43 protein-coding genes, 1 other RNA gene and 9 pseudogenes are annotated in these 56965 nt (G+C 67.8%); 20 read left to right on the top strand and 33 right to left on the bottom strand.

What is annotated here, in order from left to right:
* Window positions 1-75: 75 nt before the first annotated feature.
* A pseudogene (locus BMG07_RS07140) lies at window positions 76-903 on the top strand (metal-dependent hydrolase); the annotation flags it as partial.
* Between the two features lie 844 nt (window positions 904-1747).
* Here BMG07_RS07140 and BMG07_RS07135 read toward each other — a convergent pair.
* From BMG07_RS07135 to BMG07_RS07105, 7 genes are read right to left on the bottom strand one after another with little or no spacing between them, the layout of a single operon-like run.
* On the bottom strand, window positions 1748-1978 hold the full coding sequence (locus BMG07_RS07135; RefSeq protein WP_081266289.1) for a hypothetical protein: 231 nt from the start codon (window positions 1976-1978) through the stop codon (window positions 1748-1750).
* Window positions 1965-2336 (bottom strand): hypothetical protein, encoded by a 372-nt coding sequence (locus BMG07_RS07130; RefSeq protein WP_198083968.1) that lies wholly within the window; start codon window positions 2334-2336, stop codon window positions 1965-1967. Before BMG07_RS07130 ends, BMG07_RS07135 begins: the two co-directional genes overlap by 14 nt.
* Window positions 2337-2353: 17 nt before the next feature.
* Entirely contained in the window at window positions 2354-3283 is a 930-nt protein-coding gene (locus tag BMG07_RS07125) for a hypothetical protein (protein ID WP_198083967.1), read from the bottom strand.
* Entirely contained in the window at window positions 3267-5183 is a 1917-nt protein-coding gene (locus BMG07_RS07120; RefSeq protein ID WP_198083966.1) for an iron-containing redox enzyme family protein, read from the bottom strand. The genes BMG07_RS07125 and BMG07_RS07120 overlap by 17 nt, the downstream gene beginning before the upstream one ends.
* A 4-nt stretch (window positions 5184-5187) precedes the next feature.
* Entirely contained in the window at window positions 5188-6135 is a 948-nt protein-coding gene (locus tag BMG07_RS07115; protein WP_198083965.1) for a fatty acid desaturase, read from the bottom strand.
* Window positions 6116-6889 carry a sterol desaturase family protein gene (locus BMG07_RS07110; RefSeq protein WP_198083964.1) on the bottom strand — a complete coding sequence of 258 codons (774 nt, stop codon included), beginning with the start codon at window positions 6887-6889 and terminating at the stop codon, window positions 6116-6118. The genes BMG07_RS07115 and BMG07_RS07110 overlap by 20 nt, the downstream gene beginning before the upstream one ends.
* A gap of 10 nt (window positions 6890-6899) precedes the next feature.
* Window positions 6900-8474 (bottom strand): phospholipase D family protein, encoded by a 1575-nt coding sequence (locus BMG07_RS07105; RefSeq protein ID WP_198083963.1) that lies wholly within the window; start codon window positions 8472-8474, stop codon window positions 6900-6902.
* Between the two features lie 144 nt (window positions 8475-8618).
* On the opposite strand from BMG07_RS07105, the gene BMG07_RS07100 reads away from it, so the two are divergent.
* Both BMG07_RS07100 and BMG07_RS07095 read left to right on the top strand, forming a co-directional pair.
* Window positions 8619-9173 (top strand): peroxiredoxin, encoded by a 555-nt coding sequence (locus tag BMG07_RS07100; RefSeq protein WP_198083962.1) that lies wholly within the window; start codon window positions 8619-8621, stop codon window positions 9171-9173.
* A gap of 76 nt (window positions 9174-9249) precedes the next feature.
* A pseudogene (locus tag BMG07_RS07095) lies at window positions 9250-10682 on the top strand (aldehyde dehydrogenase family protein).
* A gap of 33 nt (window positions 10683-10715) precedes the next feature.
* On the opposite strand, the gene BMG07_RS07090 reads toward BMG07_RS07095, so the two are convergent.
* Window positions 10716-11579, bottom strand: coding sequence for a ZIP family metal transporter (locus tag BMG07_RS07090; protein ID WP_374221247.1), 864 nt, complete (start codon window positions 11577-11579; stop codon window positions 10716-10718).
* Between the two features lie 68 nt (window positions 11580-11647).
* On the bottom strand, window positions 11648-12283 hold the full coding sequence (locus BMG07_RS07085) for a superoxide dismutase (RefSeq protein ID WP_198083960.1): 636 nt from the start codon (window positions 12281-12283) through the stop codon (window positions 11648-11650).
* A 196-nt stretch (window positions 12284-12479) separates the two neighbouring features.
* Between BMG07_RS07085 and BMG07_RS07080 the strand changes: the two genes are divergently transcribed.
* The 4 genes from BMG07_RS07080 (at window position 12480) to glp (ending at window position 16415) form a co-directional block, all read left to right on the top strand.
* Complete coding sequence (locus BMG07_RS07080; protein ID WP_198083959.1) at window positions 12480-13190, top strand: hypothetical protein; 711 nt, start codon at window positions 12480-12482, stop codon at window positions 13188-13190.
* An 81-nt stretch (window positions 13191-13271) separates the two neighbouring features.
* Window positions 13272-14435 (top strand): GTP 3',8-cyclase MoaA, encoded by a 1164-nt coding sequence (gene moaA / locus BMG07_RS07075; RefSeq protein ID WP_198083958.1) that lies wholly within the window; start codon window positions 13272-13274, stop codon window positions 14433-14435.
* On the top strand, window positions 14432-15091 hold the full coding sequence (gene mobA / locus BMG07_RS07070; protein ID WP_269758738.1) for a molybdenum cofactor guanylyltransferase MobA: 660 nt from the start codon (window positions 14432-14434) through the stop codon (window positions 15089-15091). The genes moaA and mobA overlap by 4 nt, the downstream gene beginning before the upstream one ends.
* A 7-nt stretch (window positions 15092-15098) precedes the next feature.
* Window positions 15099-16415, top strand: a complete 1317-nt coding sequence (glp, locus tag BMG07_RS07065; protein ID WP_198083957.1) for a gephyrin-like molybdotransferase Glp — start codon at window positions 15099-15101, stop codon at window positions 16413-16415.
* Between the two features lie 7 nt (window positions 16416-16422).
* Here the strand turns inward: glp and rnhA are convergent, their stop codons facing one another.
* The gene (gene rnhA / locus BMG07_RS07060) at window positions 16423-16872 is read right to left on the bottom strand and encodes a ribonuclease HI (protein ID WP_198083956.1); all 450 of its coding nucleotides are present in this window, start codon (window positions 16870-16872) and stop codon (window positions 16423-16425) included.
* Between the two features lie 39 nt (window positions 16873-16911).
* Window positions 16912-17661 carry a class I SAM-dependent methyltransferase gene (locus BMG07_RS07055; RefSeq protein ID WP_198084000.1) on the bottom strand — a complete coding sequence of 250 codons (750 nt, stop codon included), beginning with the start codon at window positions 17659-17661 and terminating at the stop codon, window positions 16912-16914.
* Between the two features lie 19 nt (window positions 17662-17680).
* Here BMG07_RS07055 and gloB point away from each other — a divergent pair, with 19 nt between their 5' ends.
* Together gloB and BMG07_RS07045 are read left to right on the top strand one after the other, a co-directional pair.
* Window positions 17681-18460 carry a hydroxyacylglutathione hydrolase gene (gene gloB / locus BMG07_RS07050; protein WP_198083955.1) on the top strand — a complete coding sequence of 260 codons (780 nt, stop codon included), beginning with the start codon at window positions 17681-17683 and terminating at the stop codon, window positions 18458-18460.
* Window positions 18457-20054 (top strand): annotated as a pseudogene (locus BMG07_RS07045) (transglycosylase SLT domain-containing protein). The gene gloB and the pseudogene BMG07_RS07045 overlap by 4 nt, the downstream one beginning before the upstream one ends.
* Before the next feature lie 33 nt (window positions 20055-20087).
* On the opposite strand, the gene BMG07_RS07040 reads toward BMG07_RS07045, so the two are convergent.
* The 8 genes from BMG07_RS07040 to dnaX all read right to left on the bottom strand — a co-directional run bounded on the left by BMG07_RS07040 (window position 20088) and on the right by dnaX (window position 27547).
* Window positions 20088-21272 carry a low temperature requirement protein A gene (locus BMG07_RS07040; RefSeq protein ID WP_198083954.1) on the bottom strand — a complete coding sequence of 395 codons (1185 nt, stop codon included), beginning with the start codon at window positions 21270-21272 and terminating at the stop codon, window positions 20088-20090.
* A 74-nt stretch (window positions 21273-21346) separates the two neighbouring features.
* The gene (locus tag BMG07_RS07035) at window positions 21347-22201 is read right to left on the bottom strand and encodes an ABC transporter permease (protein ID WP_198083953.1); all 855 of its coding nucleotides are present in this window, start codon (window positions 22199-22201) and stop codon (window positions 21347-21349) included.
* Window positions 22201-23016, bottom strand: coding sequence for an ABC transporter ATP-binding protein (locus BMG07_RS07030; protein ID WP_198083952.1), 816 nt, complete (start codon window positions 23014-23016; stop codon window positions 22201-22203). Before BMG07_RS07030 ends, BMG07_RS07035 begins: the two co-directional genes overlap by 1 nt.
* 55 nt (window positions 23017-23071) lie before the next feature.
* Window positions 23072-24109 carry an ABC transporter substrate-binding protein gene (locus BMG07_RS07025; protein WP_198083951.1) on the bottom strand — a complete coding sequence of 346 codons (1038 nt, stop codon included), beginning with the start codon at window positions 24107-24109 and terminating at the stop codon, window positions 23072-23074.
* A 148-nt stretch (window positions 24110-24257) separates the two neighbouring features.
* The gene (locus BMG07_RS07020) at window positions 24258-24650 is read right to left on the bottom strand and encodes an MAPEG family protein (RefSeq protein WP_198083950.1); all 393 of its coding nucleotides are present in this window, start codon (window positions 24648-24650) and stop codon (window positions 24258-24260) included.
* 39 nt (window positions 24651-24689) lie between these two features.
* Window positions 24690-25280: a recombination mediator RecR gene (recR, locus tag BMG07_RS07015; protein WP_198083949.1), complete on the bottom strand. Its 591-nt coding sequence runs from the start codon at window positions 25278-25280 to the stop codon at window positions 24690-24692.
* A 7-nt stretch (window positions 25281-25287) separates the two neighbouring features.
* Window positions 25288-25620, bottom strand: a complete 333-nt coding sequence (locus BMG07_RS07010) for a YbaB/EbfC family nucleoid-associated protein (protein ID WP_007836669.1) — start codon at window positions 25618-25620, stop codon at window positions 25288-25290.
* A gap of 55 nt (window positions 25621-25675) precedes the next feature.
* On the bottom strand, window positions 25676-27547 hold the full coding sequence (gene dnaX / locus BMG07_RS07005) for a DNA polymerase III subunit gamma/tau (RefSeq protein WP_198083948.1): 1872 nt from the start codon (window positions 27545-27547) through the stop codon (window positions 25676-25678).
* Between the two features lie 179 nt (window positions 27548-27726).
* Here dnaX and ffs point away from each other — a divergent pair.
* Window positions 27727-27823: signal recognition particle sRNA small type (ffs, locus tag BMG07_RS07000), an RNA gene on the top strand.
* A gap of 97 nt (window positions 27824-27920) precedes the next feature.
* On the top strand, window positions 27921-28391 hold the full coding sequence (locus tag BMG07_RS06995) for a GNAT family N-acetyltransferase (RefSeq protein ID WP_198083947.1): 471 nt from the start codon (window positions 27921-27923) through the stop codon (window positions 28389-28391).
* On the opposite strand, the pseudogene BMG07_RS06990 reads toward BMG07_RS06995, so the two are convergent.
* From BMG07_RS06990 to BMG07_RS06980, 3 genes and pseudogenes are all read right to left on the bottom strand, one after another.
* Window positions 28369-29605, bottom strand: a pseudogene (locus tag BMG07_RS06990) (TIGR03862 family flavoprotein). The gene BMG07_RS06995 and the pseudogene BMG07_RS06990 sit on opposite strands and share 23 nt — an antisense overlap.
* Complete coding sequence (locus tag BMG07_RS06985; protein ID WP_307866889.1) at window positions 29602-32880, bottom strand: UvrD-helicase domain-containing protein; 3279 nt, start codon at window positions 32878-32880, stop codon at window positions 29602-29604. Before BMG07_RS06985 ends, BMG07_RS06990 begins: the two are co-directional and overlap by 4 nt.
* On the bottom strand, window positions 32867-35512 hold the full coding sequence (locus BMG07_RS06980; RefSeq protein ID WP_198083946.1) for a PD-(D/E)XK nuclease family protein: 2646 nt from the start codon (window positions 35510-35512) through the stop codon (window positions 32867-32869). Before BMG07_RS06980 ends, BMG07_RS06985 begins: the two co-directional genes overlap by 14 nt.
* 157 nt (window positions 35513-35669) lie before the next feature.
* Between BMG07_RS06980 and trxA the strand changes: the two genes are divergently transcribed.
* The gene (gene trxA / locus BMG07_RS06975; RefSeq protein ID WP_093195545.1) at window positions 35670-36002 is read left to right on the top strand and encodes a thioredoxin TrxA; all 333 of its coding nucleotides are present in this window, start codon (window positions 35670-35672) and stop codon (window positions 36000-36002) included.
* A gap of 179 nt (window positions 36003-36181) precedes the next feature.
* The gene (gene rho / locus BMG07_RS06970; RefSeq protein ID WP_081266259.1) at window positions 36182-37447 is read left to right on the top strand and encodes a transcription termination factor Rho; all 1266 of its coding nucleotides are present in this window, start codon (window positions 36182-36184) and stop codon (window positions 37445-37447) included.
* A gap of 62 nt (window positions 37448-37509) precedes the next feature.
* On the opposite strand, the gene BMG07_RS06965 is transcribed toward rho, so the two are convergent.
* Window positions 37510-38568, bottom strand: a complete 1059-nt coding sequence (locus BMG07_RS06965; RefSeq protein WP_198083945.1) for an oxidoreductase — start codon at window positions 38566-38568, stop codon at window positions 37510-37512.
* A gap of 192 nt (window positions 38569-38760) precedes the next feature.
* Between BMG07_RS06965 and BMG07_RS06960 the strand changes: the two genes are divergently transcribed.
* The 3 genes and pseudogenes from BMG07_RS06960 to BMG07_RS06950 all read left to right on the top strand — a co-directional run bounded on the left by BMG07_RS06960 (window position 38761) and on the right by BMG07_RS06950 (window position 42182).
* Window positions 38761-39030 carry a type B 50S ribosomal protein L31 gene (locus BMG07_RS06960; protein WP_007836661.1) on the top strand — a complete coding sequence of 90 codons (270 nt, stop codon included), beginning with the start codon at window positions 38761-38763 and terminating at the stop codon, window positions 39028-39030.
* A gap of 76 nt (window positions 39031-39106) precedes the next feature.
* A complete protein-coding gene (locus BMG07_RS06955; RefSeq protein WP_198083944.1) occupies window positions 39107-40834 on the top strand; it encodes a hypothetical protein in 1728 nt (575 codons plus the stop codon).
* Window positions 40835-40839: 5 nt separating this feature from the next.
* Window positions 40840-42182 (top strand): annotated as a pseudogene (locus BMG07_RS06950) (MATE family efflux transporter).
* Window positions 42183-42198: 16 nt separating this feature from the next.
* Here the strand turns inward: BMG07_RS06950 and phoR are convergent.
* The 7 genes and pseudogenes from phoR to pstS form a co-directional block, all read right to left on the bottom strand.
* Entirely contained in the window at window positions 42199-43539 is a 1341-nt protein-coding gene (gene phoR / locus BMG07_RS06945; protein ID WP_198083943.1) for a phosphate regulon sensor histidine kinase PhoR, read from the bottom strand.
* Between the two features lie 44 nt (window positions 43540-43583).
* Window positions 43584-44275, bottom strand: a pseudogene (phoB, locus tag BMG07_RS06940) (phosphate regulon transcriptional regulator PhoB).
* A gap of 28 nt (window positions 44276-44303) precedes the next feature.
* Complete coding sequence (gene phoU, locus BMG07_RS06935) at window positions 44304-45005, bottom strand: phosphate signaling complex protein PhoU (protein WP_198083942.1); 702 nt, start codon at window positions 45003-45005, stop codon at window positions 44304-44306.
* Between the two features lie 16 nt (window positions 45006-45021).
* The gene (pstB, locus tag BMG07_RS06930) at window positions 45022-45804 is read right to left on the bottom strand and encodes a phosphate ABC transporter ATP-binding protein PstB (RefSeq protein WP_198083941.1); all 783 of its coding nucleotides are present in this window, start codon (window positions 45802-45804) and stop codon (window positions 45022-45024) included.
* A 19-nt stretch (window positions 45805-45823) separates the two neighbouring features.
* Window positions 45824-46707, bottom strand: a pseudogene (pstA, locus tag BMG07_RS06925) (phosphate ABC transporter permease PstA).
* Window positions 46704-47785 (bottom strand): annotated as a pseudogene (pstC, locus tag BMG07_RS06920) (phosphate ABC transporter permease subunit PstC). Before pstC ends, pstA begins: the two co-directional pseudogenes overlap by 4 nt.
* A gap of 30 nt (window positions 47786-47815) precedes the next feature.
* A complete protein-coding gene (gene pstS, locus BMG07_RS06915) occupies window positions 47816-48850 on the bottom strand; it encodes a phosphate ABC transporter substrate-binding protein PstS (protein WP_198083940.1) in 1035 nt (344 codons plus the stop codon).
* 249 nt (window positions 48851-49099) lie between these two features.
* Here pstS and BMG07_RS06910 point away from each other — a divergent pair, with 249 nt between their 5' ends.
* A complete protein-coding gene (locus BMG07_RS06910; RefSeq protein WP_198083939.1) occupies window positions 49100-50620 on the top strand; it encodes a Ppx/GppA phosphatase family protein in 1521 nt (506 codons plus the stop codon).
* Between the two features lie 9 nt (window positions 50621-50629).
* Here the strand turns inward: BMG07_RS06910 and BMG07_RS06905 are convergent, their stop codons facing one another.
* From BMG07_RS06905 to BMG07_RS06895, 3 genes are read right to left on the bottom strand one after another with little or no spacing between them, the layout of a single operon-like run.
* Window positions 50630-51091 carry a histidine phosphatase family protein gene (locus BMG07_RS06905; protein ID WP_198083998.1) on the bottom strand — a complete coding sequence of 154 codons (462 nt, stop codon included), beginning with the start codon at window positions 51089-51091 and terminating at the stop codon, window positions 50630-50632.
* Window positions 51092-51110: 19 nt separating this feature from the next.
* On the bottom strand, window positions 51111-53432 hold the full coding sequence (gene ppk1, locus BMG07_RS06900; protein ID WP_374221244.1) for a polyphosphate kinase 1: 2322 nt from the start codon (window positions 53430-53432) through the stop codon (window positions 51111-51113).
* Complete coding sequence (locus BMG07_RS06895; protein WP_198083937.1) at window positions 53429-54331, bottom strand: GNAT family N-acetyltransferase; 903 nt, start codon at window positions 54329-54331, stop codon at window positions 53429-53431. Before BMG07_RS06895 ends, ppk1 begins: the two co-directional genes overlap by 4 nt.
* Window positions 54332-54476: 145 nt before the next feature.
* On the opposite strand from BMG07_RS06895, the pseudogene BMG07_RS06890 reads away from it, so the two are divergent.
* From BMG07_RS06890 to BMG07_RS06880, 3 genes and pseudogenes are all read left to right on the top strand, one after another.
* Window positions 54477-56154 (top strand): annotated as a pseudogene (locus BMG07_RS06890) (FAD-dependent oxidoreductase).
* Between the two features lie 41 nt (window positions 56155-56195).
* On the top strand, window positions 56196-56459 hold the full coding sequence (locus BMG07_RS06885) for a UBP-type zinc finger domain-containing protein (protein ID WP_198083936.1): 264 nt from the start codon (window positions 56196-56198) through the stop codon (window positions 56457-56459).
* Between the two features lie 101 nt (window positions 56460-56560).
* Window positions 56561-56959 carry a superinfection immunity protein gene (locus BMG07_RS06880; protein WP_198083935.1) on the top strand — a complete coding sequence of 133 codons (399 nt, stop codon included), beginning with the start codon at window positions 56561-56563 and terminating at the stop codon, window positions 56957-56959.
* The last annotated feature ends 6 nt before the right edge of the window (window positions 56960-56965 follow it).

The following is a 56965-nucleotide window of genomic DNA, read 5'->3' as shown; positions in this document are numbered from 1 at the left end:
CATGGCGGCATGCGGTACGAACTTGTACCAACATTCCCTCCCACGAACTCCGTGCTTTTTTCGAGGCTTGATTTCATGACTGAACTCGTTGTCCGCCGCCTGCTGATCGACCTGCAACCGCCGTTTGCCCGCGACTGGTGTGGCGGCGACGCATTCTCGACCGCTTTCTTCAACGCCCTGTCGATGAGTTTTCCCTTCGGCGAGCAATTCTTCATCGACGCCGTGCGCGACGCCATGGCCACGCTGCCGCCCGAAGCGCAGGAGCAGTACCGCGCCGACGTGCGCGGCTTCATCGGCCAGGAGGCGACGCACCGGCGCATTCACTCGCTGTTCAACGCCCACCTCGAGAACCAGGGCCTGGTCGACGGCTGGACCACGCGCGCCAGCAAGCGCCTGACCCTCATGGAAGAAGCCGACCCGCGCCATGCGCTGGCCGTCACGGCCGCCACCGAACACTTCACCGCCATGTTCGCCGAATGGCTGCTGGCCCACCCTGCCATCCTCGACGGCGCCGAGCCCCGCCTGCGCACCATGTGGCTGTGGCACAGCGCCGAGGAGCTGGAGCACAAGAGCGTTGCCTTCGACATCTACAAGGCCGCGGGCGGGTCACACGAATGGCGCACGCGCTGGTTCCGCCGCGTGACGCTGATGTTCCTGGGCGACCTGATGCACCAGACCCTCGACAACCTGCGCCACGAAAAGCAGTTGTGGAAATGGTCGACCTGGAAGAGCGCGGCGCGCGTGCTGCTGAGCCGCAACGGCCTGCTGCGCGGCAATGTCGCCGGCTGGCGCAGCTACCTGCGCGCGGACTTCCATCCGACGCAGCAGGACAGCACGTTGTCGCAGCGCTGGCTGGCCGACAACCGCGCGCAGTACTCGCCCGTGGGCGCGGCCCCCGGCGCGCTGCCGCCAACTGAAAAATCAAAAGAAGGTGGTGGCGCGGTGCGTGCCGCCGGCGCCACCTTGCTGGTGCTCGGGGCGCATCGTCAATTCGTGCAGCGTGTCGAAGTCCGACGGGGCGTCGGGCACGCGCATCACCACTTCCAGCTCGTGCATCGAGGTGACCCAGCGACCGGCCGGCGACTCGGCCGGCTCGTCGTTGGCGAACACGCCGTCGCGGATGTAGAGCGTTTCGCCTTCGGGACGCTCGGCGTGCAGCTCGATCAGGCGGGCAATCGAGAAGTTGTACGTCACGAGCTTCTCGCGCGTCTTGCGGTCCTTGCCGCCGCAGTTGAAGGAGCCCTCGGCCGCGATGACGATGCAGGAGCCGTCCACGCCCCCGTCCATGTCGATCTCGTTGCCCGAGCGCCAGATGGCGTTGGGCAGGCGCACGCGCACCTTGTCGATGACGAGGTCGCGCTGCTTGTTGAGGCTGCTCAGGGGTGGCACCAGCGAACGCAACTGGCGCAGGCGTTCCGCGAAGTTGTCGTCCATCAGGAATTCGACGTGGTGCGTGGCGCTGCCCGACGAGCGCTTGACCACCTGCATGACAACGTGACGCGGCTTAGCCATGGCTGAACCCCTTTGCGAGCGTTGAAATCCACGCCCGGCAAGGGGCGTCAATGGCTAGGCTGCAATTCATTGAGTCGACTGAAATTAGAACTTTTGAATAAATGCAATTACATGCATTATTTGTTTCTAACTGTATATCCAAATCGAGTCATTGGGGAGTCAATCCGTGACTTATGCACGTGGAAATGTCTCCAAAACGTCTCTCCGCTATGGTAGCGAAGAGACTGCTTCAGGGTTATTCCAGCGCTTCGTCGAGCGCCTTGCACGAAGGCGCGCAGACCGTTTGCGACTTGCCCAGCACCTGGCGCGTGCGCAGCTGCGAGCGCACGCGGTGCTTGCCGCACATGAAGCAGGACATGGTCGCCCCGCTGAACGACGCCGAGGCGCGGAACGGGGAGCCCGGCGTCTTCGATTTGTAGCGCAGGCCGTCCGCCACCACCGCCGTCTTTACTTCACCCTTCGCCATGCGTCTTGTCCTTTGTGTTCGGTTGAGCACCGCGCATGGCGCGGGCAATGGCTTCACGGGCACTGACTTCGGCCGAGAGAGAAGCGTCGAGCGCCGACCGGCAGAGGCCGGCGTGCTGATAGTTGAGATTTTCGTACACCTCGGCCGCGGCCGGATAAGCATCGAGCAGCCGGCCCAGTTCGGCCCCCTGCTCGACGTCCTCGAACTCGTGGACAAGGTGCTCGACCACCGAGCGGTACTGCGCGGCGCCGACGGGCACGCGGCTGTGCTCGAGCTTTTCCAGCAGTTGAGCCAGCACCTGGGTCACTGCCAGATCGGTCTTGGGAGACGGATTGCGGGTCGTGTTCATGGTTTGCATCTGGGGGCAGCATACGCCTATGCAAGTGGCTGCTCGTACAGGGATGTCTCCCCTTGCCCGACCTTCCCGGCCTCCCCCGCCTTCTGGGCCGCCTGCATGCGCTGGAGCAGGCTGTGCAGCATTTCGGTCGAAAGCCCATGGATCACCAGCCGGTGCCCCGCCCGCAGGGTCGACAGGGGCACCAGCGGGTGCTTGTTGTTGACCAGGATCAGGTGCTCGGGCGCCGCGAGGATGGTCGCCGTGTAGATGCCGATGGTTTCGTCCAGTTGCAAGGAGTTGGCCGCGCGCCAGAAATCGTTGTCCGTGAGCATCAGCTGGTACAGCGGCGTGAACAGCTCGATGGCGCTTTGCAGGTCGAGAAAATTGAGCTTTCCCTGGGGCATGTCCTCCAGCCGCAGCGCCGGCTCCTTGATCATCGAGAAATCGACCTGCTCCGCCTTGCACAGCGCCAGCCCCTTGTCGCGCAGCGCCGTGTTCAGGCGGATCACGAAGTTGAACAGGTTCAGGTCGTGCTTGAGGAACATCTCGTCCTTCAGCGCGTCGATGTCGGCCGGCTCCAGCGGGTTGGTGCCCACGGGCGCCGGCGAATTGCGCCCGATGAAGGCCAGCACCTGCGAGCCCAGGTGAAAGTGCCGCAGGATCAGCCAGTTGGCCTCGGGCGAGACAAAGCGCTTGAGCCCCCACGCCAGGAACCGGTGCAGCAGCATCGAGTGCGACCAGTTGCGCGGCACGAACACCTTCACGATCTGGATCAGGATGATCGTCAGCCGCGCCAGCGGACGCAGGAAAGGCAGCAGGTACTGCCGCGAGCCCGAGCTCGAATCGGCCAGCCACGCCGCCTTCACGTTGTCGGGCAGCGGCGTGCTCTGGTCGAGGTACAGCGCCAGCCAGGGGCTGGGGTCGCGTTCGTCGTGTGCCTGGGTCAGGAAATCAGGGGTTCGATCCATGGGGCATGCGCTCGGTGATGTGCTGGAACTGCATCAGGTACAGCGCGGCCGTGTGGCGCGCCGTGTCGGTGATCTGGCGGGCGGCGCGGGCCTGCCCTTCGACGGCCATCACCATTTCGACGGCGGTGAGCCAGCGGCTCAGGTGGTGCTCGTCGTTGTGGCCGTGGTATTCGAGGAAGCGGAAGGCATCGGGCGGCAACTTCAGGCTGGCCTTGAGCAGCGGCAGCAGCGCCGGCACGATGCGCTGGCCCGTGCCCTCGATGATGTAGATCGCCCCCAGCAACCCGATCGGGTCGCGCGTAGCGGCCAGGCCGTGCAGGTACGCGTTGAGCGCCTCGCCGCCGGGGTTGCGGCGCAACTCGTCGATCGTCTCGACCGTGCCACCGGCCTTGCGGTAGTCGCTGAAGAGAATGTTGAAGTCGTTCTGCTCCTCGCCCGCGTGCACGCCGATCAGCGAGGCCAGCATCTGGTACGGCTCGCTGAGCGAGGCCGCGCCTTCGCGCATCCACAGGCTGCCTTCGCGCACCTGCGGCACCCACTGCTCCATCCAGTTCAGGTAGTCGGGCACGGCAAAGCGGCGCTCGCGGATCTGGCGGACCAGTGGTGTGCGCCAGACGCGCGAGCGGTAGTCGTGCCAGATGGCGGCCAGCTCGGTCAGCAAGGCGCCCAGGCCCTCGGGCGCGGCGGCCGGGTCGTGCGGCGGCGCGATGACGAGGTCGTCTTCCGGCACTGCGGCCGCGCGCGGCGCCACGGCCACCGGCGCGGCTTCCACCGCCTCGACTTCGAGCAGCATGTAGGCCGCCATGAAGCGCCCCGACTCGGGCACGTAGCAGAAGATCTGCTCGCCGGGCTTGAGCGTCCTGGTGTGCAGGAACTCGGCCAGCATCACGAGGATCGACGCGGCGCCCGTGTTGCCGCGCCATGCGAGGTTGCTCCACCAGCGCTCGCGCGGAATCGACAGGTCGGCCTTGGCCATCAGGTCTTCCACCACCGAAATGAATTTTTCCGACGAGTAGTGGCACAGGAAGTGATCGACCCGCTTCGGGTCGACCCAGCCGTCGCGCACCAGCCCCGCGTATTCGTGGATGCCGATGTCGAACAGGTGCGGCAGCAGGCGGATGTCCTGCCGCAGCGACAGTGCGCCCGCGGCTTCGGCCTCGGCCCACGAGCCGAAGTCGAGGTGGCCGCGCGCGCGGTCTTCGGTCAGGCCGAGCTGCATGCACACCGGGTAGTCGCCCGAGAAGGCGCGCTGGTGCACCCACTTCAGCTTCAGGCGCAACCCCGGCGCGCCCGCCAGCGCGGGCGTGCCGTCGGACAGCAGCAAGGCGCCCGCGCCATCGGACAGCATCCAGCGCAGGAAGTGCGAGTCGAAGTCGGTTTCGTAGCCGCGCGCGGCAAAGCGCGAACGCTTGAAAAGGCGCGACGGCATTTCGCTGGCCACCGCCACCGCCGAGCGGTGCGCGCCCAGCTCGATGCCCTGCGCCGCCGTCTGGATGGCCGACACGCCCGCCGCGCAGATGCCGTGCACCGAGTGCGTTTCCATCGGCTGCGCCGCCAGCTCGCCCTGGATCATGTTGGCAAAGCCGGGCATCAGCGTGTCGCCGCCCGACGATCCGCTGGCCAGCAGCGACACGCGCGAAAGATCCGCCCCGCCACGCCGCAGGCAGTCGCGAATCGCGCCGGCTGCCAGCTGTGCATTCGTGTGCTGCGTCATGCCCTCCGCGTCGATCGCGTAGTGCCGCGTGAGGATGCCGTTCTCCGCCAGGATGCGCCGCTTGATGCGCTCCGACATGCGGTTGAGCGGCGCGATGTACGCGTCCATGCGGTCGTTGGGAATGGGCTCGCCCGGCATGAAGTAGCCGGCGCTCTCAAGGTAGACGCGTTGGAATGAAACGGGCATGGGTTCAGGTGATGGATGAATCGGGAGGCATCAGCGAGCGGCTGCGAAAACGCGGCCACACGGTCCCCAGCACAAAGACGCGCACCATGTAGGGAACCAGTCCGCCCTCGTTGAGCGCCGGATCGACCCGCGCGCGATAACGCGTGCGATGCAGATGCGTGAGCTCGGACCAATGGGCATGCGGGTTCTCGTGGTGTGCGGTGTGCAGGCCGATGTTGAACAGCAAAGGGTTCACCAGCCCCTCGAAATTGCGGGCGTAGTTCAGCCGGCTACCCGGGGTATCGCGCGGCGCTCCCGCGTGCGCCGTCTTGCGGCCGTCGGCATGCGCATGCTGCAGGTAGTTGGTCGCCAGCAGCCAGTGCAGGCCGTGCAGCTGCGGCACGATCACGAAGACCAGCGCCTTGCGCCAGTCGAGCGCCAGCAGCACCGCCCAACTGGCCAGCCACAGCGCGTACTGCGCCATGCAATAGCGCCATGCGCCGCGCCGATGCCGCCTCAGCCTCGCGAGCCACCCGAAGAACACCGGCATCAGCACCCACACCGCCTGGAACGGATGCAGCAGGTAGCCCCACAGGTGGTTGGTGTCGCCGCCGAAGCGGTAGGTGCGCGCTACGTCCTTCGGGCCGTGCCGGTGGCGGTGGTGGTTGGCCACATGCGCGGGCCAGAACACGAAGGTCGGGTGGCCCTGCAGCAGCGTGATCCAGAAATCGGTCAGCCGGTTCATGCGCCGCCCGCGCCACATGCGCAGGTGCACGTGGTTGTGGTGGATCACGCCGATGCCCAGCGTAAGGAACAGCATCAGCGCATACAGCAGCACGTTGAAGCCATGCGCCCACTGCCACGCCGCGAGCGCGGGCAGCGCGACGAGGTAGGCCAGGCTCTGCCAGTCCCGCCAGTGGCGCAGCCTCGGCACGCGATGATGGCGGCGCGCGTCAGGCCGTGGTCGCGCCATGCTTCTTGCGAAAGGCCTGGAAAAGCGGTTCGGCCGCATCGGCCGCGATGCGCGTCCTGAACAACCGGTCCATGAAGGTGAACTGGAACCCGTAGTTGCCGTTGTGCACCGCGTGGTGCAGGTGGTGCCGCCGGCTCGCCGCGAACCAGTGGCTGTACGACACGCCCGTGAAGAAGTCGTAGTTCGAATGCCCGACGCAGTTGAAGAACAGGCTGAACACCGGCACCGCCGCGAGCGCCCAGAAGCTGAAGTCGTGCACCACCATCGGCAGCAGGATCACGTTGCCGAGCATCAGCGCCTCGATCGGGTGAAAGCTGTAGGTGGCCCACGGCGTGGTCACGAACGAGCGGTGATGCGGCCCGTGAAAACGCCGCAGCCAGCGCGTGTGCAGCAGCCTGTGGTTGATCCAGAAATGCACGTCGTTCCAGACCGCGAGCGCGAGGATCTCGAGCGCAATCTGCCGCCATCCCGCGTCGCCGTCGAGCCGCGCCCAGCCCAGTTGCAGCAAGCCCCACGGAAACACCATGCCCAGCCCGAAGATCAGCACCGACACGCACGACTGCCCCAGCTCGCGCCGCAGTTGGCCCGGCTGCAACGGCCGCGGATCGAGCACGCGCCCGATACCCAGCGCGGGCAGCACCCGCTTCGTCAGCAGCCATGTCAGCCCGCCGAAACCGAAGTAGATGCCGCCGAAAAAAAGCACGCCCCACAGCATGACCTGCGGGGCGGACAACGAAGTAAAAGTCTGTGCCATTCCCCCGAGGCTACAACAGCATCTCGGGAACGATCGGCGCAATGAGCATGTTGTAGAAGCGCTGGAAGAAGCTCGACTCGGGCTCGGCGGTCAGGATCACCTCTTTCTCGCCGTCGTTGGTGAGCCATTGCAGCGTGCCGGTGCCCTTGGCGAGCCTCAACCGATAGGAGTTCTGCAGCTTGCTGATGTTGATGATGCGCAGCATTTCGCGCGCGAGCTGCGGGCTGTCGACCACCAGCCCCATCTCGGTGTTCTGGCTGGCCGAGCGCGGGTCGAGGTTCATCGAGCCGATGAAGATGCGCGTCTTGTCGATGGCCGCCGTCTTGGCGTGCAGCCGGCCGAGCGACTTGCCGAACATGCCGAAGCGCTCGCCCGCGGTGGTGCGCTGCGGGCTCAGCTCGTACAGGTCGGCGCCGCCTTGCAGCAGCCGCTCGCGGTAGCGCGCGTAGCCGGTGTGCACCAGCGGCTCGTCGTTGGCGGCCAGCGAATTGGTCAGCAGCGTGACCTTGATCTTGCGCTTGGCCAGCTCGTCGAAAGCGGCCATGCCGCGCTCGCCCGGCACGAGGTACGGCGAGGTCAGGTCGACCTCGCTCTTGGCGTCGAGCAGCAGCGCCCAGACCTTCATGGTCACGCTGGTGGAAATGGCCTCGTCGGCGGTCATGGTCGCGGGCTTGGTGGGCGGGTCGGCAATGGCGCGGGCCTCGCCCCACAAGAGGCCCATGCGCCCGCCGTCGAGCTCTTCGGCGATGGGGCCGTAGCCCAGGATGTCCGAAGGCGGCAGCACGATCTTCGGCGGGGGCGCGGCCATGCCCACCCAGTCGTCGAAGTCGGCGGTGTTCGGGGTGCGGCCGCGCTCGCCTGTCACGATGTCGGCAATGGGCCAGACCTGCACGCTGTTCCAGTAGGCGTCGAAGATCGACTCGAGCTGCGGCACCACCTTGCCGATCACCAGCGCGTCCATGTCGATGAAGTTCTGCGCCTCGCTCAGCACGAAATACTCTTCGGCGATGTTGCGCCCGCCCACCACCGCCATCACGCCGTCGGCAATGAAGAGCTTGTTGTGCATGCGGTGGTTGAGCCGCGCGATCTCGAACGGCGACGCCGCGAAGCGCGACAGGAAGCCGTTGCGCCCGCAGCAGAACGGGTTGAACAGCCGCACCTCGACGTTCGGCGTTTCGGACAGCGCCAGCAGCAGTTGCTGGCTCTTGACCGTGTACAGGTCGTCCACCAGCACCCGCACCTTCACGCCGCGCGCGGCCGCTTCGCGCAGGGTGCGCAGCAGCAGGCGGCCGACGGCGTCGTTCTCGAGCTGGTAGTACTGCACCACCAGCGAGCGCTGGGCCCGCTGGGCGAGCTGGATGCGTGCGTCGAGCGAGTACACGCCCAGCGGCATCAGCCGGAAGCCCGAATGCTCGCCCGGCGGCGTGGAGGCGGCCGCAATCCTGGCCAGCGTGGTGGAGGGGTCGGCCGCCGCCGAGTTTTCGGCGGGCCGTTCGCGCGCCGCGGGCAGCGAACCGCAGGCGCCGAGCGCCGCGATCAGGAAGCCTGCGAGCGCGATGCGCAAAGGTAAAAGCCAGGCGTTCATGAAAAGTACTTCCGTTGCTTCAATGGGTCGGTCCCTGTCTTCTTCTGTACGCCGGCCGGCGGGCTCCGGTTTCATTCAGTCCGGCCACTTCCGAAGCGGCCCCTGAAGCCTAAAATTCGGGCCACACCGCTCCGGAGTTACATCATGGCCCGACCGATCCTCTCACGCATCGCCTTGATGACAGTTTTTGCAGCTTTGGCGCATCCAGCCTGGGCCGCGCTCGACATCGGCGACCCCGCGCCCCGCTTCACGGCCGAGGCCGCGCTGGGCGGCAAGACCTTCCGCTACTCGCTGGCCGACGCGCTCGCCAAGGGCCCGGTGGTGGTGTATTTCTTTCCGGCGGCCGACTCGAACGACTGCTCCATCGAAGCCCATGCCTTCGCCGAGGCCATCGACAAGTTCGCGGCGCTGGGCGCCACGGTGATCGGCGTGTCGGCGGACGACATCGGCACGCTGTCGAAGTTCTCGGTCAAGTCGTGCCAGAACCGGTTTCCGGTGGCATCGGACGAATCCAAGGCCGTGATCCAGGGCTTCGACGCCGTCATGCAGACCAAGCCCGACTTCGCCAACCGCCTGTCGTACGTGATCGCACCCGACGGCAAGGTCGCCTACTACTACCAGAACCTGAACCCCGACAAGCACGTGGAGCGCATGCTGAACGCCATACGCGCCCTGCCCAAGGCCGTCGTGGCCAAGTAAGGCCAGGCAGGGCCACGCCAGGGTTTGCGGCCCGGGGCGCCCACGGTTTTGCGCGATTCGCGCAAAATCCTGCCCCATGCAGCTCAACTACATCGCCAACGCGGACGTTCCGTCCTCCTCCGGCCGCACCCTGCCGGTCATCGACCCCTCCGACGGTCAGACTTTCGACGAGATCCAGCGCAGCAACGCCGCCGACATCGACTCGGCCGTGCGCGCCGCGCGCGACTGCTTCGAGGGCGTCTGGCACAAGGTCAGCGCCGCCGACCGCGGCCGCCTGCTCTACAAGCTGTCGCAGAAGATCGCCGAGCACGTCGACGAACTGGCGCTGATCGAGCAGCGCGACTGCGGCAAGCCCGTCAAGCAGGCCCGCGCCGACGCGGTGGCGCTGGTGCGCTACTTCGAGTTCTACGCCGGCGCCTGCGACAAGCTGCACGGCGAGACCATTCCCTACCAGGACGGCTACAGCGTCTTCACCTGGCGCGAGCCGCACGGCGTCACCGGCCACATCATTCCGTGGAACTACCCGATGCAGATCTTCGGGCGCAGCGTGGGCGGAGCCTGGCGGCGGGCAACGTGTGCGTGGTGAAGCCGGCCGAAGACGCGTGCCTCTCGCTGATCCGCGTGGCGCAGCTGGCGGCCGAGGTCGGTTTTCCGGCCGGCGCGCTGAACATCGTGACGGGCTACGGCCACGAGGTGGGCGACGCGCTCGCGCGGCACGAAGGCATCGACCACATCAGCTTCACCGGCAGCCCGAAGATCGGCACGCTGATCCAGCAGGTGGCGGCCGAGCGGCACTGCCCGGTCACGCTCGAGCTGGGCGGCAAGAGCCCGCAGATCGTGTTCGCCGACGCCGACCTGGACGCGGTGATTCCCGTGGTCATCAACGCCATCGTGCAGAACGCCGGCCAGACCTGCTCGGCCGGCTCGCGCGTGCTGATCCAGCGCGACATCTACGAGCCGCTGCTCGAGCGCCTGGGCCACGCCTTCGAGGCCTTGCGCGTGGGCCCCGCGGCCATGGACCTCGACGTGGGCCCGCTGATCCGCCAGACGCAGCAGCAGCGCGTGTGGGACTTTTTGAGCGATGCGCAGCATGCCGGCATTCCGATGGTGGCGCAGGGCGTCGTGGTCGAGGAAGCGCCCGAGACCGGCTTCTACCAGGCCCCCACCCTGCTGCGCGACGTGCCGGTGGGCCACCGGCTGGCGCAGGAAGAGGTGTTCGGCCCGGTGCTGGCCGCGATGTCGTTCACGGACGAAGACGAAGCGGTGGCGCTGGCCAACGCCACGCAGTTCGGCCTGGTGGCCGGCGTGTGGACGGCCGACGGCGCGCGCCAGTTCCGCATGGCCAAGCGCGTGAAGAGCGGCCAGGTGTTCATCAACAACTACGGCGCGGGCGGCGGCGTGGAGCTGCCCTTCGGCGGCGTGAAGTCGTCGGGCTATGGCCGCGAAAAGGGCTTCGAGGCGCTGTACGGCTTCACCACGCTGAAGACCGTCGCCGTCAAGCACGGCTGACGGCCGAGCGGCAGAACACCGCGCGGGGCGGCGTCAGCCCAGCGCGGTGTCCAGCAGCATCATCAGCACGAAGCCGACCATCAGCCCGTTGGTGGCAAAGGCCTCGTGCCCCTTGCGGTGCGATTCGGGAATGATCTCGTGGCTGATCACGAACAGCATCGCGCCCGCGGCAAAACCCAGCCCCCAGGGCAGCAGCATCGCCGAGTGGCCGACCACCGCCGCGCCCAGCACGGCGCCCAGCGGCTCGACCAGCCCTGACGCCATGCCGATCAGCACCGCGAAGACACGGCTGTAGCCGGCGGCCAGCAGCGCCACGGCCACGACCAGCCCCTCGGGCACGTCCTGGATCGCGATGCCGGTGGCCAGCGCGTCCGCGCGCAGCCCGTTGTTGGCTGCGTAGCCGACACCGATCGCCAGCCCTTCCGGCACGTTGTGCAGCGCAATGGCGAACACGAAGAGCCAGGTGCGCCGCAGTTGCTTGGCGGTCTGCCCTTCGCGCCCCTTGATGAAGTGCTCGTGCGGCAACACGCGGTCCATCAGCATCAGCACGGCGCCGCCCAGCAGGATGGCCGAGCCGATGACCCCGCCCGCCGCCCAGTTGCCGCCGCCGAACACGCCCACGGTCTTGGCGGCCTCGAGCCCCGGAATGATCAGCGAGAAGGCACTGGCCGCCAGCATCACGCCGGCGCCGAAGCCGAACAGGGTGTCCTGCAGCCGCTCGGGGAGCTTTTGCGAGAACAGCACCGGTAGCGTGCCGAGCGCCGTGGCCAGCGCCGCGACCGAGCCGCCGAGCAAGGCGTTCCACACCAGCGGGTCGCCGCGCACGAAGGTCCAGAACTGTGTCAGCACCACCAGCGCGCCGGCGGCGACGATGGCGAAGCCGATCCGCTCGCGCATCGCACGCGCGGGCTTGGGGCCCGCATCCGCCACCGTGATCTGCCGCGGGTCGTTCATGGCGCCGCGCCTCAGCCGCCGGTTGCGGCCGCGTGGCGGCGGGCCACCTCGGCCCAGTTCACCACGTTGTAGAAGGCCGCGATGTATTCGGGCCGGCGGTTCTGGTACTTGAGGTAATACGCGTGCTCCCACACGTCCAGCCCCAGGATCGGCGTGTTGCCCGAGCCGATGCCGCGCATCAGCGGGCTGTCCTGGTTGCCGCTGCTTTCCACCGCGAGCTTGCCGCCGGGCGCCACCGACAGCCACGCCCAGCCGCTGCCGAAGCGCGTGAGGGCCGCCTTGGTGAAGGTCTCCTTGAAGGCGTCGAAGCCGCCCAGGTCGGTGTCGATGGCCTTGGCCAGCGCCCCCGAAGGCGTACCGCCGCCGCCCTGGCCGACCGGCGTCATCACGGTCCAGAACAGGCTGTGGTTGGCATGGCCGCCGCCGTTGTTGCGCACCGGCGCGCGCAGCGCCTCGGGCAGCTGCTCGACCCCGGCGATGAGCTCCTCGACCGGCGTTCCCTCGTGCGGCGTGTCTTTCAGCGCCGCGTTGAGGTTGTTGACATAGGTCTGGTGGTGCTTGCCGTGATGGATTTCCATCGTCTGGGCGTCGATGTGGGGTTCGAGCGCATCGAAGGCATAGGGCAAGGCTGGCAGGGTGTACGGCACGGTCGAAAAGCTCCTTGGTTGGAAGAGCCCTTTGCGTTGTCGACGTGTTGCGTACTCAGGCATCCAGATGATAGGAATTCTCATTGGCCACGTCAAGACATCCCGGCAGGGATGGCGAAAACCGGCCAGCCCGGGAAAACATCCGGCAACGATCGATACACTCTTGCGCGGCACGTTTCCCCGGGAGATTCCAACGATGAAGTTCCAGCACATCCTTCCCCTTGCCCTTCCCTTCGCCCTGCTCCTGGGCGCCAGCCTGGCGACAGCCCAGACGCCGCCCACCACCACGCCGCCGGCCGGCGAATACATCTACCAGGGCGGCAGCGGCGCGCTGCGCGTCAAGTCCGACGGGCGCTTCGACATCACCACCATCGGCGCCAACGCCCACACCTGCGCGCTCGACGGCGCCATCGTGCGCGGCAAGGCCAAGATCGACGACACCAGCTGTGTCGTGAGCTTCGCGGTCAGCGCCGACAAGGTGCAGGTCTCGACCAACGGGTCGGAGCAATGCCGCGAAAGCTGCGGCATGCGCGCCAGCTTCGACGGCACCTACACCCGCCCCACCCCGGGCTGCACCGACAAGGCCGTGGCCAACTCGCGCAAGACCTTCAAGCGCCTGTACGACACCCGGGACTACGCCGTCGCCCAGACCACGCTGGCGCCCGTGCTGTCGGACTGCGACAAGACGCTCGACTGGATCACCAAGGGCTGGATCCGCAACGACCTGGCGCTCACGCAGTTCAAGCTCAACGACCGCGCCGCCTGCCTCAAGACCCTGCAGCCGCTGGCCGAGGACGCCGCCCGTACCGACGACGGCATCAAGGAGAACTACCCGCCGGCGGACGCCGAGATCTTCTTGCCGGTGGTGCGCGCCACCCGCACCAACCTGAAGCTCTGCAAGGGATGACCCCCGGGGCGCCCCGATGCCGCCGCAAGTAGCCTGCGGTGAATGGGTCCATGGGCGATGGCGCAAAATCGGACCCACCCCATGAAGCACAGCAGCAGCACCGTCATTCCGATCTCCGCCGTCGGCCACGCGCACCCCGCGGTGGCCGTGCCGGCGCTCGCGGTGCCGGCCACCGGCCACCTGCTCGACCGCCTGGGCCGGCCCCTGACCGACCTGCGCATCAGCGTGACCGACCGCTGCAACTTCCGCTGCAGCTACTGCATGCCGAAGGACGTGTTCGACAAGGACTACAAGTACCTGCCGCACAGCGCCCTGCTGAGCTTCGAGGAAATGACGCGGCTGGCGCGCGTGTTCGCGTCGCACGGCGTGCGCAAGATCCGCCTGACCGGCGGCGAGCCCCTGCTGCGCAAGAACATCGAGCGGCTGGTCGGGCAGCTCGCTGAAATCCGCACGCCCGGCGGCGAAGCGCTGGCGCTGACGCTCACCACCAACGGCTCGCTGCTGCAGCGCAAGGCGGCCACGCTTCGGGCCGCCGGCCTGCAGCGCGTGACCGTGAGCCTGGACAGCTTGGACGACGCGGTGTTTCGCCACATGAACGACGTCGACTTTCCGGTGGCCGACGTGCTGGCCGGCATCGACGCGGCGCTGGCCGCGGGCCTGGGGCCGATCAAGGTCAACATGGTGGTCAAGCGCGGCACCAACGAGCAAGAAATCCTGCCGATGGCGCGCTACTTCCGCGCGCACCACGGCGGCAAGGTGGTGCTGCGCTTCATCGAGTACATGGACGTGGGCGCCACCAACGGCTGGCGCATGGACGAGGTGCTGCCCTCGGCCGACGTCATTGCGCGCATCCACGCCGAGTTCCCGCTGGTGCCGCTGCAGGCCACCACGCCCGGCGAAACCGCCCAGCGCTGGGCCTATGCCGACGGCGGCGGCGAAATCGGCGTCATCAGCAGCGTGACCCAGGCCTTCTGCCACGACTGCAGCCGGGCCCGCCTGTCGACCGAAGGCAAGCTCTACCTGTGCCTGTTCGCGAGCGCGGGCCACGACCTGCGCCCCTTGCTGCGCGGCACCGCCAGCGACGAAGACATCGCCTCGGCCGTCGGCCACATCTGGCAGGGCCGCGCCGACCGCTACTCCGAGTTGCGCGCCCTGCGCGGGCCCGCCGCCGGCAACACCGGCGCCCCCGGTGATGGCGACGACAAGGCCCCGCGCCGCGTCGAGATGAGCTACATCGGCGGATGACGACCCAGGCGGCCGCCATGCCCGCGCACGCCATCATCGCGCCCGCCGACATCACGGGCCTGTTGCTGGCCGGCGGCCGCGGTTCGCGCATGGGCGGCGTCGACAAGGGGCTGCAGCTTTTCAACGGCGAGCCGCTGGCGCTGCATGCGGTGCGGCGGCTGGGGCCGCAGGTCGGCCGGCTGATGGTCAATGCCAACCGCAACCTGGCCGACTACGAAGCCTTCGGCGTGCCGGTCTGGCCCGACAGCGTGGCCGACTATCCGGGCCCGCTCGCTGGCTTCTTGAGCGGGCTCGAGCACTGCGCCACGCCGTGGCTGCTGACCGTGCCCTGCGACACCCCGCTGTTCCCACGCGACCTTGCCGCGCGCCTTGCCGAAGCTGCCGCCGCAGCGGACGCGGAGATCGCCATGGCCAGCGCCCCCGAGGCCGCGGACGGCGAGGCGCCAACGCTGCGCGCCCAACCCGTCTTCTGCCTGCTGCGCGCCGACCTGCGCGACAGCCTGCGCCGCTACGTCGACACCGGCGGCCGCAAGGTCCAGGCATGGGCCGCGCAGCACCGCACGGTGCGCGTGCCCTTCGACCGCCCGGGCGACGCGCCCGACGCCTTCTTCAACGCCAATACCTTGGCCGAGCTGCACGCACTCGAAAACCGCTGATGAGCCCATGAGTCGCATCGCAGACATCGCCTCCGCCCTCCCGGGCTACGACGCCGCCGACCTGAGCGTCGACGCCGTGCACGCCTTTCTCTCGCAGCTGACGGCACCGGCCGTCGTCACCCAGCGCGAGAGCGTCTCACTGTTCGACGCGCTGGGCCGCGTGCTGGCCGAAGACATCGTCTCGCCCATCAGCGTGCCGCCGCACGACAACTCCGCCATGGACGGCTACGCCTTCGACGGCGCGCTGCTGCCCGCCGACGCGCCCAGCGACGCGTCCGTCACGCTGCGCGTGGTGGGCACCGCGCTGGCCGGCGCGGCATGGCGCGGGGCGCTGGCCACCGGCGATGCGGTGCACATCATGACCGGCGCGATGATGCCGCCCGGCCTCGACACGGTGATCCCGCAGGAGTTCTGCAATGTCGAAGGCGACACGGTGCGCTTTCCGGCGCATGTGCTTCGGCGCGGCGACAACCGGCGCTTTGCCGGCGAGGACCTCATGCAGGGCCAGCCCGCGCTGCGCCGGGGCGAGCGCCTGTCGCCGGCCGCGCTCGGCATGGTCGCCAGCCTGGGCCTTTCGGGCGTGCCCGTGCTGCGGCGGCTGCGCGTGGCGTACTTCTCGACCGGCGACGAGATCCTGAGCCTGGGCGAGGCGCCGCGCGAAGGCGCCGTGTACGACAGCAACCGCTACACCGTGTTCGGACTGCTCGCGCGGCTGGGCTGCGAGGTGGTCGACCTCGGCCTGGTGCGCGACGACCCGGCCACGCTCGCCGCCACGCTGCAACGCGCCGCGCGCGAGGCCGACGCCATCGTCAGCAGCGGCGGCGTCAGCACCGGCGCGGCCGACCACACGCGCGACGTGATGCAGCAGTTGGGCGACATGGCCTTCTGGCGCGTCGCGATGCGCCCCGGCCGCCCGCTGGCCGTGGGGCTGATTCCGCGCGATGCCATTTCAACGCAGCCGCCGGCCGTGCTGTTCGGCCTGCCGGGCAACCCGGTGGCGGTGATGGTCACTTTCCTGGCCTTCGTGCGGCCGGCGCTGCTGCGCATGATGGGCTGCAACGACGCCGCGTCGGCGCCCCCGCCGCTGCTGCGCGCGCGCAGCACGGGCCCGATCCGCAAGAAGCCGGGCCGCACCGAATACCAGCGGGGCTTCGTCAGGATGGTGCCGGGCGCGCTGCCCGAAGTCGGCGTGGCCGGCAACCAAGGCTCCGGCGTGCTCAGCTCGATGGTCGAGGCCAACGGGCTCGTGGTGCTGCCCCATGGCCAGGGCTGCGTCGCCGCGGGCGACGAGGTGGATGTGATGATGTTCGACGGCGTGATCTGATCCGGGATCAGATCCGTCCGAGGGCCTTGTCCACGCCCTTGTTGGCCAGCATGTCGGCGCGCTCGTTGCCCGGGTCGCCCGAGTGGCCCTTGACCCAGCGCCACTCGATCTGGTGGCCGCCCTCGGCCACCAGCTTGTCCAGCTTCTGCCAAAGCTCGACGTTCTTCACGGGCTGCTTGCTGGCCGTGACCCAGCCCTTGGCCTTCCAGCCGCGGATCCACTCGGTGATGCCCTTGCGCACGTACTGGCTGTCCAGGTAGAGCAGCACCTTGCACGGCCGCTTGAGCGCGGCCAGGCCTTCGATGACGGCGGTCAGCTCCATGCGGTTGTTGGTGGTGTTGAGTTCCCCGCCGAACAGGTCTTTCTCGGTGGGGCCCGACTTGAGCCATGCACCCCAGCCCCCGGGGCCCGGGTTGCCCTTGCACGCACCATCGGTGTAGATCACGACTTCGTTCAAACTGACTTTTCCTTCTTCATTCGATTCATTCGCTCATTTTCAATTCTTCTTGGGCTCGCTGCGGTGCACCTTGCCGGCGATGGGCACGGGCGCGGTGGTGCGCGCACCGGCGCGGCGCCAGTCGGCGCTGAGCAGCCGCATGCCGCGCACCCGCTTCACCGCGACCAGGAAGTAGGCGGCGCCGAAGATGGGCCACCAGCGCTCGCCGGCGGCGTCCATCCAGCGCGAGCGCTCCAGCCAGGCCTCGCTGCGCACGGCCGGCCGGTAGATGCCGAAGCGGCCCGACTCGACCTCGAAGCTCAAGAGCCGCAGCCAGTCGCGCATGCGCCAGTAGCCGATGAACTCTCCGCCCTCGGGCAGGTAAAGATCGCCGATGCCCAGCCGGCGGTAAAGGTGCGCGCGGCGCTGGCGCATGCCCCACAGGCTGGTCGGGTTGAGCCCGCAGATCACCACCCGGCCCTCGGGCACCAGCACCCGCTCGACCTCGCGCAGCGTGGCGTGCGGGTCGGGGCTCAGTTCGAGCGCGTGCGGCAGTACCACCAGATCGAGGCTGTTGGCCGCGAAAGGCAGCGCCGCGAAGTCGGTCAGCAGCGTCGCCTTGCCGCCCCGGGCGGGGTCGTCCAGCGCCAGCCAGCGGTGCGGCATGCGGTTGGCACGCAGCCCGTCGACCTCGGCCGCGCCCAGTTGCAGTGCGTGATAGCCGAAGACATCGGCCACCGCCTGATCGAACTGGGCCTGCTCCCAAGCCAGAAGGTAGCGCCCCGGGGGGGTCGCGAACCAATCCTGCAAACCTATAATTTGACCGCTCATGACCCTTGTTCCGCTGCCCGCCTTCGCCGACAACTACATCTGGATGCTGCACGACGGGTCCCACGCCATCGTGGTGGATCCGGGCGATGCCCAACCGGTGTTCGACGCGCTGGCGCGCCACAAGCTGCAGCTGGCCGCGATTCTAGTCACGCACCACCATGCCGATCACACAGGCGGCGTGGGTGCTTTGCATGCCGCCACCGGCGCCCCGGTGTGGGGGCCGGCGCGCGAGCGCATTCCGGAGCCGTTCACGCCGCTCGTGCAGGGCGACGTGGCGCAGGTGCTGGGCCTGCGTTTCCAGGTCATCGACGTGCCGGGCCATACGGCCGGGCACATCGCCTACTTCCTGCCCGCGGCGCCTTCCCAGGCGCCGCTGCTTTTCTGCGGTGACACGCTGTTCTCCGGCGGCTGCGGCCGGCTGTTCGAGGGCACGCCCGCGCAGATGCTGGCCTCGCTCGACGCACTGGCGGCATTGCCCGGCGACACGCGCGTGTGCTGCGCCCACGAGTACACACTTTCTAACCTGCGTTTCGCCCTGGCCGTGGAACCGGCCAACGCCGATCTGACTCACTACAACGCGCGCTGCGAAAGCCTGCGCGCACAGGGGCAGCCCACGCTGCCATCGCAACTGGCGACCGAACGCCGGATCAACCCCTTTCTTCGCAGCCGCGAAGCCACTGTCCTTCGAGCGGTGCGTGCCCATGCCGAGCTGGCTGCCGACGCAGCCGAGGCCGACGTGTTCGCCGCATTGCGCCAATGGAAAAACGACTTCCGATGAAATTTATCGCTGCCACCTGCATCGCAGGTTCACTGGTGCTCGCGGGCTGCGCGGGCACGAACAACGGCTCCGCACCCTCTTCCTCTTCTTCCCCCAACGCCGGTGCCACCGCCGGCGCAGTACCAGCCCGGTCTACCCGCGCGCCGCCCTCTCTCCCCTTGCCAGCAGCCAGGCGCATTCGCAGAGCGTGGTCACGCTCGCGCCGCCGACGGACATGTGGGACCGCATCCGCCGCGGCTTCAAGATGCCCGACCTGGACAACGACCTCGTGCGTGACCGCGAGCAGTGGTATGCCAGCCGGCCCGACTACATCCAGCGCATGACCGAGCGCTCGAACAAGTACATCTTCCACATCGTCGAGGAGCTCGAGCGCCGCAACATGCCGACCGAGCTCGCGCTGCTGCCCTACATCGAGAGCGCGTTCAATCCGCAGGCCATCTCCAGCGCGCGCGCCGCGGGCATGTGGCAGTTCATGCCGGCCACCGGCACCGACTTCGACCTGAAGCAGAACATCTTTCGCGACGACCGCCGCGACGTGCTCGCCTCGACCCGCGCCGCGCTCGACTACCTGCAAAAGCTCTACGGCATGTTCGGCGACTGGCAACTGGCCCTGGCCGCCTACAACTGGGGCGAAGGCAGCGTGAGCCGCGCCATCGCCAAGAACCAGCGCCTGGGCCTGCCCACCACCTACAGCGACCTCACGATGCCCGCCGAGACGCGGCTGTACGTGCCCAAGCTGCAGGCCGTGAAGAACATCGTGGCCAACCCGCAGGCGTTCAACACCGAGCTGCCGCTGATCGCCAACCACCCGTACTTCCAGACCGTCACGCTCACGCGCGACCTCGACGTGGAACTCGCGGCCAAGCTGGCCGACGTGCGCCTGGAAGACTTCCGCGCGCTGAACCCCGCCGCGCACAAGCCGGTGATCATCGCGGCCGGCACGCCGCAGATCCTGCTGCCGTGGGACAACGCGGCCGTGTTCCAGCGCAACTTCGACGCCTTCTCGCAAGGCCAGTACGCCAGCTGGACGGCCTGGGTCGTGCCCACCACCATGACGGTGGCCGACGCCGCCCAGCGCTCGGGCATGAGCGAAGCCGACCTGCGCTCCATCAACAACGTGCCGCCGCGCATGCTGATCAAGTCCGGCTCGACGCTGATCGTGCCGCGCGGCGCCCGCGTGAAGGAAGACGTGGCGGCCGTCGTGGCCGACAGCGGCCACCTGAGCTTCCAGCCCGAGATCGTCACGCGCCGCACCACCGTCAAGGCCGGGCGCTCCGACAACGTCGCGAGCATTGCGCGCCGCTACAACCTGAAGCCCGCCAACGTGGCCGAGTGGAACGACGTGAACGCCAATCACGCCTTCAAGCGCGGCTACAGCGTGGTGGTGTACCTGCCGATCCGCGCCACGGTCGCGGCCCGCGCCGGCACCGGCGTCGGGGTGGCGCGCGGCCACGCGGCGGCGTCCTCCAAGCGCGGCGCGCCGGTGAAGGCTTCGGCGCCGAGAGGCGCCAACGTCGTCAAGGTGCCCGCCAGCAGCAAGCAGCAGGTGGTGCGCGAGAAGCGCGGCGGCACGCCGGCCAAGAAGAAGCGCTGAAGCAGCGCTCTTCTCCTCGCCGCTCTCGCAGGCTCAGTGGGTCGCCTTGGCGGCCCAGGCCCTGCGGCGCACCACGGCTTCCAGCGCGGCCACGGCAATCATGACGAGCGTCGTGAGCGTGCCCACCACCATCACCGACAGCTGCGACGCAAACACCGCGAGCACGGCCAGCAGGCCCAGCCCGTAGAGGTGCGACTGCGGCAGAAAGCCCCGCACCACGCGCTTGAACAGTGCATTGCCGAACAGGTACAACGCCGGCCCGCCGATGAGCGCGCCCAGGTACTTGAGCTCGGCATGGTGCGAGCCCTCGTTGATCGTGAGCTCGTCCGCCACCGCGCACACGATGATGCCCGCCACCAGGATCACGTGCGTGTAGTGGAACTTGGCGCCGATGCCGCCGGGGTCGCTCGAATGCTCGATGGCGTGGGTCGCCTCTTTCGCGCTGGTGTCGAAGTACATCCACCACATCGCCAGGCTGCCCGCGAAGCCCACCAGCAGCGCGAACATGTCGATGCCGTGCCATTCGGCGTGGTGGCCGAAGGCGATGCCGGTGGCCAGCACCGACTCGCCCAGCGCGACGATCACGAACAGCTGGCAGCGCTCGGCCAGATGGCCGCCGTCGATGGTCCAGTCGGCGGTCGTGGAGCGACCCAGGCCCGGAAACCGCAGGCCGATCATCGGCGCGATGTACTCGCACAGCACGCCGACGAACCACAGTGCAAGGCGCGCCTGCCCTTCGGCCAGCCCGCCCGCGATCCAGAACGCGCCGGCCAGGCAGTTCCAGGCCAGCAGGCGCCGGAAGTTGGGCGTGAGCGGGTCGTTGGGGCCGATGGCGATCAGCATGCACAGCGTGCGCCCCGCCTGGATGCCCACGAAGCACAGCGCGAATACCAGCCCCCGCTCCGCGAAGGCGCCCGGCAACGCCGAGGCCATCACCATGGCCAGCAGCATGATCGCGAACAGCACGCCGCGGATGCGCAGCGAACTGGGGTTGAACCAGTTGGTGGTCCAGGCCGTGTACTGCCAGCCCAGCCACACGGCGAACCACATCACCAGCGTCTGGAACGCGCCCAGCAGCGTGAGGTGGTCCAGCAGGTAGTGGGAGAGTTGCGTGACCGAGAACGCATAGACCAGGTCGAAGAACAGCTCTTCGTTCGAGACCCTGGCGGCCTCGTTGCGCGAGCGCAAGGTCGTGGCCCGCTTGTTGTCGTGGCTCATTGTTTACCCCTGTGAAGTCGTTGCGGCGCCCCTTGCTGCTTGCGGGCGCGCGCGGGATCATCGCATGAGGGGCGTCACAGTTTCTCGGTTTCGCCGGTCTTGGGCTGCCACTTCATGAGGCGCTTTTCGATCAGCCCCACGATGGCGTCGAGCACCAGCGCAAAGGCCGTGAGCACCACGATGCCCGCGAACACGGTGTTGACGTCGAAGGTGCCTTCGGCCTGCAGGATGAGGTAGCCCACGCCGCGCGCCGAGCCCAGGTATTCGCCCACCACCGCGCCCACGAAGGCCAGCCCGACCGAGGTGTGCAGGCTGGAGAACACCCAGCTCGTCGCGCTCGGCAGGTACACGGTGCGCAGCAGTTGCCGCTGGTTGGCCCCCAGCATCTTCGCGTTGGCCAGCACCACCGGGCTCACCTCGCGCACGCCCTGGTAGACGTTGAAGAACACGATGAAGAACACCAGCGTCACGGCCAGCGCCACCTTGCTCCAGATGCCCAGGCCGAACCACAGCGCGAAGATGGGCGCAAGAATCACGCGCGGCATCGAGTTGGCGGCCTTGATGTAGGGGTCGAGGATCAGGCTCGCCGTGGGCGCGAGCGCCAGCCACAGCCCGCAGGCCAACCCGAGCACCGTGCCGATGCCGAAGGCCAGCACCGTCTCCAGCAGCGTGGTGCCCAGGTGCAGGTAGATGTCGGCGTTGCCCTTCAGCCCTTCTGGAAACAGCGCGTTGGGCGGCACCTCGAACGGCAGGAACCAGCTCCAGATGCGGCCCGCCACCTGGATCGGCTCGCCGACGAAAAAGGCGAACTGCTGGTTGCGCGAAGCCAGGTGCCACCCGACGAGGATCACCACCAGCAGCGCCAGTTGCCAGAAGCGCGCGTTGCGTTCGTTCAGGCCGAAGTTCAGGCCGAAGTTCGGGCGCGACATCAGGCGGCCTTTCTCAGTTGCTGCGCGTAGCCCTTGAGCACTTCGTCGCGCAGTACCTCCCAGATCTGCGTGTGCAGCTCGACGAAGCGCGGCTGCGTGCGCACTTCGGCCACGTCGCGCGGGCGCGCCAGGTCGATGGCGAATTCGCCGATGGGGTGCGTGGCCGGGCCGGCCGACAGCACCACCACGCGGTCGCTCATGGCAATGGCCTCGTCGAGGTCGTGCGTGATGAAAAGCACGGCCTTCTTCTTCGCGCTCCACAGGTCGAGCACCTCGTTTTCCATCAGCTGGCGCGTCTGGATGTCGAGCGCGCTGAAGGGCTCGTCCATGAGGATGATGTCGGGGTCGAGCACCAGCGTCTGCGCCAGCGCCACGCGCTTGCGCATGCCGCCCGAGAGCTGGTGCGGATAGCGGTCGCCGAAGCCCGAGAGGCCCACGCGCGCGAGCCACGCCTCGGCCTGCTTGCGCGCCTCGGCATCAGGCACGCCGCGGTATTGCAGGCCCACCATCACGTTGTCGATGGCGCTGCGCCAGGGCATCAGCGCCTCGGTCTGGAACATGTAGCCGGCACGCGCGTTGACGCCCTCGAAGGTCTTGCCGAACACCTTCACCGTGCCCGACGAAGGCGCCAGCAGGCCCGCGCCCACGTTCAGCAGCGTCGACTTGCCGCAGCCCGTGGGCCCGACCACCGAGACGAACTCCCCTGCCCTGATGCGCAGCGTGGTGTCGGCCACCGCCGTGTAGCGCTGGCCCGGATCGTCCTTCGAATGGAAGGTGCAGCTGATGGAGAGAAGTTCGAGTGCGTAGTCGGACATGGTCGGACGGGGCGTAAAAAACCCGGCCTGAGCCGGGTCGCGGGGACGTTCGGAATCAGGCTTTGAACCTGTCTTTCGCGCGCCGAGCAAAATCGTTGGTGTAGGTTTTCGCAAGGTCGATCTTGTCGGCCTTCACGGAGGTGTCGAAGCTGGCGATCGCGGTGAGCGCGGTCTTGGGGCCGTCCACCGGCACGAGGCCGTCGGTGGCAATCGATTCGCGCACCTTGTCGAACGACGCGAGGTACAGCGCGCGGTCGCCGAGCAGGTAAGTCTCGGGCACCGTCTTGATGATGTCGCCGGGGCCGGCCGTCTGCAGCCACTTCAGGCCGTGCACGATGGCATTGGCCAGCGCCTGGCAGGTGTTGGGATTCTTCTGGATGAACTCGCTCGACGCATACAGGCAGGCCGCCGGCATCGTGCCGCCGAACACCTGCTGCGTGCCCTTGAGCGTGCGCGTGTCGCTGATGATCTTCACGTCGCCCTTCTGCTCGAGCATGGTCATCACCGGGTCGGTGTTGCTGATGGCGTCGATCTGCCCCGAGCGCAGCGCGGTGAGCGCGCCGGCCGCCACGCCCACGCCGATGAAGCTCACATCGCTGGCCTTCAGGCCGCCGCGCGACAGCACGAGGTTGGCCACCATGTTGGTCGACGAGCCCGGTGCCGAGACGCCGATCTTCTTCCCCTTGAGATCCTGGATGCCGGTGTAGCCGGCCATGTTCTTGGTCGACACGCCCACGGCAATTTGCGGTGCGCGGCCCTGCAGCACGAAGGCCTGGAAGAACTGGTTCTTGGCCTGCAGGTTGATGGTGTGTTCGTAAGCGCCCGAGCACACGTCGGCCGAACCGCCGACCACGGCCTGCAGCGCACGCGCGCCACCGGCGAAGTCGGAAATCTCGACGTCGAGCCCCTCGGCCTTGAAGTAACCGAGCTGCTCGGAGATGGTCAGCGGCAGGTAATAGAACGCCGCCTTGCCGCCCACCGCGATGGAGACCTTGGTCTTCTCCAGCTTCGCCTGTTGCGCAAAGACGCGCGGCAACGCGATGGTTGCGGCGGCAATCGCGGAAGCGGAAATGAGGGTGCGGCGATGAAGCATGAAACGGAGCCTGGAGCTGTGCCTGTGGGCGCTGTGATTCTTGTGGACTGAATCGAGCTTAGGGGCCGCATCACACGACTGCATCGGGGTCATCCCGTGCGGGTTTTCACGTAAGCACGAAGGCCTCCAGCAGGCCCTTCGCGCGGGCTTATCGCCCAATGAAAAAGATCGAGATATTGACCAGCAGCCCGAGCGCCCAGACCGCGCTGCGCGCACTGGCCATGCCTTTGACATAGAGCGCGATATAGACCAGGCGCAATACCACGTAGATCACCGCGAGCATGTCCAGCCGCGCCTGCGACACGCCGAGCTGATGCGCGATGACCACGGCAGCGATGAACAGCGGCAAGCCTTCGAAGCTGTTGGCTTGCGCGCCGTTGGCACGCGCGCGCCAACCGCTCTGCTTGGCGGCCCAGTCGCGCGGCTGCATGTTGTCGCGCGGGCCGAAGCTGCCGGCCTTGGCGATCCACGCGGCCAGGTACGGCAGGCCGCAGGCGACGAACACGCACCAGTAGGCCACCGTGAGCAATGAAAAAGTCATGTCGTTCCGTCTGCGTCGGGCAGCGATTGCGCGGTGCCGCTACCGGCGGTCCACCAGGGCGTGGGCGATGGTGCCGAGATCGACGTATTCGAGCTCGCTGCCCGCCGGCACGCCGCGCGCAAGGCGCGTGACGGTCAGGCCGTGCTGCTTGAGCGCTTCGCCGATCACGTGCGCGGTGGCCTCGCCCTCTGCCGTGAAGTTGGTGGCAAGGATGACCTCGCTCACCGTGCCGTCGCGTGCGCGGTCGAAGAGCTTCTGCAGGCCGATGTCCTTGGGCCCGATGCCGTCCAGCGGACTGAGCTTGCCCATCAGCACGAAGTAATAGCCGCGGAACGCGCCCGTGCGTTCGAGCGCGGCCTGGTCGGCCGGCGTCTCGACCACGCAGAGCTTGGTGCCGTCGCGCCGCGAGTCCATGCAGACGCTGCAGATCGGCGCTTCGGTGAAGGTGTTGCAGAGTTCGCAGTGCCGCACATTGCCCGCGGCCTGCTGCAAGGCACGCGCGAGCAACTGCGCGCCGTCGCGGTCGTGCTGCAGCAGGTGAAAGGCCATGCGCGAGGCCGACTTGATGCCGACACCGGGCAAGCGGCGCAGCGCATCGACCAATGCGTCGAGCGAACTGGCGTCGGCCATGTACCGCTTAGAACGGCAGCTTCATGCCGGGCGGCAGACCCGGCATGCCGGCCGTGAGCTTGCCCATCTTCTGCTCGCTGGTTTCCTCGGCCTTGCGCACGGCGGCGTTGAAGGCGGCGGCCACCAGGTCTTCGAGCATGTCCTTGTCGTCGGCCAGCAGGCTCGGGTCGATGGTGATGCGCTTGACGTCGTGCTTGCAGGTCATGACGACCTTGACGAGGCCGGCGCCGGATTCGCCTTCGACCTCGATGTGGGCCAGCTCTTCCTGGGCCTTCTTGAGGTTGTCCTGCATTGCCTGCGCCTGCTTCATGAGGCCGGCCAGTTGTCCTTTGTTGAACATCGTTGGTCCTGATCGTTGAGTTGGAAAGTGGGAGAAGGATAAGAGAGACGAAAACTCAGGCCGGTTTCAGGGTTCCTGGAACGATCCTCGCGTCGAAGTCGCGCATCAGCGCCTGCACTTCGGGGTCGCTCATGATGGCGTCTTCGGCCACGCGCTGGCGCTCGTCGGCGGCCTGCTTGTTGCGGCGCGCCGGGCTGTCGACCACGCCGCCGATCTCGATCGCGAGCTTGATGTCGTGGCCGAGCGCCTGGAGCGCGACCGTGAGCTTCTCGCGGCTGGACGGCTGGTTGAGCGTCTCGCGCTCGATGCGCAGCATCCACTGGTCGGTGTCGCGGCCCACCAATTGCGACTGCAGCGCCAGTTCGCGCGTCAGCGCGTTGATGGCTTCGGACGCGACCAGCTGCGTGACCGTGGCGTGCCAGAAGTCGCCGTCTTCGCTTCGCGGAATGGGGGTATAGGGAACACGCTGCGGCGCATCCGCGGAGGGCTCGTCGCGCGCGCTCGGCGGCGGCTGCACGCGGATCGGCACGCCGACGACTTGGGCCGGTGTCTCGGGGGCGTCGGGGCGCGGCTCGGTCTGGCGACGGGGTTCGTCGACCACCGCGAGGCGCTGGCCTGCAGGCGCTGCGGGGGCCGGTGCGGCTTGGCGGACTGGTGCTGGCGCTTCGACCGGTGGCCGGGCGACCGGCGCAGGCGCGGGAACAGGTGAAGGTGCCGGGGCCGGTGCCGGGGCACGCGCGGGTGCTTGCGGCACGGCGGCCGCAGCTTCATTCAGAGTTTTTTTTTCCGTGGAGGCCGTCGAGGCAGCCGCGTTGGAAGAAGGCTTGAAGGCCAGGAGCCGCAGCAGCACCATGGTCAGCGCCGCGTATTCGTCGGGCGCCAGGCCCAGCTCGCCGCGGCCGTGCAGGCACAGGCTGTAGAGCAGTTGGGTCTCGTCGGCCGGCATCAGCGCGGCCAGGCGCGCGGTGTCGGCCGCGTCGGGGTCGGTGGCCGCATCGGCGGACTCGGCGCGCGAAGGCACGGCCTGCAGCACGGCCATGGCCTGCAACACCGCCGTCATTTCTTCCAGCGTGGACGCGGCCGACATGCCGTCGACGCGCAGCGCCTCCGATGTCTCGACCACCGTCTTGCCGTCGCCCTGCGCCAGCGCCTCGATCAGGCGGAACACGTGGCCGCGATCGACGCTGCCAAGCATCTGCCGCACGCCGGTTTCTACGAGCTCGCCGTTGCCGAAGGCGATGGCCTGATCGGTGAGCGAGAGCGCGTCGCGCATCGAGCCGCGTGCCGCGCGCGCCAGCAGGCGCAACGCCAGCGGCTCGGCCGGCACGTTCTCGGTCTGCAGCACGCTCGTGAGGTGCTCGAGCACCGTCTCGGGCGCCATCGGCCGCAGGTTGAACTGCAGGCAGCGCGACAGCACCGTGACCGGCACCTTCTGCGGATCGGTCGTGGCCAGCACGAACTTGAGGTACTCGGGCGGCTCCTCGAGCGTCTTGAGCATCGCGTTGAACGCGGTGTTCGTGAGCATGTGCACTTCGTCGATCATGAAGACCTTGAAGCGCCCCTGCACCGGCTTGTACACGGCTTGCTCGAGCAGCGACTGCACCTCGTCGACGCCGCGGTTGGAGGCCGCGTCGAGCTCGGTGTAGTCGACGAAGCGGCCCGAATCGATGTCACGGCAAGCCTGGCATACCCCGCACGGCGTGGCGGTGATGCCGCCCTGCCCGTCGGGCCCCTGGCAGTTGAGCGACTTCGCCAGGATCCGCGAGACCGTGGTCTTGCCGACACCCCGGGTGCCGGTGAAAAGATAGGCGTGATGCAGGCGCTGCGTGGTCAACGCGTTCTCGAGCGCCTGCACCACATGCCCCTGACCGACCATCTCACCGAAGGTTTTCGGGCGGAACTTGCGAGCGAGCACGAGATAAGACATTGCGGGCATTCTAAAAGGCGCGGAGGCCCCTCCCGCCTTGCCCCTGCAATCAAAAAAAGCCCCGTCCCTTCCAGGGACACCGAGGAACCGGCTCCGCCGGGCCTCCGGTGTCGCCCCCAGCAGGGGGGAAGGAGAAGCGACACGAAGTGCGCGCATCCTGGGGGGTTACAATAAGCGCTGACGGGCCTCCCTGCATGGTGAAGTGGCCAACCGGGTCAGGTGGGGAACCAAGCAGCCCTAACTGCGTAGTCAGTGCCAGGGGTAAGGCTCGTCAACCTAACATCAAGAAGCCGTGAGTTCCATCCAGAGGACTCACGCGCTGCGTCTGAGGGGCCACCGCCAGCCCCGGACGCCAGACCTCACGCAATCAGCCATGACCCTGCACATCCGGCTCGCCAACATCGGCGATCTCGAAGCGCTGATACGCCTGGATACGGTGGCCGCGCACGATGACCACCGCGCCGCGCAGATCAAGGGCTGGATCGACGACAGGTTCTGCCACGTCGTCCACGTGGATGGCGAGCCAGCCGCCTACGGCGTCCTGCACCACCACTTCTTCGACGCGGGCTTCATCGAAATGCTGATGGTCGGCGAAAAGTTTCGCCGCCACGGGCTCGGGCTGAAGCTCATCGCGCATCTGCAATCGATCTGCGATCGGCCCAAGCTCTTCACCTCCACGAACAGGTCCAACCAGGCGATGCAATCGCTGCTGAAACGGGCCGGATTCAGGGAAAGCGGCCACATCGACAACCTCGACGAGGGCGACCCCGAACTGGTGTTCTTCTGGCCCGAGGAGCAGCAGCCGCGCACCGGGCCTGGCGTTACAACCCCAGCCGCTGAATAGCGCCCCGCGCCGCAGCCGCACCGCTCGCCATCGACGCCGTGAGCAGATAACCGCCGGTCGGCGCCTCCCAATCCAGCATCTCGCCCGCCGCGAACACACCGGGCAGCGCACTCGCCATCAGCGACGAATCCAGCGCGTCGAAGCGCACGCCGCCTGCCGTGCTGATCGCCTCGTCGACAGGCCGCGTCGCGACCAGCTTCAGCGGCACGGCCTTGATCGTGGCTGCCAGTTGCACAGGGTCCTGCATCGCGTCCTTGCTCAACGCTTCGTGCAGCACGCCCGCCTTGATGCCTTCGATGCCGAGGCGGCTCTTGAGGTGGCTGCTCAACGAACGCGCGCCACGCGGATGCTTCACCGCCGCGAGCACCTGCTCGGCACTGCGGTCGGGCAGCAGGTCGAGCAACAGCGTCGCGCTGCCGTTCGCGGCAATCTCGTCACGCAGCAGCGCCGACGCCGCATAGACCAGGCTGCCTTCGATGCCCGTGGCCGTCGCAACGAACTCGCCCTTGCGCGCAAAGTGACGCCCCTGGCTATCAGTGAACGAGATCGCGACCGACTTGAAGGGCTGTCCGGCGAAGCGGCTTGAAAAATGCTCGCTCCACCCCGCGCCGTCGAAGCCGCTATTGGCTGGCAGCAGCGGCGCCACGTCCACGCCCTTGGCCTGCAGCATGGCGCCCACGCGCCGTCCGAGCCCAGGCGGGCCCAGCTCGCGCCACCCAGCGCCAGCACCACGCGTCGGCCTTCGCGACGACCTCGCCGGCCGGCGTTGCAAACCGCAATGCGCCCACGTCGAGCGCCCCGTCGCCGAGCCAGCGATGCCGCATATGAAACTGCACGCCCGCCGCGCGCAGCCGATGCAGCCACGCGCGCAGCAGCGGCGCGGCCTTCATGTCGGTCGGGAACACGCGGCCCGACGTACCGACGAAAGTCTCGATGCCCAGCCCGGCCGCCCACTCGCGCGCCTGCTGCGGGCCGAACTCCGCGAGCATGGGCTCCAGCTGCGCGCGGCGCTCGCCGAAGCGGGTCACGAACACATCGAAGGGCTCCGAGTGCGTGAGGTTCAAGCCACCGCGCCCGGCCAACAGAAACTTGCGGCCCACCGAGGGCATCGCGTCGTACACATGCACTTGCGCGCCGGACGCGCTCAGCACTTCGGCCGCCATCAGGCCGGCGGGTCCGCCGCCGATCACGGCAACGGCAGGAGAAACATTCATTCGAGATTTACCAGTTCGCCCTGCCCGGTCAGGAACGCGACGCGCACCGTGGCACCGGGATAGGCATGTTGCACTGCGGCGCGGTAGCGCTGCATCTGTGCGATCAGCGCGGCGTCCCTCTCGGGGCGCGCCGCGGATTTGTAGTCGAGGATCCACCAGGCGCCGCCGTCGCGCTCTCGCACCAGACGGTCGATGCGCAAGGTCTCGCCTTCATGCACCAGCGTGACTTCATTGCCATGCCAGTCGACCCTGCGATCGTCCCACACCCAGGCGCCCTGGCCCGCGCGGATGCGCTGGGCCAGCGCGGCGGCGCCGCGCGCCTGCTGCGCATCGAGCATGAATTCGCGTGCCGCGGCGCGTACGTGGGCCGCGGGCAGCGGCTCGCCCGGCACGGCCCATTCGAGCAGCCGGTGCATGGCCTGGCCGAAGGCGGCGGCGCGCGCGTCGACGGTGGTGTCGGGCGCTTTCTTGGTAGAGGGTGGCTCGACCGACACAGGCGCAGGCGCCGCGGGCATGCGCTTCATCGAGAAGCTGCCCGATCCCGCGCCCGCTTCGGTCGGCAGGGCGACCAGCGGCTCGTCGGCTTCCGTGGCTTCACACAGCGGCTCCAGCCGCGCCCACCAGCTGCCTTCGTTGGCTCGCGCCGGACGCACCGACGACAGCACCAGCCGCTCGCGCGCCCGCGTGGTCGCGACGTAGAGGCCGTTGAGCTCTTCGCGATGGCGTGCGCGCTGCTCTTCTTCGAGCAGCGACGCCGCGCAGGCCGGCGGCGTCTTCTCGCTCGCCAGGAACACGAAGCGTGTCGGCGCGCTGTCGCTGCCCTTCCACTCGACCAGCACGCCCATGGTCTGGGCGCGCGGCGGTGGGGCATCGCAATCGAGCATGAGCACGGTGTCGGCCTCGAGGCCCTTGGCGCCGTGCACGGTCAGCAATTGCACCGCGTCAGGCGCGGCAACGGACGGTGCCCGCACCCCGCCGGCGCGCAGCGAACGCACCAGCGCATAAGGCGTGGCAAAGCGCGCACCGTCGATGTCGAGCGAAGCCGTCAGCACGCCGCGCAGATTGGCCAGCGCACTCTGGCGCATCGGCGCGGGCACGGCGGCGCCGAACTTCGCGAGCAGGTCGCCGTCGTTGAAGATCGCGTCGAGCGCGTCGTGCGGCGGCAGCGTCATGAGCAGGCGCTGCCACTTGCGCAGCTTGACACCGGCCTCGACCAGCTCGGGCGGCAGGCTCTCGTCCTTCTGGATCAAGGCGAACCAGCTCACCATGCCTCGCTCGCGCTGGCGCAACGCCAGTTGCACCAGCGCTTCGTCTCCGATGCCGAACACCGGCGACTTCAGCGCGCGCGCCAGCGACAGGTCGTGCGCGGGCGACACGAGCGCGTCGATCAGCGCGACCACGTCCTGCACTTCGGGCGCGTCGTGCAGCTCGTTCTTCTCGGGCTGCTGCACGGGAATATGACGCTGGCGCAGCGCGTCCTGCATGGCGGACAGGCGGCTGCGGCGGCGCGCCAGCACCATGATCTGCTTGGGCGGCGTGCCGTCGGCGATGCGTTGCGCGACCCACTGCGCGGCCTGTTCGCATTCTTTCTGCAGCAGTTGCTCTTCGGGCAGCACGCGCGGCGTGACGAGGCTGTCGCGCCAGTGCAGCATGCCGTCGTCGGCCGGAGCGGCTTCGGCGGCGCCGAGTGCATCGCGGTCGATGGCCGGAAGCTTGAGCAGTTCGCCGTCGTCGCCGCGCTCGGTGGTGTGGGCGCGGTAGCCGTCGAACTCGCCGGCCTCCTGCGCGGCCAGCATCGCCGAGTTGACGAGCCCGACCACGGCGCGCGCGTTGCGGTGGGTGTGGTCGCAGTTCAGCAGTTCGCCGTCGAGGCCTTCGCGCACGAACTTCTTGGCGGCGATGAACACCTGCGGCTCGGCGCGGCGAAAGCGGTAGATGCTCTGCTTGGGGTCGCCCACGATGAACACGCGCGGCGCCCTGCCCTGCGCGCCGGTGTAGGCGCTGAGCCAGCCGTACAGGGCCTGCCACTGCAGCGGGTTGGTGTCCTGGAATTCGTCGATCAGCAAGTGCGCGATGCGCGCGTCGAGCCGCTCCTGCACCCAGCCCGAGAGCGCCGATTGCCCGAGCAGCAGCTGCGCGGCCTGTTCGACGTCGTTCATGTCGACCCAGCCGTGCGCGCGCTTCACGTCGGCGAAGGCCGCGATGAGGATGCGCGTGAGCCGCGTCATGCGCTGCTGGTAAAGCCACGCCGCGTGCTGCGCCTGCGCGCCGCACAGCACCTGCAGTTCGGACTCGGCCTCCTGGGCGGCGGGGAATTTCTGCAGGTTCTTGTTGAGGCGGTCTTCGGTGGCGACGAAGAAGTTCTTGCGCAGGTGCGCCAGCGCGGCCGGCAACGCGCCGGCTTCGGGCTCGCCCGTGCCGAACACGTCGATGATGGCTTCGGCGGCCTTTTGCGGCGTCTTGTTGGCCTCCTTGCCCAGCGCGGCCGCGCGGTCGAGCCAGCGCTGGCGCACGGCACCGCCGCGCAAGGCGTCGGTCGGCTCGTCCAGCCCTTCGAGCGCGGGATAGAACGCGCTGAAGTGCTGCACGGCGTTTTCCGCATCGGCCAGCGAGAACTCGACGCGCTTGGACAGCGCCTCGCTCAGGGCCTTGGCGGTCTGCGAACGGCCGTGCGTGGCGACGACGGCGTAGTAGTCGGCCAGCGCGCTCCTGTCGGCGGTCACGGCTTCGAAGAACGGGCGCCAGGTGTGGCTGCGCGCCTCGGCATCGTCTTCGAGCAGTTCGTAGTTCGACGGCAGGCCCAGCTCGCGCAGCACCGCCAGCGGCGCATTGCGCAACAAGCCCGCGAACCAGGCGTGGAAGGTTCGGAACTGCACCGGCCGGCCGCCTTCGAGCAGACGCCGGTAGAGCCCCTTCAGGCGCGGCACCGCGGCCAGCGCGGCGGCGGGCTCGACGCCGCGCATCACGAGCTGGGCGACCAGTTCCTCCGGCGTGCGCTCGGCGAAATCCTCGAGCCACTGGTCGAGCCGCTCGCGCATTTCGCCGGCCGCCTTCTTCGTGAAGGTGATGGCCAGGATCTCGTGCGGCTCGCAGGCGGAATCGCCTTCTTCGAGCAGCGCGCGCAGGATGCGCGACACCAGCATCCAGGTCTTGCCCGCGCCCGCGCAGGCTTCGACCGCGACCGAGCGGCGCGGATCGCACGCGACGACGTAGAAAGCCTCGCGCGTGACGTGCCGGCCGTTGTGTTCGTAGCTGCGCCGCTCACTTCGTATCACCTCCGACCGCCGGGCCGCCCCAAGGCGCAGGTGCCTCCCCCTCGGGGGGTGGCGAAGCACACGCAGTGGCAAGCCGGGGGGCCTCGTCGCTCCAGAAGTCCTTGCGACAGAGGCCGCGCGCTGCGCAGTAGTCGCAGACGGCGCCCTCCCCCAATGGCGGCAGCGCCGCGCCCTGCGCGATGCGCGTGAAGTCGCTGATGATGCCGGCCACGAGCGCGTCGCGCGCCTCCACCACGGAAGGCTGCTCGACGGTCTGCGTGCCGGACGATTTTTCGCCCACGTTCACGTAGGCCGCGCGCAAGGTGTCGTCGGCCACCAGGGCTGCGTAGAAGGCCAGCTGCGTGTCTTCGGTCGGGTCTTTCACGCGCTCCTTGCTGACGGAGGCGGACTCGGTCTTGTAGTCGATCACGAAGGCCTGCCCGTCGGGCATGCGGTCGATGCGGTCGAGCCGGCCGATCAGGCGCAAGTCGCCCAGCGGCTGCTCCTTCCAGGGCTCGGCCTCGACGAAGACGGCGCCACCGGCCTCGTGCCCCGTGAGCCATTGGAGATAGCCGTCGCGCACGGCGGGCCATGCGGCAGCAAAGGGCAAAAACTCCGCGTCGGACAGGCCGAGCTCTTGCGTGGCGCGCCGGGACGCGTCTTCGATGAGCGCGGCGCGCTCCTGCGCGTCTTGCGTCGGGGTTTCGAGCAGCGCCTCGTGGAAGTGGCCGAGCACCGCGTGCAGCCAGTTGCCGAAGTCGCGCTTGTCGATCTCGGCATCGAGCTCGTCGGCGCTGCGCAGGCCGAGTTGGCGCAGCGCGAAGAAGCGATAGGGACAGCGGCGCAGGTCTTCGTACACGCTGGTCGAGATGTTCTGCAGCGGCAGCAGCGCGCCCGAAGGCTTCGGGCAGTCGGTCGGCTGCACGGCGACCTCGCGCGGGGAACGCGGATCGGTGGCGGGCTGCAGGACGTGATCGAGCTGCAGCGCCTGCACCAGCGGGCTCGGACGCACCGGTTCGCCGCTGGCGTCGGACTGGCGCCACAGCAGTTCGCACGAGGGGTTGTGCAGGGCCGCGGCCCAGGCGGCACGCTGCGCGGCTTCGAGCGTTTCGCGCGAGGGCAAGCCCAGGTCGGCGCGCTGCGCGGCGCTCCAGTTGCCGGGCGGCTCGGGCGACGCGGGCAGGCGGCGGTCGTCGCAACCGGGAATCACCACCGCACCGAACGCGCGGCCCAGCAATTGGTAGAGCGGCAGCACGATGACCTTGGGGGCCTGGTCGCCGGCGGGCGGCACGAAGCTCGCGTCTTCGAGCACGTCGCGGACCCAGGCGGTGAATTCGGCGAGCGTGTGGCGGCCGCCGGGGAATTCTTCGTCGTCGCCGTGTGCGCCGGCATCGAGCCACAGCGCGGCGATGACCTTGCCGCCGGCCATGTCCTCGCTGAGCGGCTCCCACTGCTCGCTGGCCTCCAGCAGTTCGCGCAGCGCGCCCAGCCATTCGGCCAGGGGGCGCGAGCGGGTCATCGGCGCGCGGCGCGCCTCGATGGCCTCGGTGAAAGGCAGCATCGCGACGTCTTGCGGCTTCTCGCTGCGCGCGATCAATGCGCACCATGCCGACCAGTCGCGCAGGCCTTCGCGACGCAGGCGTGCCTCGAGCGACTGAACGGCCAGCGCGTCGCCGTCGGCGCCGCTCTTGAGCCATTCAAGCACCTGGTCGCTGCCGGCGTCATGGGCACAGGCGCGCAGCGCGCTCATCAATGCGGCGGCCGCGCGTGTGGTCGAAAGTTTCCATCCGGTCTCGTCGTGGGTGACGATGCCCTGCGCCTTCAGCTGGGCGCTGATGCGGCGCGTGAGCGCGCGATCGGTCGCCACCAGCGCGACCGGCGCGCGGTCTTCGGCCAGGTGGCGCAGCACGCAGGCGGCGGCGAGCTCGGCTTCGTCCTCGGGGTCGAGCGCGACGTGCGAGGCCGCGGCGTCCACCTGCGTATTCGCCGGTACCAGCGAGAGATGCAGTGCCCTGTCGCCCCACAAGGCGCAAAGCGCCTGCGTGAGCGGGTCGGTCTGGAAGCCCTCGAGCACGATCAGCGCATCGACCTGCGCGCGCGTGCTCTCGCGCTGCAGCACATCGGTGGCATAGCCGGAGGTCGAGACCCATGCGACGGCGATGCGGATCAATGCGCTCTCGGTGCGGAACCATTCGGACTCGCTGCCCGCCTCGGCCACCTGCGCCGCGCGCGCGGCCCAGTCGCCGACGCGCTCCTGCGGCGCCACGGCGGCCGCGAGCGGCACCAGTTGATAGGCCAGTTCGACCACGCGGCCGGCCAGCGCGAAGCGCTCGGCATGGAAGCCGGACTGCGACAGCAGCGCCTGGGCCGTGACGAGGTCGCGCGCCATGTCGTGCGCGACGTCGTAGCCGGTGGGAACGAACCCGCCGGCGCTGCGGGCCCAGTTGTGCGTGGTCTCGAAGCGCGGCACGAAGCCGGGGCTGCCGCAGCGGGCCCACATGGCGCGCGCCACGCCCATCAGCTGGGCATAGGGCACCAGCACCACGGTACGGGCCGCGTGCAGCTCGCGTTCGGCGAGCGCGCGCACGATCCGCGCGACGACGCCGTCGGCGGGATCGCACCACAGGGCCTGGACGGGGTGGCCTTCGTTCATGTTCTATCGAGGGTTTTGAGAGCGCAGGGGCATGACACGCAAGGGCTTTGGCTATCGCCGCCATAGCGTCCCCGCATGGCACGCCACCCCTTGGTTTCTGTCACAATGACCTGCACTTTAGCTGCACCGAAACTCTCTGCGCACAAGGACCCATCACATGGCCAGCGAACTCATCAAACACATCTCCGATTCCTCCTTCGAGGCCGACGTGCTCAAGTCCAGCCAGCCCGTTCTGGTCGACTACTGGGCCGAATGGTGCGGCCCCTGCAAGATGATCGCCCCGATCCTCGACGAAGTGTCGACCGCCTACGAAGGCAAGCTGCAAATCGCCAAGCTCAACGTCGACGAGAACCGCGACATCCCCGCCAAGTTCGGCATCCGCGGCATCCCCACGCTGATGCTGTTCAAGGACGGCCAACTGGCCGCCACCAAGGTCGGCGCCATGAGCAAGGCGCAACTCACGGCCTTCATCGACCAGCAACTCGCGTAAGCGATTTCACCCGGCCAGCGCGCAATGCGTTGGCCGGCGCGTTTTTCCTGTCATAATCTCCCACAGATCACCGGCCCTTTCAGGCAACCGGTTCGAGTTCCCCGGTTAGTGAAGCAGTTCTCGCTTCACATTCAACCTCCCCCCGTTTTCCGTTCGATTACCCCGCGAGGGGTCATTCCATGCACTTAAACGAACTCAAGGCACTCCACGTGTCTGAAGTCCTCAAGCAGGCTGAAGCGCTTGAGATCGAAAACGTCGGCCGCATGCGCAAGCAGGAGCTGATGTTCGCGATCATCAAGAAGCGCGCCAAGGCCGGCGAGCAGGTCTTCGCCGACGGTGTGCTCGAAATCCTGCCGGACGGCTTCGGCTTCCTGCGCAGCCCCGACACCAGCTTCACGGCCAGCACGGACGACATCTACATCTCGCCCAGCCAGGTACGCCGCTTCAACCTGCACACCGGCGACATGATCGAAGGTGAAGTGCGCACGCCCAAGGACGGCGAGCGCTACTTCGCGCTGACCAAGCTCGACAAGGTCAACGACGGTCCGCCCGAGCAGAACAAGCACAAGGTGATGTTCGAAAACCTGACGCCGCTGTTCCCCAAGGAGCAGATGAAGCTCGAGCGCGACGGCATCAAGGGCGAAGAGAACATCACGGGCCGCATCATCGACATCATCGCCCCCATCGGCAAAGGCCAGCGCGCCCTGCTCGTGGCGCCGCCCAAGAGCGGCAAGACGGTGATGATGCAGCACATCGCCCACGCCATCAGCGCCAACTACCCCGACGTGCACATGATGGTGCTGCTGGTGGACGAGCGTCCTGAAGAAGTGACCGAAATGCAGCGCACGGTGAAGGGCGAGGTCATTGCCTCGACCTTCGACGAGCCCGCCGCGCGCCACGTGCACGTCGCCGAAATGGTGATCGAGCGCGCCAAGCGCCTGGTCGAGCTCAAGAAGGACGTGGTGATCCTGCTGGACTCGATCACCCGCCTGGCCCGCGCCTACAACAACGTCGTGCCCTCGTCGGGCAAGGTGCTGACCGGCGGTGTCGACTCCAACGCGCTGCAGCGCCCCAAGCGTTTCCTGGGCGCGGCGCGCAACGTGGAAGAAGGCGGCTCGCTGACCATCATCGGCACCGCGCTGATCGACACCGGCAGCCGCATGGACGAAGTGATCTTCGAAGAGTTCAAGGGCACCGGCAACTCCGAAATCCACCTGGACCGCCGCCTGTACGAAAAGCGCGTGTTCCCGTCGATCCAGCTCAACCGCAGCGGCACCCGCCGCGAAGAACTGCTGCTGGCCCCCGAGATCCTGCAAAAGACCCGCATCCTGCGTCAGCTCATGTACAACATGGACGAGATCGAGTCGATGGAGCTGATGCTCAAGAACATGAAGGCGACCAAGACCAATGTCGAGTTCTTCGACATGATGCGTCGCGGCGGCTGAGCACCACCTGCTCTGTCCGCGAAAGCGCGTTGACCCTTTTGGGTCAGCGCGCTTTTTTCATTTCAGACCCGGATGACTCGGCCTTCGAGGGCGCTCTGGCGGCCCAGGTCGAGCAGCTCCATCAGCGCGACGGCCTGCTCGGGCGGCACGGGGTTCGGGCCTTTGCCCAGGATCGCGTCGCGCACCGCGGCGTAGTAGTCGACGTAGTTGCCGGCGCGCGTGGGCACGCGGCGCTTGCTCGGCGTGCCGTCGCTGCCGACCAGCGTGAGTTCACCGTCGAGCGGATCGGCGCCCCACCCTTCGGCTGGCGGCCTTTGCCCGGCACGCAGCGCATCTTCCTGCGTGTCGACGCCATGCTTGATGTAGCTGCCGCGCGTGCCGTGCACGATGTAGCGCGGCGCGGCTTCGGCCGCCAGCGTGGTCGAATGCAGCACCACCCGCAGCGGGGCATGCGGTCCGCTTTCGTAGCGCAGCACGGCATGGGAGTAGTCCTCGACCACCGCGCCGTCGCGCAGCACCGCCGTGTCGAGCTGGATCGTGTCGGGCCGACCGAACAGCTGCATCGACTGGTCGACCAGGTGCGCGCCCAGGTCCACCCACAGGCCCGAACCCGGCACCGCCTGCTCGCGCCAGCGCACCTTCACCTCGGGCCGGAAGCGGTCGAAATGCGACTCCATGTACACCGGGCGGCCCAGCTCGCCGCCGGCCAGCAGCTCTTGGAGCGTCAGGAAATCGGCGTCGAAACGGCGGTTCTGGTAGACCGCCAGCACGCGATTGTTGCGCTTGGACAACGCCTCCAGCGCCCGGGCTTCCGCCACGTCGAGGGTGAAAGGCTTGTCGACCACCACGTGCTTGCCGGCCTCCAGCGCCGCCCTGGCCACCGGGTAATGCTGGGCGTTGGGTGTCGCAACCACGACAAGATCGATGTCCGACCGGGCCACCAGCGTGTCCACGTCGGGCACCACGGCCACGCCCGGCCAGTCCGTATTGACCTTGTCCGGCTGCGAACTCGCCACCGCCGCCAGTTCGAGTCCCGGCACGGCGGACAGCACGGGTGCATGGAAGGTTTGGCCGGCAAAACCGTAGCCGACGAGGCCGGCGCGCAGGGGTGCAGAGGTCATGGAAAGGCCTGTTTGCTCTGAAAAGGGGCAGTATGCGATAATCGAGGGCTCCGCGAAAAGTGCGGCTGGGCAGCGTCGCCCGGCTTCCCAGGCTCCCCTGGGGCAGCACGCCAGACACGACACCGATGACTGGCAGGCTGGTGGCTCTCGCATCGACCGCGCATTGATTCCAACAGCGCAAAAGGAAAGACCATGGCAAAAGAAGGCATCCACCCCAATTACCGCGAAATTCTGTTCGTCGACATGTCGAACGGCTTCAAGTTCGTGACCCGTTCGTGCGCGAACACCAAGGAAATGGGCAAGACCGACGACGGTCGTGAACTACCCCTGTTCAAGCTCGATACCACGAGCGAATCGCACCCGTTCTACACCGGCACCCAGAAGTCGGTCGACAACATGGGCGGTCGCGTCGAGAAGTTCCGCAACCGCTTCGGCAAGACCACCGGCGCCGCCTCGAAGTAAGGCACGCGCTTTTGCGTCGAGGGCAGCCCGGTTTACCGCGCTGCCCTTTTTCTTTCCGAAACCAGCTTTCCGCCTCTTGAACCAACCCACTCCCGCGATCGTTGCCCAGAGCGCCGTGCGCCGGCTGCCGCGCGTCGCGCTGCTGTTGCTGTGCGCGGCCTACCTGCTGCCGGGCCTGGTCGGCCGGGGGCCGTGGAAGAGCGCCGACATCACCGCCTTCGGCTACATGTCCGAGCTGGCGCGCACCACCGAAGGCATCGCTCGCTGGTTCGACCCGATGCTGCTGGGCCTGCGCCCCGAAACGCTGGCGCTGGTGCCCTACTGGATCGGCGCCTGGGCGATCAAGATTGCGCCCTCGTGGCTGAACCCCGACCTGGCCGTGCGCATTGCATTCGCCTTCCTGCTCTGGGGCACCTTCACGGCCACCTGGTACGCCGTGTACTACCTGGCCCGCACCGCGCGCGCCCAGCCCGTGGCCTTTGCCTTCGGCGGCGAAGCCCGTCCGACCGATTACGCGCGCGCCATTGCCGACGGCGGCCTGCTGGCGCTCATCGCCTGCCTCGGCCTGGCCCAGCTCGGTCATGAAACCACGCCCGCGCTGGCCCAGCTTTTCTTTGCCTCGTACCTGTTCTACGGCGTGGCCGCGCTGCCGTATCGCCGCGCCGGCCCGGTGCTGGCGCTGTTCGTCGGCACCCTGGGCATCACGCTGAGCGGCGCCCCCACGGTCGGCCTGGCGCTGGCCATCGGGAGCACGCTGTACATCGCCTACGAACGGCGCCGCGCGGCCAGGTCGGCCACCGAGAGCGACGACGACGGCCCGGGCTACACCCTCGGCGCCCTTGCCACGATGGCCGGCGTCACGGTGCTGGCTGCCGTGCTGGTGTTCTCGCTGCGCTTGGCGCAATGGAAGCTCACGCTGAGCTACGGCTCGCTGTTCAGCGACGTGCGCGGCCAGGCCAAGCTGCTGTTGTGGTTCACCTGGCCGGTCTGGCCGCTCGCCATCTGGACGCTCTGGCGCTGGCGCCGGCAGCTCAACGCGCGCCATGTGGCGCTGCCGTTCTGGTTCGCGCTGGTGCCGCTGGCCGCCACCTGGACCACCGACTTCTCCGACCGCTCGCTGATGCTGGCGCTGCCCGCCTTCGCCACGCTCGCGGCCTTCGCGCTGCCGACCTTCCGCCGCAGCGCGGCCGCGCTGGTCGACTGGTTCAACGTGCTCTTCTTCAGCGGCCTGGCGCTGCTGGGCTGGATCTACTGGATCGCCATGCAGACCGGCGTGCCGCCCAAGCCCGCGGCCAGCGTCACCCGACTGGTGCCCGGCTTCGTGCCCGAGTTCTCGCCCATCGCCGTGGTGCTGGCGGCGGCTGCGACCATTGCCTGGTGCTGGCTGGTGCGCTGGCGCACGGGGCGGCACCGCGCCGCGCTCTGGAAGACGCTGGTGCTGCCGGCCGGCGGCACCGCGCTGTGCTGGATGCTGCTGATGACGCTGTGGCTGCCCCCCATCGACTACGCGCGCAGCTACGTGCCGCAGGTGCATGCGGTGACCGAGCGCGTCGGGCAGCCGAGCTGCGTGGCCGAGCTCGCGCTGAGCCGGGCGCACATCGCGGCCCTGCGCTACCACGGCCAGCTCAACCTGCAGCCGCTGCTGCTGGGCACCAACTGCCCCTGGCTGCTCGTGAGCCCCGAGACCATCGAGCGCCTGCACACGATCATCCCCTTCGATCAATGGCGCTTCAGCGGCACGCTGCGCCGCCCCAGCAGTCCGGCCGACGACTTGCTGCTCTACCAGAAGATCACGCCGCAGTGAGTGCAGTGAGCGGCGAAAGAGGCCTGATCGCGCGCCACGCCGGCACCGTGCTGGTCGGCCAACTGGCCGTGATGGCCTTCGGCGTGACCGACACCATCATTGCCGGCCGCTACTCCGAAGGTGCGCTGGCCGCGCTGTCGGTCGGCGCGGCGATCTTCATCAGCGTCTACGTTTCGCTGATGGGCGTGCTGCAGGCGCTGTTGCCGGTCTGGGCCGAGCTGCATGGCGGCGGACGCAGCAGCGAGGTCGGCCGCTCGGTGCGGCAATCGCTGTACCTCGCCGCCATCGCCATCGTGGTCGGCATGGCGGCGCTGCTGTCGCCCGGCGCCGTGCTGCGCTTCACGCAGGTGCCGGCGGACATGCGCGGCGAGGTGGAAACGTACCTGAACGTGCTGGCCTTCGCGCTGGCGCCGTCGCTGCTGTTCCGACTGTTCAGCACGCTCAACCAGAGCCTCGGCAAACCCCAGCTCGTGACCTGGCTGCAGCTGGGCTCGCTGTTCGTGAAACTGCCGCTCTCGATCTGGTTCACCTTCGGCGGCGCGGGCCTGCCGGCAATGGGCTTGGTGGGCTGCGGCTGGGCCACGCTGTGCGTGAACTGGGCGATGCTCGCCTGCGCGGTCTGGCTGCTGCGCAGCAGCCCTTTCTATCGCGGCTACCGGCTGTGGGAGCGCATCGAAAAGCCCGACTGGCGCCAGATCCGCCAGTTCGCGCGGCTGGGCGTGCCGGGCGGCCTCGCGGTGCTGGTCGAAGTGACCTCGTTCACGCTGATGGCGCTGTTCATCGCGCGCCTGGGCACGGCCGCCGCCGCCGCGCACCAGATCGCCGCGAACCTGATGGCCGTCGCCTACATGGTGCCGCTGTCGCTCTCGATCGCGACCAGCGCACGCGTGAGCTTCTGGCTCGGCGCGGGCGATGCCGCCAAGGCGCGCCACGCATGCCGCCTGGGGTTCGAGCAGACCGTGCTGTGCGCCCTGCTCTTCTCGACCGCGCTGGTCACGCTGCGCCACCAGTTGGCGGCCGTGTACTCGGACAACCCCGCCGTCATCGGGCTCGCGGCGGCGCTGATGCTGGCTGTGGCGGCCTTCCACCTGGCCGACGCCACGCAAACGCTGTGCGTGTTCGTGCTGCGCTGCTACCGCGTCACGCTGGCGCCGCTGGTCATCTACTGCACGATGCTCTGGGGCTCGGCCTCGGCGGCAGCTACATGCTCGCGTACCACGGCCTGGGGCCGTGGGAGGCGATGCAATCGCCGCTGGCGTTCTGGATGATGAGCGCCGGCGCGCTCGCGTTGACGGCCCTGTTCTTCATCAGCCTGCTGCGCTGGACGATGAAGAAGCGCGCAGCCTGAAGAAGCTGCGCCCCGCTTACTGCTTGACCAGCAGGCGCGCTTCCCGCACGCGCGCCGCCGGGAACACCAGCGCGAAACGCGAGCCCTTGCCGACGGTGCTTTCAATGCGCAGTTCGGCACCGTGGCGTTGCGCGATGTGCTTCACGATGGCCAGCCCCAGCCCCGTGCCGCCGGTTTCGCGCGAGCGGCTGCGGTCGATGCGATAGAAGCGCTCTGTCAAACGCGGAATGTGTTCGGCCGCAATGCCGGGGCCAGTGTCTTTCACGGCGTATTCGCCGCGCCCGTCAGGCAGCACCCGCCAGCTCACGGCCACTTCGCCGCCGCCCGGCGTGTAGCGGATCGCGTTGCTCAACAGGTTCGACATCGCGCTTTGCAGCTCGGTCGGCGCGCCCGACACTTCGGACTCCCCGTCGATGGTGAACGACAGGCGATGGCCCAGCGGCGCCAGCCGGCCCGACAGCCCACGGCCCTCGTCCTCGCAATGCGCGAGCAAGGCCCGGATGCGGATCCACTGGTTGCCCGATGGCGCCGCGCTGCCTTCCAGCCGCGACAGCGTCAGCAGGTCGTTCACCAGCGTTTCCATGCGGTGCGACTGCTGCCCCATCAACGACAGGTAGCGCGTGCGCTCGTCCGCGTCGAGCGGCAGGTTCTGCAGCGTCTCGACGAAACCCGCCAGCACCGTGAGCGGCGTGCGGATCTCGTGCGACACGTTCGCCACGAAGTCGCGGCGCATGGCCTCGGCCTGCTCCAGCGCCGTGATGTCGCGCGTCAGCAGCATGCGGCGGTTGCCGGCGTAGGGATGCACCTGCACCGACAGCCGCACGAGGTGGCTGCGCTGGTGCGCGTGATTGGGCCCGAAGGCGTCGATGACGACGTCACGGCTGTAGTTCCACGAGGCCAGGTAGGCCACGAAGGCCGGGTCGCGCACGAGGTTGGCCAGGTGCTGCGCCAGGTCGCGCTCGGCGTCGATGCCGAACTGGCTGGCGGCCGTCTGGTTGCACCACTCGATGCGGCCCTGCTCGTCGAGCAGCACCACGCCGTTGGGCGAAGCCTGGATGGCCGCCAGAAATTCCTGCAGCCGGTCTTCGGCCTGCCGGGTCTGCTGCTCGCGGTCGCGCAGCAGCTTGCGGATGCGCTCCGATAGCTCGCCCCACACGCCCGGCCCGCGCGACGGCAGGCCGGTTGCATCGTTGCGCAGCACCTGCAGCAGCCGCTGCGCGCGCCAAGCGTCGAGCACCAGCCAGAGCACCGAGCCCAGCCACGCGCCCAGCCAGCCGAATTTCCAGCCGAATGCCGCCACGGCGCCCCCGCCAATGACGAGGGACGCTATTAAAAATGTAGCAATGCGAAAAGGCATGGCGGGCGATTATCCGCGCCCGCGCCCAAAGGAGACCACGGCGTTCAAACCGTGACTTGGGCCGTGAGGCGGTAGCCCGCTCCGCGGACGGTTTCCACCATCGGCGCGGCGGCGCCCAGCGACTCGCGCAGGCGCTTGACGTGCACGTCGACCGTGCGTTCCTCGATGTAGACGTGGTCGCCCCACACCTTGTCGAGCAGCTGCGCCCGGCTGTGCACGCGTTCGGCGTGCTGCATCAGGTAGGCCAGCAGCTTGAACTCGGTCGGGCCGACCTTCAGCGCGCCACCCTGCCACGTCACGCGGTGGGTGGAGGTGTCGAGCGCAAGCTCGCCGATTTCCACGCGCTCCGTCACCACTTCCGGCGCCCGGCGGCGCAGCACCGCACGGATGCGGGCCAGCATTTCCTGGGTCGAGAAGGGCTTGGTGATGTAGTCGTCGCGCCGGCGTCCAGGCCGGCCACCTTGTCGGGTTCGTCGCCGCGCGCGGTCAGCATCAGGATCGGGATGGCCTTGGTGCGCGGGTCCTTGCGCCACTGGCGCGCGAGCTGCAGGCCGCTCTGGCCGGGCAGCATCCAGTCGAGCAGGATCAGATCCGGCAGGAAGGCGTCGATCTCGCGCTGGGCCGCGGCGCCATCTTCCGACCAGATCGGCTCGAAGCCGTTATGGCGCAGGTTGACGGCGATCAGCTCGGCGATCGAGGACTCGTCTTCGACGATCAGGACTCGGGGTTTCTTCATTGCTTTCTTGGGAGTCTTGCCGCCGTTGTCACTGCAGCGCGGACTCGATTTCTTGCATCGAAGTGTGCCGCACATCGGCACCCTTGACGATGTAGATGATGAATTCGGCGATGTTCTTCGCGTGGTCGCCGATACGTTCGATGGCCTTGGCCAGGAACAGCAGGTCGAGGCTGGCGGAAATCGTGCGCGGGTCTTCCATCATGTAGGTGACCAGCTTGCGCACGAAACCGTCGAACTCGCGGTCGATCAGGTCGTCGTCCTTCAGGATCGACAGCGCCGCGGCCGTGTCCAGCCGCGCAAAGGCGTCCAGCGCGGTGCGCAGCAGGCCCGAGGCCAGGTCGGCCGCGATGCGCAGCTCGGTCGTCGGCAGCTGGCGGGCCGCCCCGCTCTCGATGATCGACTTGACCATGCGCGCGATCTTGTTGGCCTCGTCGCCCACGCGCTCCAGGTTGGCGGTGGTCTTGCTGATGGCGATCAGCAGGCGCAGGTCGCGGGCCGTGGGCTGGCGGCGCGCAATGATCGAAGACAGCTCGCGGTCGATGTCGATTTCCATCGCATTGACGCGGTGCTCGGTCTCCATCACGCGGTCGGCGGCTTCGGTGTCGAACTGAAGCAGCGCGTACACGGCCTGGTGAATCTGCGACTCGACCATGCCGCCGAGCTCCATCACGCGCGACGAGACGCCGTTGAGTTCGCTGTCGAACTGGCTGGAAAGGTGTTTCTCGGTCATGTTGTCTCCTTTGACTTCAACCGAAGCGGCCGGTGATGTAGTCCTCGGTCTCCTTGCGCTGCGGCTTGAAGAACATCTGTTCGGTGGCACCGAACTCGATCAGGTCGCCGAGGTACATGTAGGCGGTGTAGTCGCTGCAGCGGGCGGCCTGCTGCATGTTATGCGTCACGATGACCACCGTGTATTCGTTCTTCAGTTCGGCGATCAGTTCTTCGATCTTCGCGGTCGAGATCGGGTCCAGCGCCGAGCAGGGTTCGTCCAGCAGCAGCACTTCGGGCTTGATGGCGATGCCGCGTGCAATGCACAAGCGCTGCTGCTGGCCGCCCGAGAGGCCCGAGCCGCTTTGCTGCAGCTTGTCGCGCACTTCGGTCCACAGGGCCGCCTTCTTCAGGGCCCACTCGACGCGGTCGTCCATTTCGCTGGCCGAGAGATTCTCGAACAGCTTCACGCCGAAGGCGATGTTGTCGTAGATCGACATCGGGAACGGCGTGGGCTTCTGGAACACCATGCCGACCTTGGCGCGAATGAGCGCCACGTCCTGCTTGGACGTGAGCAGGTTCTCGCCGTCCAGGGCAATGGTGCCCTCGGCGCGCTGCTCGGGATAGAGCTCGAACATGCGGTTGAAGGTGCGCAGCAGGGTCGACTTGCCGCAGCCCGACGGGCCGATGAAGGCCGTGACCTTGTTCTCGGGGATCTCGAGGTTGATGCCCTTGAGCGCGTGGAACTTGCCGTAATAAAAGTTCAGGTCCTTGACCGAGATCTTCGAGCGCGACGTTTGTTGTGCGACGGTATTTGGCATGAGAGAGCCTTCTGTGTTCTTAATGTTTGGTGCGCGTCAGCACACGCGCCAGGATGTTGAGGGCAAGCACGGCGACGGTGATCAGGAACACACCGGCCCACGCCAGCTTCTGCCAGTTCTCGTACGGGCTCATGGCGAACTTGAAGATCGTGACCGGCAGGCTGGCCATCGGCTGGCTCACGTCGGCGGTCCAGAACTGGTTGTTCAGCGCGGTGAAGAGCAGCGGCGCGGTTTCGCCGGCGATGCGCGCCACGGCCAGCAGCACACCCGTGACCACACCGGCGCGGGCGGCGCGCAGCGTGATGCTGAGAATGACCTTCCACTTCGGCGTGCCCAGGGCGTAGGCCGCTTCGCGCAGGCCCGGCGGCACCAGTTGCAGCATGTTCTCGGTGGTGCGGATCACCACCGGAATCACGATCAGCGCGAGCGCCAGCGCACCGGCCAGGCCCGAGAAGCTCTTGAAGTAGGCCACCACCACGGCGTACACGAACAGGCCGATCACGATCGACGGCGCCGACAGCAGGATGTCGTTGACGAAGCGCGTGACCGAGGCGAGCCAGCCCTTGGGGTTGTACTCAGCCAGGTAGATGCCGGCCATGATGCCGATCGGCGTGCCCACGAAGGTGGCCAGCGCCACCATCACGAACGAACCGAAGATCGCGTTGGCAATACCGCCCGCTTCGTTCGGCGGCGGCGTCATTTCGGTGAAGGTGGCGAGCGCGAGGCCGCCGATGCCCTGGCGCAGCGTTTCCCAGAGGATCCACACGAGCCAGAACACGCCGAACGCCATCGCGGCGAGCGACAGGGTCAGCGCGATCTTGTTGACGCGGTTGCGCGAGGCGAACCGGGCCTGGCGCGTTTCGGCGAGCGCTTGGCGCTCAGGAGGTTTTGCGCGGTGCTCACGACTTGGTTCCTTCGCTCTTCTTCATCTTGGCCAGCAGCATCTTGGAGAGCGACAGCACGACGAAAGTGATGAAGAACAGCACGAGGCCGAGGTACATCAGCGCGGCCTGGTGCAGGCCGGCGCCGGCTTCGGCGAATTCATTGGCAAGCGCCGAGGTGATGCTGTTGGCAGCCTCGAACACGGAAAGGGAGTTGAGCTGGTTCATGTTGCCGATCACGAACGTGACCGCCATCGTTTCACCCAGCGCCCGGCCCAGGCCGAGCATGATGCCGCCGATCACGCCGGCCTTGGTGTAGGGCAGCACGACCTTGGACACGACTTCCCAGGTGGTGGAACCCAGGCCGTAGGCCGATTCCTTGAGCAGCGGGGGCGTCACTTCGAACACGTCGCGCATCACCGAGGCGATGAACGGAATGATCATGATCGCGAGGATGATGCCGGCCGACAGGATGCCGATGCCCACGGGCGGGCCGGACACCAGCGCGCCGAGGTACGGAATGCCGCCGAGCAGCTTCTGCAGCGGCTGCTGCACCCAGGTCGACAGGATCGGGCCGAACACCAGCAGGCCCCACATGCCGTAGACGATGGAAGGCACCGCAGCCAGCAGCTCGATGGCCGTGCCCAGCGGGCGCTTGAGCCAGTTGGGCGACAGCTCGGTCAGGAAGAGTGCAATGCCGAAGCTCACCGGCACCGCGATCACCAGCGCGATGACCGAGGTGGCCAGCGTGCCGTAGATCATGACCAGGCCGCCGTACTCGTCCTTCACCGGGTCCCACACGCTGTTCGTGAGGAAGCCGAGGCCGTACTTGGAAATGCGGGCCAGGCGCCGATGATCAGCGACAGCAGGATGCCGATGAGCATCGCGAGCGTCAGCAGCGCGGCGCCCTTGGCGGCCCAACCGAACAGACGGTCGGCCATCGGGCCGGAACGCGGAGCCTTGACGGGAGGCGGAGGGGCGGTGACACGACCGCGCTCGGCCGCGAGGTCGAGGGAGGTGCCTGCGGCAGGAAAGGTGGATGACACGGGTCGCTCCGGCAAAGACGAAAGCGGCGCGTCCTCGAGCGAAGAATTGCTCATGGGCGCGCCGGTCTGGACTGATGGTTGGGTTTACTTGTACGCGACGGCCTTGCCCGACGCGTCCTTCACATCACCCCATGCCTTGGCGATGGAAGCCTTCACGGCGTCAGGCATCGGCACGTAGTCGAGGTCGTCGGCCGTCTTGTCGCCGCTCTTGTAGGCCCAGTCGAAGAACTTCAGCACGGTGGTCGCGTTGGCGGGCTTGTCCTGCACCTTGTGCAGCAGGATGAAGGTCGCGCCGGTGATGGGCCACGAATCCTTGCCGGCCTGGTTGGTCAGCACCTGGTAGAAGCTCTTGCTCCATTCGGCACCGGCGGCGGCGGCCTTGAAGGCGGTGTCGTCGGGCGACACGAAGGAGCCGGCGGCGTTCTGCATCTGTGCGTACGTCATCTTGTTCTGCTTGACGTAGGCGTACTCGACGTAGCCGATCGAGTTGGGCAGGCGGTTCACGAAAGCGGCGACGCCTTCGTTGCCCTTGCCACCCGCGCCGGTGGGCCAGTTCACCGCCGTGCCTTCGCCGACCTTGCTCTTCCACTCGGCGTTGACCTTGCTCAGGTAGTTGGTGAACAGGAAGCTGGTGCCCGAACCGTCGGCGCGGCGAACCGGGGCGATGGCGGCGTCAGGCAGGGCCAGCGAGCCGTTCAGGGCCTTGATGGCGGGGTCGTTCCACTTGGTGATCTTGCCCAGGTAGATGTCGCCGAGCACCTGGCCGTTGAGCTTCAGCTCGCCGGGCTTGATGCCCTGGATGTTGACCACGGGGATCACGCCGCCGATGACGGTGGGGAACTGCATCAGGCCCTTGGCTTGCAGTTCGTCGTCCTTCAGGGGAGCGTCCGAAGCGCCGAAATCGACGGTCTTGGCTTCGATCTGCTTGATGCCGGCGCCCGAACCGACCGACTGGTAGTTGATCTTGACGCCGGTGGCCTTGTTGAAATCGGAAGCCCACTTGGCGTACAGCGGTGCCGGGAAGCTGGCGCCGGCGCCGGTCACGTCTTGCGCGAAAGCGGGAATGGTGAACATCGCGGCCAGCAGGCCGGCGGTTGCAAATTTGAACGTCGTTTTCATGAGGCTTCCTTTTAGAGGTAAGAAGTAGTCCCTTTCGGGCTTGGGACGGACTCTAGAAAGCTTGTGTGACATCAATATGACACCCCTCTGTCGAGGGAAAATGGCGTGAATCCAACGGTGGCTTGTGTGACGCTGTCACACAATCGTCATGCACCGCGCCTAGCCTCCACCCCTTGCTGTGACGAGACTTGGGAGGCGGCGCGTTCTGTCATGGCGCTACGATCAGAGAACCGCCCTCTTCACTACAAAATGCAAAACGGCACCCGCCTCGCAGCGGTCGATCTGGGTTCGAACAGCTTCAGGCTGGAAATCGGACAGGTCGACCATGGTCAGATTCACCGCACCGAGTACCTCAAGGAAACGGTGCGCCAGGGCAACGGCCTGGACAGCGCCCGCAACCTCACCACCGAGGCCATGCAGCGCGGCTGGGACGCGCTTGCGCGCTTCGGCGAGCGGCTGGCGGGCTTCAAGCGCTCGCAGGTTCGCGCCGTGGCCACGCAAACCCTGCGCGAGGCACGCAACCGCGAAGAATTCTTGCTGCGCGCGCGCACCATCCTGGGCTTCGGCATCGACGTGATCCCCGGGCGCGAAGAAGCCCGCCTGATCTACCAGGGCGTGGCGCACATGCTGCCGCACACCGACGCCTCCGACAGCGAACGCCGGCTGGTCATCGACATCGGCGGGCGCTCCACCGAAATGATCATCGGCCACGCACTCGAGGCCGACCGCATGGAGTCGTACCGCGTCGGCAGCGTTGCCTGGTCGATGAAGCACTTCGCCGAGGGCCAGTTCACCCCCACCGCCTTCCGCGCCGCCGAAGTGGCCGCCAAGGCCGTGCTGGACGACGCCCTGGCCACCTACACCCGCGACCAATGGGACGTGGCCTACGGCGCCTCCGGCACCATCGGCGCGGTCGGCGACGTGCTGGCCGCGGCCGGCGGCGAAGCGGGCCTTGTCACGCGCGAAGGCCTCGACTGGCTGCTCGACCGCCTGCTGAAGGCCGGCAGCGCCGACAAGCTGCGCATCGACGGCATGCGCGAAGACCGCAAGGCCGTGATCGGCGGCGGCGTGAGCGTGCTGCGCGCGGTGTTCGACCTGCTCGGCATCCAGGAAATGAAAGTCGCCCAGGGCGCGCTGCGCCATGGCGTGCTCTACGAATTGCTGGAACGCGACGACAGCGTGGCCGACATGCGCACCGCCACGGTGGCGCGTCTGGCCAGCCGCTTCGCCGTCGACACGGCGCAAGCCAAGCGCGTGGGCGACACGGCCGCGGCGCTGTTCGTGGAGCTCTCGCCAGCCGCGCGCGGCGGCAGCACCTCGAGCCGCGCCGGCCGGGCCCTGCGCAAGCTCGGCTGGGCGGCACAACTGCACGAAATCGGCACGCTGATCTCGCACAGCGACTATCACAAGCACGGCGCCTACATTCTCGACAACACCGACGCCCCCGGCTTCGCGGTGAATGAAATGCATGCGCTCGGGCAGTTGGTGCTGGGCCAGCGCGGCAAGCTGCGCAAGCTCGAAGCCGCACTGGACGACGAGACCTTCGTGATGCAGTTGCTGTCGCTGCGGCTCGCGATCATTCTGTGCCACGCACGGCGCGACCCCGATCCGCAGGCGCTGCACCTGGCGGCGCTGGGCGCCCGGGCCTTCACGATCGCCTGCGCACCGGACTGGGCCGAGGCGTATCCGCAGTCGGCCCACCTGTTGCGTGAAGAAGTGCTGGCCTGGCAGAAGACCAGCAGCTGGCGCGTCGAGCTCAGCGGCTGCTGAGCGCGTTTTTCAGAGCAGCTCCGGCGACTGCACCGTCACCACGACGGTCTGCACGTCGCCGTCGCGCTCGCGCGTGCGGATCCACCACAGCGAGCCCTTGCGCACCGGGCAGCTGTCCTGCTTGAGGCCCAGCAGCAGCGAAATCGCCTGCCCCACCGACGGCTGGTGGCCGATCATCAGCACCACCGACTTGCCGTTGGGCCAGCCAGCCGCGCCGAGCAGCGCCTCGGCCGTGGTCTCGGGCGACAGTTCCGGGCGCACCTTGTACTTGCGGCCCAGCGCCAGGGCGGTCTGCTCGCAGCGCCGCGCGGGGCTGCAGATGATGCGGGTGCCGTCGGGCAGTTGACGGTCAAGCCAACTCGCCATGCGCTTGGCCTGCTTCTCGCCGCGTGCGGTGAGGGAGCGCTGCATGTCGTCGCAGCCCTCCGTCCAGTCCTCGGCTTCGGCGTGGCGCCAGAAGATCAAGTCCATGGTCATCGTCTTTCGGTCGTCAGTTGCTGGATGCATCCCGGAGGTGCCCTCGGGATGCATAGCGGTTCATGAGTGCGGCTTGCGCGCCGTGCGCCTCGATCACGCGGGACGCGCCCTCCTCGCCCGGATGCGTGTCACGGTCGACCCGGGTGTAGATGCCGTCGCCGCCCAGGTCCCAGGCGTCGCGCCCGTCATGCAGGTACGCCACCAGGCATTCGTCGATCAGGCGCTGGCGCAGGCCCGGGTCGGTCACCGGCCAGGCGAGCTCGATGCGCCGCATCATGTTGCGGTTCATCCAGTCGGCGCTCGACAGGTAGAGCGATTCGTCTTCGCCGTTGCGGAAATAGAAGACCCGCGAATGCTCGAGGAAACGCCCGATCACCGAGCGCACGCGGATGTTGTCGGTCAGCCCCGGCACCTGCGCCGGCAGCGTGCAGGCGCCGCGCACGATCAGGTCGATCTTCACGCCCTTTTGCCCTGCGCGGATCAGCGCGCCGATGATCTCTTCGTCGGTCAGCGCATTCATCTTGGCGACGATGCGCGTCGGCTGGCCGGCCGCGGCGGCAACGCCCAGCGCGTCGATCTGCGCCACGATGTTCTTGTGCAGGTCGAACGGCGCCAGCCACATGCGGTTGAGCTTGGGCAAGCGGCTCTGGCTGGCCAGGTGGACGAACACGGCCTCCATGTCGGCCGTGAGCATCGGATCGGCCGTGAGGTGGCTGATGTCGGTGTAGAGCCGGGCCGTGCGCGGGTTGTAGTTGCCCGTGGAAAGATGGCCGTAGCGGCGCAGCTGCTTGCCCTCGCGGCGCGTCACCAGCAGCATCTTGGCGTGGGTCTTCAGGCCGACCACGCCGTACACCACCTGCGCGCCGATCGACTCGAGCATTTCGGCCCAGTTGATGTTCGCCTCTTCGTCGAAGCGCGCCTTCAGCTCCACCACCACCGTGACTTCCTTGCCCCGGCGCACCGCTTCGCGCAGCAGGTCCATGAGCTCGGAATCGGCGCCCGTGCGGTAGATGGTCTGCTTGATCGCCAGCACCTGCGGGTCGAGTACTGCCTCGCGCAGGAACGCGAGCACGCCGTCGAAGCTCTCGAAGGGCTGGTGGATCAGCACGTCACCGCGCTGCAGCCGCTCGAAGAACGACTGCGCCGGCGACAGCGTGACGGGGTAAGAAGCGGGATACGGCGGAAAGCGCAGTTTCGGTTCGTCGAGCAGGTCGGCCAACTGCGTGAGCCGGGCCAGGTTGACCGGCCCGTGCACGCGGTACAGCGACTGCGGCGGCAGGTTGAACTGCGCCAGCAGAAAGCTCGCCAGCGACTCGGCGCAGCTCGCCGACACTTCCAGCCGCACGGCCTGCCCGTAGTGGCGATGCTGCAGCCCCTGGCGCAGCGCGGTGCGCAGGTTCTTGACGTCTTCCTCGTCCACCGCGAGGTCGGAATGCCGCGTGACACGGAACTGCGAGAAATCGCCCACCTCGCGCCCGGGGAACATGCTCGACAGGTGCGCGCGCACCACGCTCGACAGTGCCACGAACAGCGTCTTGCCGTCAGACACCTTGGCCGGCATCTTGATCAGGCGCGGCAGCACGCGCGGCAGCTTGACGATCTGGATCGGGTTCTCGCGCCCGAAGGCATCCTTGCCACCCAGCCGCACGATGAAGTTGAGCGACTTGTTCGCCACCTGCGGAAACGGGTGCGCCGGGTCCAGCCCGACCGGAATCAGCAGCGGGCGCACCTCGCGCTCGAAATACTCGCTGACCCACTTGCGCTGCGCCGGGTTGCGCTCGCCGTGAGAAATGATGTGAATGCCGTGCGTGGCAAAGGTCGGCATCAGCTCGTCGTTGTACAGCGCGTACTGGCGCGCCACGAGCTTGTGTGCGGCCTCGGCCAGCCGCTCGAACGATTCGACCGTGTAGGTGCCCTTGTGGTCGCCGGCGCTGCCTGCGATCAGGTGGGGCGCGGCGCGGACTTCGAAGAACTCGTCGAGGTTGGATGAAACGATGCAGAGGTAACGCAGCCGCTCGATCAGCGGCACCTCGGGCCGATGAGCCCAGTCGAGCACACGCTCGTTGAATGACAGGATGCTGTGATCGCGGTCCAGCAGCGCGAAGGCGGGCGACTCGGCTTCAAGCGGTGGAACTGCGGGGGCGGGTGTCATGGACACTGATTCTGGAGCAAGAGGCACGGGAGCACACGTAGGCGGAAATATGACAGTGTCGACGTCGTTTGTGACGTTTTCATGACGTTCCCGTGACGCTCCCGCATCCGCCCTGTGCGGCTCCATCATCCCCGGCACGAGGGTTGGCGGCCCGTTCACCAACGGGGCAGCCGCCGGCTTCATGCGCCCAGGAAATGCTTGCGGTAGCGCGCCGGCAGGTCGTCGATGCGCATCAGCATCGGCAGGTCGGCGGCGTTGAAGTCCGGATCCCAGGCCGGTGCGCCCAGCACCTTGGCGCCCAGGCGCAGGTAGCCCTTGATCAGCGCGGGCGGCTCCACGTCGAGCGTGCTGTCGAGCCGTTCGACCGGCAGCGGCAGGCGCGGCTGCACCTGGTACTGGATCGGCGCCATGTGGCTGGCCGACACCTGGCGCCAGATGCTGGCGGCCGCGTCGCCGTTGGTCACGCCGTTGTGCGACATCGGAATGCTCGCGCAGCCGATCATCGTGTCCAGCTTGTTGCGGTGCATGAAGCCGGCCAGCGCACCCCACAGTGCGAGGATCACCCCGCCCTGGCGGTGCTCGGGGTGCACGCAGCTGCGGCCCAGCTCGACCATGCGCTCGCGCAGGTCGCGCAGGCGGGTGAGGTCGAATTCAGTATCGCTGTAGGTGCTGCCGACGCGGCGGGCCTGCGCCGGCGTGAGCACGCGGTAGGTGCCGATGACTTGCTGCGTCAGTTCGTCGCGCACCAGCAGGTGCTCGCAGAAATCGTCGAACAGGTCGATGTCGTGGCCGGCCAGCGGCGACGACACACGGGCGCCCATTTCGCCGACGAACACGTCGTAGCGCAGGCGCTGCGCGGCGCGCACGTCGTCCAGGTGGCGGGCCCAGCCCACCGTGATGCCCTGGCGGGCTTCGGTGACCGGAGGAAGAATGACAGCGGGCGCCTGGGGCACCGACGTGCGGGCGGCGGCGGTCGTCGTGGTGATGGTCGCCGTCGACACGCCGGCGGCGGGAGCGGGCCACAAGGCCGCGCGCAGCCCGATCTGCGAAAGCGGAAACGTCGGGTTGGGCAGTTCTTTCATGGGGAACCCTTTCTGCCGAGGGAGTCTCCGCACCTGCCATGAAGCCGGCATGTCAATTGCATTGCAGACACATGACGGTGTTACAGCCCCGCTGGCGCACTTCGTCGTCTAATGCGGTGGATTCGCGAAATGGAGCTTTTCACGCATGGCCACCGACGCACGCGGCACCGACAGCAGCCGCCTCCACCAGACCTTTCCCGTCCTCAGTGACACCGAGATTGCGCGCATTGCGCGCTTCGGCACCGTGCAGCAGTTTGCGCGCGGCACACGGCTCTTTACCGCCGGAGAAACCGGCCCCGGCATGTTCGTGTTGCTCAAGGGCGTCGTGGCGGTCACGCAACGCGACGGGCTCGGCCACGTCGTGCCCATCGTGCGGCAGGGGCCGGGCGAATTCCTGGCCGAAGTCGGCCAACTGAGCGGCCGCCCTGCCCTGGTCGACGGCCACGCAGACGAAGACGTCGAGGTGCTGCTCGTGCCGCCCGCGCAACTGCGCGCGCTGCTGGTGGCCGAAGCCGACCTGGGCGAGCGCATCACGCGCGCGCTCATCTTGCGGCGCGTGGCGCTGATCGAATCCGGCGCGAGCGGGCCGGTGTTGATCGGCCCGCCGCAGTCGCCCGACATGGCGCGGCTGGAGAACTTCCTGCGGCGCAACGGCTACCCCTATCACCTGGTCGATGCCAGCGAAGACCCCGATGCCGCCGCGCTCATCGCGCAGTACGGCGCCGGCAAGCTGCTGGCCGTGTGTCCCGACGGCTCCGTGCTGGTGAACCCGGGCGACGATGCGCTCGCCCGTTGCCTGGGAATGGTCGACACCGCCGAGCGCGACGAGCTGTACGACGTGGCCGTCGTCGGTGCCGGCCCGGCTGGACTGGCAACGGCGGTGTATGCGGCCTCCGAAGGCCTGCGCGTGATCGTGCTCGACTGCCGCGCGTCGGCGGACAGGCCGGCGCCAGCGCGCGCATCGAAAACTACCTCGGCTTTCCGACCGGCATCTCGGGCCAGGCGCTCGCGGGCCGTGCGTTCGTGCAGGCACAGAAGTTCGGCGTCGAGATGCTGATCCCCGCCAAGGTGACGTCGCTCGACTGCTCACGAGACAACCCGCAAGAGAGCCTGCGCATTGCATTGGCCGACGGCCGCACCATCACGCGCGCACCGTGGTCGTCGCCAGCGGCGCGCGCTACCGCCGGCCCGGCGTGCCTCGCCTGGCCGAGTTCGAGGGCCGAGGCATCTGGTACTGGGCCTCGGCCATCGAAGCGAAGATCTGCGCGCAACAGGAAGTGGCGCTGGTCGGCGGCGGCAACTCTGCCGGGCAGGCGGCGGTGTTCCTGTCGCGGCACGCGGCCAAGGTCAACGTGCTGGTGCGCGGGCCGTCGCTCGCGGCCAGCATGTCTCGCTACCTGATCGATCGCATCGAGGCCACGCCCAACATCTCGCTGCAGCCGCATACCGAACTGGTTCGGCTGCACGGCGGGCAGGACGAAGGCCTGACAGGTGCGACGTGGCGCTGCCACACATCGGGCAACGAACACGACTGCCCTGCCCGCAACATCTTTCTGTTCGTGGGCGCCGAGCCGGAGACATCATGGCTCGAAGGCTGCGGCGTGTCGGTGGACAAGCACGGCTTTGTGCTGACCGGCGCGGCGGCAAGCAGCGGCTTTCCGGCGCGGCCGGCCACGGCGCTCGAGTCCAGCGTACCGGGCGTGTTCGCGGTGGGCGACGTGCGCTCGGGGTCGGTCAAGCGCGTCGGTGGTGCGATCGGCGAAGGCGCGGCTGCGGTCGCGCTGATTCATCAACATCTGTCGCAGGCCACGACTTCGGCCTGATCGACATACACACACCGAATGAACTGCAGAGGAGCTGCTTCGTGCCCATCAAACCTTGCGACCACGTGCCCGCGGACATCGCGCAACCGCATACCCTTCGTGGGTGCGAAGACTGCTTGAAGACCGGCGACACGTGGGTCCACCTTCGCGTGTGCGTGCACTGCGGCCACGTGGGATGCTGCGACTCGTCGAAGAACCGGCATGCGACGAGGCATTCGCATGCGGAAGACCATCCGGTGATCCAGTCGATCGAGCCTGGGGAAGACTGGATGTGGTGCAACGTGCATCAGAAGCAGGTGGGGTGAAGGCAGCGCCGCAGCTTTGAGGCCGACCGGCAAAGCGCAGGCCCCAGAAACTTAGCTTCACACCGTTACCATGCCGAGTTCAACAAATCGAGGACTGAGGCATGGTTTTTCTGCGCATTGCGCTATTGGGCTTCTGGGCGTTTTATGCATGGAGCATGGGACAGATCCCGCCCGAAGGCCTCAACGCCTTCGGCAAGTTCATTTCCTTGTCGTTCTTTCTGGCGGCGCCATTGCTCTATCTGCTGCCCACCTATGAAGCGTGGCGCCGCAAGCACGCCAGCTTTACTGCAGTTGCCTTGGTCAATGTGTTCCTGGGATGGACGCTCATCGGGTGGGTGGCGGCAATAGCGTGGGCTTGCGTTGGCGCCAACCGATCGGAAGCGGATCGACAGGTCGAGGCGCCTGAAGCACCCATGAAGAACTGCCCTTTTTGCGCGGAGAACATCAAGGCTGAGGCGGTCAAGTGCAAGCACTGCGGCTCGATGCTTACTGAAGCCTAGGGAAGG

This window comes from Variovorax sp. E3 (assembly GCF_016082275.1).
GTDB lineage: Bacteria > Pseudomonadota > Gammaproteobacteria > Burkholderiales > Burkholderiaceae_C > Variovorax.
Note: the sequence above shows the minus strand (reverse complement) of the source record. Positions and strands in the feature narration are given on the sequence as shown.

Bases quoted from the DNA above. Each gene is read 5' to 3' on its own strand.
- pstB (WP_198083941.1), bottom strand. From the start codon at position 45,804: ATGCCAAATACCGTCGCACAACAAACGTCGCGCTCGAAGATCTCGGTC.
- pstS (WP_198083940.1), bottom strand. From the start codon at position 48,850: ATGAAAACGACGTTCAAATTTGCAACCGCCGGCCTGCTGGCCGCGATG.
- BMG07_RS07125 (WP_198083967.1), bottom strand. From the start codon at position 3,283: ATGGATCGAACCCCTGATTTCCTGACCCAGGCACACGACGAACGCGAC.
- BMG07_RS07130 (WP_198083968.1), bottom strand. From the start codon at position 2,336: ATGCAAACCATGAACACGACCCGCAATCCGTCTCCCAAGACCGATCTG.
- mobA (WP_269758738.1), top strand. From the start codon at position 14,432: ATGACGACCCAGGCGGCCGCCATGCCCGCGCACGCCATCATCGCGCCC.
- BMG07_RS06895 (WP_198083937.1), bottom strand. From the start codon at position 54,331: ATGAAAGAACTGCCCAACCCGACGTTTCCGCTTTCGCAGATCGGGCTG.
- BMG07_RS07040 (WP_198083954.1), bottom strand. From the start codon at position 21,272: ATGAGCCACGACAACAAGCGGGCCACGACCTTGCGCTCGCGCAACGAG.
- gloB (WP_198083955.1), top strand. From the start codon at position 17,681: ATGACCCTTGTTCCGCTGCCCGCCTTCGCCGACAACTACATCTGGATG.
- BMG07_RS07010 (WP_007836669.1), bottom strand. From the start codon at position 25,620: ATGTTCAACAAAGGACAACTGGCCGGCCTCATGAAGCAGGCGCAGGCA.
- BMG07_RS06965 (WP_198083945.1), bottom strand. From the start codon at position 38,568: ATGACCTCTGCACCCCTGCGCGCCGGCCTCGTCGGCTACGGTTTTGCC.
- BMG07_RS07035 (WP_198083953.1), bottom strand. From the start codon at position 22,201: ATGTCGCGCCCGAACTTCGGCCTGAACTTCGGCCTGAACGAACGCAAC.
- BMG07_RS07080 (WP_198083959.1), top strand. From the start codon at position 12,480: ATGAAGTTCCAGCACATCCTTCCCCTTGCCCTTCCCTTCGCCCTGCTC.
- BMG07_RS06980 (WP_198083946.1), bottom strand. From the start codon at position 35,512: ATGAACGAAGGCCACCCCGTCCAGGCCCTGTGGTGCGATCCCGCCGAC.
- BMG07_RS07110 (WP_198083964.1), bottom strand. From the start codon at position 6,889: ATGGCACAGACTTTTACTTCGTTGTCCGCCCCGCAGGTCATGCTGTGG.
- glp (WP_198083957.1), top strand. From the start codon at position 15,099: ATGAGTCGCATCGCAGACATCGCCTCCGCCCTCCCGGGCTACGACGCC.
- BMG07_RS07120 (WP_198083966.1), bottom strand. From the start codon at position 5,183: ATGCCCGTTTCATTCCAACGCGTCTACCTTGAGAGCGCCGGCTACTTC.
- BMG07_RS07025 (WP_198083951.1), bottom strand. From the start codon at position 24,109: ATGCTTCATCGCCGCACCCTCATTTCCGCTTCCGCGATTGCCGCCGCA.
- BMG07_RS06960 (WP_007836661.1), top strand. From the start codon at position 38,761: ATGGCAAAAGAAGGCATCCACCCCAATTACCGCGAAATTCTGTTCGTC.
- BMG07_RS07115 (WP_198083965.1), bottom strand. From the start codon at position 6,135: ATGGCGCGACCACGGCCTGACGCGCGCCGCCATCATCGCGTGCCGAGG.
- ppk1 (WP_374221244.1), bottom strand. From the start codon at position 53,432: ATGAAGCCGGCGGCTGCCCCGTTGGTGAACGGGCCGCCAACCCTCGTG.
- BMG07_RS07020 (WP_198083950.1), bottom strand. From the start codon at position 24,650: ATGACTTTTTCATTGCTCACGGTGGCCTACTGGTGCGTGTTCGTCGCC.
- BMG07_RS06905 (WP_198083998.1), bottom strand. From the start codon at position 51,091: ATGGACTTGATCTTCTGGCGCCACGCCGAAGCCGAGGACTGGACGGAG.
- dnaX (WP_198083948.1), bottom strand. From the start codon at position 27,547: ATGTCTTATCTCGTGCTCGCTCGCAAGTTCCGCCCGAAAACCTTCGGT.
- BMG07_RS07105 (WP_198083963.1), bottom strand. From the start codon at position 8,474: ATGAACGCCTGGCTTTTACCTTTGCGCATCGCGCTCGCAGGCTTCCTG.
- BMG07_RS07090 (WP_374221247.1), bottom strand. From the start codon at position 11,579: ATGCGCGAGCGGATCGGCTTCGCCATCGTCGCCGCCGGCGCGCTGGTG.
- trxA (WP_093195545.1), top strand. From the start codon at position 35,670: ATGGCCAGCGAACTCATCAAACACATCTCCGATTCCTCCTTCGAGGCC.
- rho (WP_081266259.1), top strand. From the start codon at position 36,182: ATGCACTTAAACGAACTCAAGGCACTCCACGTGTCTGAAGTCCTCAAG.
- BMG07_RS06995 (WP_198083947.1), top strand. From the start codon at position 27,921: ATGACCCTGCACATCCGGCTCGCCAACATCGGCGATCTCGAAGCGCTG.
- BMG07_RS06880 (WP_198083935.1), top strand. From the start codon at position 56,561: ATGGTTTTTCTGCGCATTGCGCTATTGGGCTTCTGGGCGTTTTATGCA.
- phoR (WP_198083943.1), bottom strand. From the start codon at position 43,539: ATGCCTTTTCGCATTGCTACATTTTTAATAGCGTCCCTCGTCATTGGC.
- BMG07_RS07030 (WP_198083952.1), bottom strand. From the start codon at position 23,016: ATGTCCGACTACGCACTCGAACTTCTCTCCATCAGCTGCACCTTCCAT.
- moaA (WP_198083958.1), top strand. From the start codon at position 13,272: ATGAAGCACAGCAGCAGCACCGTCATTCCGATCTCCGCCGTCGGCCAC.
- recR (WP_198083949.1), bottom strand. From the start codon at position 25,280: ATGGCCGACGCCAGTTCGCTCGACGCATTGGTCGATGCGCTGCGCCGC.
- phoU (WP_198083942.1), bottom strand. From the start codon at position 45,005: ATGACCGAGAAACACCTTTCCAGCCAGTTCGACAGCGAACTCAACGGC.
- BMG07_RS06910 (WP_198083939.1), top strand. From the start codon at position 49,100: ATGCAAAACGGCACCCGCCTCGCAGCGGTCGATCTGGGTTCGAACAGC.
- BMG07_RS07100 (WP_198083962.1), top strand. From the start codon at position 8,619: ATGGCCCGACCGATCCTCTCACGCATCGCCTTGATGACAGTTTTTGCA.
- BMG07_RS07135 (WP_081266289.1), bottom strand. From the start codon at position 1,978: ATGGCGAAGGGTGAAGTAAAGACGGCGGTGGTGGCGGACGGCCTGCGC.